The sequence below is a fragment of the Streptomyces sp. 3214.6 genome (assembly GCF_900129855.1).
Taxonomy (GTDB): domain Bacteria; phylum Actinomycetota; class Actinomycetes; order Streptomycetales; family Streptomycetaceae; genus Streptomyces; species Streptomyces soliscabiei.
Window position 1 is genome coordinate 5594952 of record NZ_LT670819.1, and the last position, 56114, is coordinate 5651065.

The following is a 56114-nucleotide window of genomic DNA, read 5'->3' on the forward strand; positions in this document are numbered from 1 at the left end:
GACGAGCTGCGGCCGCTCATCGAGTCCTGTATGCAGATGGAGGCCACGGCCCGTCCCAACCCCGCCGACCTCCAGGCCCAGCTCGCCCCCCACCTCTTCGGCTCCGGCTCCGACGACAGCGGTACGGCTTCGGCGTGGCTGCCCGAGAAGGCCGTCACCCTCATCGAGACGCGCCGCGGCGGCCGCCCGGCGCCGAAGCCGGCGCCCGTCGGCCCCCGCAGCGGCGGCGGCTTCGCGGGCGGCAACATCGGCGGAGGCGGAGGCGGCGGTGGCGGTGGCGTGGCCATGGGCCGCGGGCCCGCCGCGCAGGCCGTACCGCCCCCGCCGTCCCACGACCCCGTGGTCCTCTCCCGCCCGACGCAGCCGCCCGCCGCCGTCGTCGTCGGCGCCCCCGACACCGGGCCCGTCCGGCTGGCGGGTGCGGCAGTGCCGATCGGCCCCGGTCCGCGCGTCGCCGACGTCCGTGCCACGGCCGCCGTGAAGGCGCCGGTCGCCGAGCCCGGCCTGGTCGCGAACTGGTCCCGCCTCCACCCCGGCGTCAACGGCGCCGACACCGCCCTGCCCGCCGTGCAGAGCGCGCCCCCGGAGACCCCGGCGGGCTGGCGGCCCTGGCGGTTCCGCATGTCGAACGACGTGTGGGGCACGCCGTCGGTCGCCGGGGACCTCGTCTACGTCACCTCCTTCGAGGTGCACGCCCTGGATGTGGCCACCGGCCGGCGCCGCTTCAAGACGCGGGACGTCGCCTGGTCGATGGCGGTCGCGGACGGCCGCGTGCACGCCTCCGACGGCCCCACCCTGTTCGCCCTGGACGCCCGCGAGGGCGGCGACCTGTGGCGGCTGTCCACGGACGCCTGGGTGTACTCGCTCAAGGCCGACCGGGGCACGGTCGTCACCGGCACCCGCGGCGGCGGCGTCCAGGCCTGGGAGGCCTCGAGCGGGCAGAAGCTCTGGGAGATCAGCGGCTGCCAGACCGACTTCGAGTCCCCGGAGGCCGGGCCGACGCTCCACGAGGGCACGGTCTTCGTCTGGCAGGACGCCCGGCTCAGAGCCCTCGACGCCCGTACGGGTGACGAACGCTGGTCGTACCCCATCGGCGACACCGCCTCCTGCGGCGGCGTCCCGGTCCGCGTCACCCCCGCCCCCGACGGCTACGTCTACCTCTCCGCCGGCACCCGCGTCCTCGCCGTCGACGTCGCGAGCGGCATGGTGCGCTGGCATTTCGAGGCCCCGGCGGTGTTCCTGTCCGCGCCGACCTTCGTGCCCGGCCCGGCCGTCACCGGCGGCGGCGTCTACCTCGCCGACTACCTCGGCACGGTGTACGCCATCGACGCCACCGACGGCCGCGACCGCTGGCGCATCGCGACGGAGTCCCGCGCGTCCGTCGACCCCGTCCTCGTCGCCGCCGGCCATGTCCACGTCGGCAGCGGCAAGGGCCTGTACACCCTGGACGCCGTCACGGGCACGCCCAAGTGGCGGTTCCAGGCGGGCGGCGACATCGTGGGCGCCCCGGCGGTCGCGGAGGGCCGTATCCACTTCGGCTCCACGGACCACCTCCTCTACACCCTGAAGGCCGACGACGGCCGGCTGCGCTGGAAGCTGGCGACCGGCGGCGAGATCACCGGCTCCCCGGTGGTCCGCGACGGCGTCGTGTACGCGTGCAGCAAGGACCGCTGCGTGTACGCGCTGGACGCGGAGAAGGGCACGGGCACGGCCCGAACGGCGTAAGCCACCGGTGCCGGTGCCGGTGCCGGTGCAGGTACTGGCACCAGTACCAGTACCAGTACCGATACGGCTACCGGGACGGCCGTCGTGCCGGGTGCACGGAAGGGGATCCAGACGGCGGCCGCCACCCCAGACGCTACGCCGGGGTCGGGGCGGTCGCCAGGGCGGTGACATGGCATGGTCGACTTCCTCGACACCGGTTCCAGCCAGGTGGAAGACCAGCACACGGACACCTACGTCGGCGGGAACGAGACGACGACGCTCCAGGTCGACGGCTGACAGCCGCTCACCGCACCCGGAACCCGCCGCCCCGCCGTCCGGCGAACAGTTCCGCCTGCTGCTCGGTCGGCAGATTGCCCAGGGAGATGAGGTGCGGGGCCTGCGCGTAGGCCATCGCGCGGGCCGCCTCCTTCGCCGCCCACAGGGCCCGCACGGTGCCCTGGACGCCGGCCGGGGGATACCCGGCGACGACGGCGGCGCAGGTGACGGCGGCCTTCAACGCCCCGCCCGTGTCGGTGAGTTCGGAGACGAGGCCGACGTCGAACGCACGCCGGGCGGAGATCCGCTCCGCCGTCCCCATGAGCATCATCCGCGCGACCTCTCCGTACGGCATCCGTTGCGCGAGGAGCACCGACTCGTACGCGCTGACCATGCCGTACGTGGTGTGCGGGTCGAAGAACACGGCGTCGGCGCCCGCGACGACGAACTCGCACTCCCCGAGCAGATAGAAGGCGCCCCCGCAGGCCATCCCCTCCACGGCGGCCACGACCGGCTTCCACAGGTCGTTCGCCTTGGGACCGACGGTGAGCAGCGGATCGTCCTGCATGTAGGGGGAGGCGGGCTGCGGCACGACGGCGTCCCGGTCGAGCCCGCTGGAGAACGCCCGCCCGCCGGCGCCGGTGAGGACGACGGCCCGTACGGAGTCGTCGAAGCGCAACTCCCGCCAGATCTCCTGCAGTTCACGGACCGTGTCGAGGTCTATGGCGTTGAGCCGGGCCGGCCGGTCGAGGGTGACGACGGCCACCCCGGTGTCCTTGTCGATGTCGAGGCGCACGTTCGCTGCCGCGCTCATGACCGCTCCAGGACCCACCGGGGCAGGCCGTCGCCGTCGAAGACGGCCTGGACCCGGGCGCCGATCCGGACGCGGGTGAGGGAGACGGAGTTCAAGGGCGCCCCCGGCCCGCTCACCAGGTTTCCCACCAGCCGTATCCGGGGCGCCTCGGCCAGTTCGACGAGGATCACGTTGTACGGGGCCTGCGCCGCGTAGTCGGGGAGGAGGGGCGGGTGCGGGACGACGTAGGACCAGATGCGGCCGCGGCCCGACACCGGCCGCCACTCGCTCGCGAAGGACTGGCAGTGCGGGCAGCAGGGGCGGGGCGGGAAGCGTGGTTCACCGCAGTCGGCGCAGGCCTGGACGCGGAGTTCGCCCTGGGCGGCGTACCGCCAGAAGGGGGCGCCGTCGGCGTCGGGGACGGGACTCAGCATGTTCGGCTCCCTCGGTTCCTCGGTCCTCGGTCCTCGGTTCCCGGTCCTCGGTTCTTGCGTCCTCAGTTCCTCAGCAGGAGGGCGGAGGTCGGGACGCCCTCGCCCGCGGTGACCAGGCAGGTGGCGGCGTCCGGGACCTGGGCGGTGCTGGTCCCGCGCAGTTGCTTCACGCCCTCGTTGATGAGGTTGAACCCGTGGACGTAGGCCTCGCTGAGCCCGCCGCCGCCGGTGTTGAGGGGCAGCCGTCCGCCGGTCTCCAGGGCTCCCTGCTCGGTGAAGGCGCCGCCCTCGCCCCGGCCGCAGAACCCGTAGCCCTCCAGCGAGAGGGGGACCAGCGGCGTGAAGGCGTCGTAGATCTGGGCGACGTCGACGTCCTGCGGGGTGAAGTCGGCGTGCTTCCACAGGTGTCGGGCGGCCGCCCAGGCGGGCCCGGTGAGGGGGTCGTCGTTCCAGTAGTTGACCATGCCGTGGTGCTGGGCGGGCAGGCCCTGGGCGGCGGAGTGGACGTACACGGGCCGCTGCCGGCAGTCCCGGGCCCGCTCGCTGCTGACGACCACGCAGGCCAACGCGCCGTCCGTCTCCAGGCAGTTGTCGTAGAGACAGAGGGGCTCGCTGATCCACCGGGAGGTCATGTACATCTCGCGGGTGAGGGGGCGGTCGTACATGATCGCCGCGGGGTTCTGGTTGGCGCGGTTGCGGCAGGCGAGGGCGACGTTGAAAAGGTGGTCGCGGGTCGCACCGTACTCGTGCAGGTAGCGGCGGGCCAGCATGGCTATCTCGTCGACGGGCCGCAGGAGGCCGAAGGGGCGGGTCCACTGGGCCGGGGTGGCGAGCTGGACGGCCGTGTTGGTCCACGGGCGCGGCCCGCTGCCCCGCTTGCGCGAGCGCCACGCCACTCCCACCGTGGCCTGGCCGGAGGCGATGGCGGCGGCGAGGTGGGCGACGGTCGCGCAGGAGCCGCCGCCGCCGTAGCCGACCTTGCTGAAGAAGGTCAGGTCGCCGAACCCGACGGCCTTCGCCAGCTCGACCTCGTCCGTCTCCTCCATGGTGTAGGAGGCGAGGGCGTCGACCTCGCCGGGGGCGATCCCGGCGTCGTCGAGGGCGGCGAGGACGGCACGGCAGGCGAGGGTCCGCTCGTCCTCGGGGAGGTGCTTGGCGAACGGCGTCTGTCCGATGCCGACGACGGCGGTGGCGTCCTTGAGCCCGGTCACTGCTGCACCTCCGCTGAGGGGACGGGTGAGCTGACAGGACGTCAGGTTACAGCTAATCTGACGGGTCGTCAGCTAGTGAAGTGGGGCGGGCGCGGGAGGCCGGTCGTGGGCGGAGAAGCCGTGGGCGGAGGAGCGGTGGGCGGAGGAGTCATGGGCGGCGGAGGAGTGATGGGTGGCGAAGGAGGCTTGGCGCGGGACGGGACCTTCGGCGAGTGGGACAGCATCGCGAGGTTGGTCCGCTCGGCGGCCGAGCGGTACGCGGACACCGAGGCGGTGGTGGACGGCCGTACCCGGATCTCCTACGGCGAACTCGGCGCGCGGGTCGAACGTGCCGCGGCGGCGTGCGTCGCGGGCGGGATGCGGGCCGGGGACCGGGTCGGCATCTGGGCCCCGAACTCGCTGGAGTGGATGGTCGCGGCGCTGGGCGCGGTGTCGGTGGGCGCGGTGCTCGTCCCGCTGAACACGCGGTTCAAGGGGGCGGAGGCCGCGTATGTGCTGCGCAGGAGCGGGGCACGGCTGCTGTTCGTCACGGGCACGTTCCTCGGCACGTCGTACGTGGCGTCGCTGCGACGGGCGGCGGGGGAGGGGCCGGGATCGGGCCCGCTGCCCGGGCTGCCCGCACTGGAGCAGGCGGTGGTCCTGTCCGACGACGCGCCGGTCGGCTTCCGCACCTGGAAGGACTTCCTGGCCAGCGGGGACGGGGTGGGGGCGGCGCAGGCGCGGGCGCGGGCCGACGCGGTGCGGGGGGAGTGGCCGTCGGACATCGTCTACACCTCGGGCACCACGGGCCGCCCGAAGGGCGCGGTGATCACGCACGCGCAGACCCTGCGGGCGTACGGCATCTGGACCGAGCTGGCGGGGCTGCGGCACGGCGACCGCTATCTGATCGTCAACCCCTTCTTCCACACCTTCGGCTACAAGGCGGGCGTGATCGCCTGTCTGATGCGGGGCGCGACGATGATCCCGCAGCCGGTGTTCAACGTGGACGCGGTGCTCGCGAACGTGGCCTCGGAACGGGTGTCGGTGCTGCCCGGCCCGCCGACGCTGCACCAGTCCCTCCTGGACCATCCCTCCCGCGCCGCCTACGACCTGTCGGCGCTGCGGCTGGTCGTGACGGGCGCGGCGGTCGTCCCGCTGCGCCTGGTGGAGCGGCTGCGGGACGAGCTCGGCGTGCGGACGGTCCTGACGGCGTACGGCCTCTCGGAGGCCAGCGGCATCGTCACGATGTGCCGCCGCGGCGACGAGCCGAGGGTGATCGCCTCGACGTCGGGCCGGGCGATCCCCGGGACGGAGGTGAAGGTCGTCGACGAGACGGGCACCGCCCTCGCCCCGGGCGCGCCGGGTGAGGTCCTGGTCCGCGGCTTCAACGTCATGCGCGGCTACTACGAGGACGAGACGGCGACGGCGGAAGCCCTCACGCCGGACGGCTGGCTGCGCACGGGCGACGTCGGTGTCCTGGACGCCGCCGGCAACCTCCGTATCACCGACCGCCTCAAGGACATGTTCATCGTCGGCGGCTTCAACGCCTACCCGGCGGAGATAGAGCAACTCCTGGGCCTGCATCCGGACGTCGCCGACGTCGCCGTCATCGGCGTCCCCGACCCCCGACTGGGCGAGGTCGGCAAGGCCTACGTGGTCCGCCGCCCGGGCGCGACCTCCACATCCGAGGACCTGATCGCCTGGTCCCGCCGAGAAATGGCCAACTACAAGGTCCCAAGGGCAGTGGAGTTCGTCCCCGAACTGCCACGCAACGCGAGCGGAAAGGTGGTGAAGGGGGAGCTGCGGGGGCGGGCGGGAGGGGGGTGAGGGCGGGAGGGGTGGGGGCGGTAGGTGTGAGGGCGGTAGGGGTGGGGGCGGTAGGTGTGAGGGCGGTAGGGGGTGAGGGGGTGAGGGTGAGGGTTGGGGGAGTTGAGGTGAGCCCTTGTGGGAGGCGTGACCGTCGGGGCCGCCCGCTTCTTGGCCAGTGTCGTGCTTCCACCGCCCGAGTAAAGGGCGCTACGCCTTCGGCTCCGCGTCGGCTGCGCCGATGGGCCTGCGGCCCACCCTTGACTCGGCCGGCTCCAGCACGGGTGAGAAGCGAGCGGGCGGCCGGGGGAGGAACGGGTGTCCCAGGTGGGCAGACCCTTCGGCCCCCTGCGTACTGACCCGGCGTTGACGGCCGCATCCGCGCCTCGCCAGCACGCCGGGTGGGCTCGGCGGCTTACGGCCGGTGGGGGGAAGGGTGGGTGGCGGAGGGGCGGAGAATGCGTCTCACTCGTCACAGCAGCCTCACCCTTTGCGGACGACGGGGTGAGTGGTGGGTTGGGGCTGGGAGGAAGCGGCAGCGGTGGGGGTTGGGTTCTGGGGGTGGCCCCAGCCCGCCAATTGCGTGACTCACCACACCACTTGCGTGATCCGCCGATTGCGTGTGGCCCTCCCATTGGATGCGGCCCGCCCGTCATTCCCCACAGCTGATGTTCCCTCCAGCGGCTGGCCCGCAGGTCGCTGAGCTCCACGCGCGGGCTCGCGTCCCGTCGGCATGCGCCGCACCGGCCCCGCGCCCACCCTGCCCGGCGCGCCGTCACCCGCTCTCGCCCGTCTCCCGTCCAACCCACGCGCCGCCGGGCCGGAGTTGGCGGCCCCCACGCCCCCGGCCAGCCGACCCGCCCCCCCACCACCACTACCAACCCCCCCAACCCACCCTTCCCCCCACCGGCCGTAAGCCGCCGAGCCCACCCGGCGTGCTGGCGAGGCGGTAGCGCGCACCTGCACGCCGGGTCAGTACGCAGGGGGCCGAAGGGTCTGCCCACCTGGGACACCCGTTCCTCCCCCGGCCGCCCGCTCGCTTCTCACCCGTGCTGGAGCCGGCCGAGTCAAGGGTGGGCCGCAGGCCCATCGGCGCAGCCGACGCGGAGCCGAAGGCGTAGCGCCCTTTACTCGGGCGGTGGAAGCACGACACTGGCCAAGAAGCGGGCGGCCCCGACGGTCACATGTCGTCGTGGGTCACGTTTCCGGGCGTCTCTCCCGGGCCTCTCTCCCCGGCCCTCCTCTACCCCCTACCCCTACCCCTACCGTTCCGGCTGCCAGGACGGCGCGGATCTCCTGGATCATCCGTTCTGGGTGCCAGAAGACGTCCTCGGCGGTGAAACGGAGGACGCGTCGGATCTCCGGGCACTGCTGGAGTGAGTTGAAGCGCATCACGTCACGGCGGTGGGTGTCGCGGGTGCCGTGGTAGGCGTAGCCCTCGATTTCGACGGCCAGGCCCTCGGCGCGGAAGAAGAAGTCCAGGACGATCCTGCGTCCGTCTGGTGCGCGGAGGGCGACCTGTGACTCGGGGTGGAGGCCGGCGTCGTACAGGCGCAGGCGGGCGATCGTCTCGGCCGGGGAGCCGGCGACGGGGTCGCACAGGCGGAGCCAGGCGCGTGCCCTGGCCGCGCCTCGTCCCCGCCCCCTTGCCACGAGGACCGAGCTGATCGTGTCGAGGTCGGTGAGCGGTGCTCGGCGGACGCCGTCGACCGTGCGGCGGGCGAGGCCCGACTCCACGGCGACGAGGGCGTCGTCCCTGGGGCCGGTCAAGAGGAGGTCGGTGAGTGTCCGTACCGGGCCGGTGACACGTAGGCCCCGGCGCTCGTAGACGTCCGTCGGTTCCAGGAGGGTGCGGTACACGCGTACGTCGCGCCCTTCCGGCCGGTGGCTGAGCTCGGGGTCGGTGAACTCCAGGGGGGTACGAGAGGCTCGGGAGGACAGGATCTCGATCCGCCACAGGGGGGCTGCCGAACGGTGGCTCACGACAAGCCGGGGGTGGAGGAGTTGCACGGCCCGCAGGCGGGTGAGGCGGTCCGCGTTGCGCCCCGGCTCGGCCCAGGCGCCCCTTCTGAGAAGAGTCCAACCGTCTGCCCGGAGCGCACGTGTGAGGCTTCGCTTGGGCCACCCCGCGTCAAGGGCATGCGCCGTGAGGAGGACTCCCCCCACCGTCAAGTCCCGCAACGCCGCCCTTTGCTTCACCCACCAAAGATCGCAGTTCGGCCCGTTCTGCTTCCTGGCCTGTGGATAACCGCCCTGGGTGGGTGAGCAGTACCCGCCCTTCCTGGATCTCGAACTTCGCGCGGTCCCCGAGGCGGTTCCCGACCTGCGCCGCGCCGTACGCCACTGTCTGGGCGTGCCCTGCGCTGACGTCCAGCTCTGCGTCACCGAGTTGGTCGCCAACGTGATCCGGCATGTCGGGGAAGGGGCTGCGGTGCGGGTGCGGGTGGCTCGCGTCGGCGGTCGCCGGATCCGCGTCGAGGTGAGCGACCCGGCCGCGAGTGCCCTTCCTGAGCCCCTGCGCGCCTCGGACGACGACGAGTCCGGTCGCGGCCTCGCGCTTCTCGACGCGGTGGTGTTGCGGTGGGGCGTGGGGCAGGGGGTGGAGGGGAAGACGGTGTGGTGCGAGCTCGACCACGTCGGATGACACGGCGGAGGGGCCGGATGTGCGTTCGTCCCCTCCGAGAGCTGACGTTCCGGGCCCTGATGACGCCAGCGGTCGGGTCTTACGCTCGGGCGGTTCGAACGTTTTCTCGCTATGGAATGGCTTGGATCCTGCTCGGGACACGCCTCGGCCGCGGCGGCTCCCCCTCCGCGCCGCCGCGGCCGATCCCCGTCGTGATGAAGGTCTACTTGCCGCCGAGGTCCAGGGCGGGCGGGGCGGGCGCGTGGTTCTCGAGCGTGACGATCTCGTCCCCGGCCGTCGGCTCGGACTTCTCGGTGTCGGGCTTCTTGAGGTCGTCGAGCGCCGGCAGGATCGGCGCGTGGTTCTCCATGGGCTTGATGTCCGCGGTGGAGTCCGTCGTCCGCTTCTCGGTGTTGCTCATGTTCAGGCTCCCCCTGGGAGTGGTGTGCAGGTGACTGAGAGACGCCTCTGTCCGGCGATTTCCCCGAGTATCGCCGGACAGAAGGCATATGCCGGAGCCCACCCCCCAGTGGGCCCATGCGACCCGTCTGCCCCCCGACGCGACGGACCGATGAGTCGACCTTGGCAGAGCGCCATAAACGTTCGATGAACGCCGCGGGCCGGGGCTCATGATGCGTCCAGGGGCGTCAGCAGCCGACGTACCTCGGCGGCCTCGGGCACTCCCGACCGCTCCAGGAGGAGCAGGGCCTCCTGCCAGCAGGCTCGTGCCCGGTCCGACTGGCCGAGTGCGTGCAGGCTCCTGCCCAGTGCCGTCAGCACACTGCCCCGGATGAGGTCACCGCCGATGAACCCGATCGCCAGTGCCTGTTCGGCGTGCTGGGCCGCCTGCGCCGGGCGCCGGTCGGCCAGGTGCAGCTGGGCGATGCGGAAGTGCGTCGTCCCCTCCCACAGGCGCTGCCGGTTGCTGCCGAACATCTCGAGCGCGTCGGACAGTTGCACCAGCCCCTCGGCCAGCCTGCCGGCCCGGATCAGCGCGACGCCGAGAGCGTAGCGGCCGTTCGCGAGCCGCAGGGTCAGTCCGAGCTGCTGGAAGATCTCGACGCCCTTCTGGGCCAGGGTGACCGCGTCGGGCGGGCGGTTCATGCGCTCGTAGAGCCGTGACAGGTTGCACAGCGCGCTGGCCTCGCCGGGCCGGTTCCCGTCCGCCCGATAGCCGTCCCTGGCGGTGGTGAGGAACGCTTCGGCCTCTTCGTAGCGGCCCTGGCTGAGCGCGATGATCCCCCTGTCGGTCGCCGCCCAGCTGATCGGTGTCGCGTCGTTCGCCGTGGTGGCGAGTTCGATGGCGCGCCGGGCCTCCTCGTCGGCCTCGGCGTAGCGTCCGGCGGCCAGGTGGACGTTGGAGAGCGCGGTGCGGGCGCGGCTCTCCGCGCGGACGTCGCCGACGTCCTGCGCGGCGTCCCGCAGAACCATCGCGGCCGTCTCGTACTGCTTGGCGTTGGCGCCCGACTCGGCCAGGTCCTTCGCCGCCCACAGCAGGTCGACGGCCCGGCGCAGCCCGCCGCCCGTGGTCTGCTGCCGTGCGCAGGCCAGCAGGCACTGAGCCTCCAGGAAGAGCCAGTCCAGGGCCTCCGTCCGGTCCGTGAACGTCAGACCGGTGTACGAGGTGGGCTCCAGGTGCGTGACCGTGCGGTCCCCGGGCCGTTCGATGGCGTAGACCCCTGCCGCTGTCGCCAGATAGAAGTCCAGCACCCGCGACAGCGCCGCCTCCCGTTCGCTCGCCGGACGCTCGTCGCGTTCCGCGCATGCACGCGCGTAAAGGCGGACGAGGTCGTGGAAGCGGTAGCGGCCGGGGGCCGCGGATTCCAGGAGGGAGGTGTCCACCAGGGACTCGAGCAGGTCTTCGGTGTCCTCCGGGGGGAGGTCCAGGACCGCTGCCGCCGCGCGGAGGGACATGTCCGGGCCGTCGGCCAGGCCGAGGAGGCGGAACGCGCGGGCCTGGGCGGGCTCCAGTTGGCCGTAGCCGAGTTCGAAGGTGGCCTTCACGGCGAGGTCGCCGGCCTGGAGTTCGTCGAGGCGGCGGCGTTCGTCCGCGAGCTTCGCCGCCAGCACGGACACCGTCCAGGTGCGGCGGGCCGCGAGCCGGGACGCCGCGATGCGGATCGCCAGCGGCAGGAAGCCGCAGGCCGCGACCACGTCGAGGGCGGCCTTCCGTTCCGAGGCCACCCGTTCCTCGCCCACGATCTTGGTGAACAGGGCCAGCGCCTCGTCGGGCGACATGACGTCCAGGTCGACGAGGTGCGCGCCCGCCAGGTCCACCATCCGCACCCGCGCGGTGACCAGCGCCGCGCACCCCTCGGTGCCGGGCAGCAGCGGACGTACCTGCGCCGCGTCCTTGGCGTTGTCCAGCAGGACCAGCACCCGGCGTCCGTCCAGCACCGACCGGTACAAGGCCGCCCGTTCCTCCAGGGAGTCCGGGATCGCCGAGTCGGCCGTGCCGAGCGCCCGCAGGAAGGAGCCCAGTACGGTCTCAGGTTCGGCGGGCCGGGCCCCGGCGCCCTGTAGGTCGACGTACAACTGGCCGTCGGGGAAGGCGGACCGGGCCTGGTGGGCCACGTGCACGGCGAGGGTCGTCTTGCCCACGCCCCCGATGCCCGCCAGCGCCGACACGGCCATGACGCGGCCCGTCCCGCCGCCGCCCTCCGGACCGGACGCCGCCGACAGCACCGCGCTCAGCTCCCGCACGAACGACGACCGTCCGGTGAAGTCGGGGACCGTCGCGGGGAGTTGGGCCGGGCGGACCCGTACCACCGCGGGTTCCGCCGCGGGGACCGACGGCCCCGCGAGTTCCGGGTCGGCCTGGAGGATTCGGCGCTGCAACTCCCGCAGACCCGCCCGCGGGTCCACGCCCAGCTCCTCCGCCAGCAGCCGCCGTGTGTCCGCGTACACGGCGAGGGCCTCCGCCTGTCGGCCGCTGCGGTACAGGGCCAGCATCAGCAGCTCGCGCAGCCGTTCGCGCAGTGGGTACGCGGCCGTCAGCGCCGTGAGTTCGGAGACCGCCTCGGCGTGGCAGCCCTGCTCCAGGTCCATGTCCAGCCGGGACTCCAGCAGCCCCAGCCGCCACTCCTCCAGCCGGACGCGCTGCGCCTCCGCGTACGGGCCGGGGACGCCGGCCAGCGTCTCGCCGTCCCACAGGCCGAGCGCGCGGTTCAGCACGTCACGGGCCTGGGTCAGGTCCCCGGCCGCCTTGGCCTTCTCGGCCTCCGCCGCCCACTCCTGCGCCACTGCGAGATCCAGGGCGCCCTCGCCGAGCCCGCGCACCGCGTACCCGCCGGACTCGCTCACCAGGACGCCCGGGTCCAGTACCTTCCGCAGCCGCGAGGCGTACGTCCGCACCGCCGCCAGCGCCTGCGAGGGCGGTTCCTCGCCCCACAGGGCGTCGATCAGCTCGGCGGCCGTGGCCGTCCTGCCCTCGCGCAGCAACAGGGCGGCCAGCAGGGCGCGTTGCTGGGGGGAGCCGGTGGCCAGCTGCTCGTCCCCGCGCCGTGCGCGCACGGGGCCGAGCACGGCGAAGCGCAGCGTCGCCGGCTCCCCGGGGGAGGCGGGGCGCCACTGTTCCGGCACACGCGGGCCGCCGTGTCCTACCCGGTCGTCCATCAGGGCTCCCTTTAGGCATCCGAATTACCTGTTCAGTTTGCCCTGTCCATGCCGGAACCGTCAGCTTCCCGTCTTGGTATCCGGGAGGTGCGCAGGAGTCCACACATCCCTCACATCTCGTGTGCACACATCCCCGCAGAGTCGATCAAGTCCGGCTCGCGCCCGTCGTGAACGTGATAGCTGACGATCCGTCAGATCAGCGCTACCGTGCCCCCATGGAGACCACACCGACGAGCACGACGCCCGCGACGCCCCTCCCGCTGATCATCTCCGTCGACGACCACACCGTGGAGCCGTCCACCGTCTGGCAGGACCGGCTGCCGAAGAAGTACCTCGACACCGCGCCCCGCGTCGTCCGCGCCCCGCTGAAGGAGATGACGTTCCTCGGCGGCCGCTTCAAGCCCGTCATGGGCGAGCCCGGCGACGACGGCCCCCTCGGGGACTGGTGGATCTACGAGGACCTGCAGCGTCCTCTCACCCGCCTCGACACCGCCGTCGGCTTCAGCCGTGACGAGATCAAGCTGGAGGTCATCACCTACGAGCAGATGCGCCCCGGGTCGTACGACGTGCCGTCCCGGCTCGCCGACATGGACGTCAACCACGTCCAGTCCGCCGTCTGCTTCCCCACCTTCCCGCGCTTCTGCGGCCAGACCTTCACCGAGGCCGCCGACCACGAGCTGGGCCTGCTCTGCGTGCGCGCCTACAACGACTGGACGGTGGAGGAGTGGTGCGGCCCGGACGCCCACGGCCGGCTGATCCCGCTCACCCTCATCCCCCTCTGGGACGCCGAGCTGGCGGCGCAGGAGGTCCGGCGCAACGCCGCCCGCGGGGTGCGTGCCGTCGCCTTCTCCGAGATACCCCCGCACCTCGGCCTGCCGTCCGTCCACACCGACTACTGGGACCCCTTCCTCGCCGCCTGCGACGAGACCGGCACGGTCGTGGCCATGCACATCGGCTCCTCCAGCCGCATGCCCTCCACCTCCGCCGACGCCCCGCCCGCCGTCGGCTCCACCATCACCTTCGCCAACTGCTGCTTCTCGATGGTCGACTGGCTGATGAGCGGCAAGTTCGAACGCTTCCCCAACCTGAAGGTGATGTACGCGGAGGGCCAGATCGGCTGGATCCCGTACATCCTGGAGCGCGCCGACGTGGTGTGGGAGGAGAACCGCGGGTGGGGCGGGGTCGCCGACAAGGTCCACCGGCCGCCGTCGGAGCTGTTCGCCGACCACGTCTACGGCTGCTTCTTCGACGACGCCTTCGGCCTGCGCAACCTCGACTCCATCGGCCTCGGGAACGTCCTCTACGAGACCGACTACCCGCACTCCGACTCCACCTGGCCGAAGTCGAGGGAGGTCGGCGAGGCGCAGATGGGCCATCTGGCCCCGGACGTCGTGGAGCGGATCGTCCGCGGCAACGCGATCGACCTGCTGGGGCTGACGAAGGACGGCCTCTGGGCCGGCGGCACGCGGTGAGCAGGCCCCTCGCCTACGGCATCCAGCTCCCCGTCCAGTCCCAGTCGACGATCTACGCCGAACCCTGGGAGGCCGGCGCCGGCCCCGCCGATCTCGTGGCGATCGCCCGCGCCGCCGACCGGGCCGGCTTCGCCTACGTCGCCGCCTGCGACCATGTGGCGATCCCGCGCCGGCTGGCCGAGGCCATGAGCACCGTCTGGTACGACCCCGTGGCCACCCTCGCCCACCTCGCCGCCGTCACCGAACGCGTCCGCCTGCTCAGCCATGTCGCCGTCGTCGGCCTGCGGCACCCCCTCCTCACCGCCAAGCAGTACGCCACCCTCGACCACCTCAGCGGCGGCCGGCTGATCCTCGGGGTCGGCGCCGGGCACGTACGGGAGGAGTTCGAGGTGCTGGGGGCGGACTTCGAGCGGCGGGGTGCCGTGCTCGACGAGACGATCGACGCCCTGCGCGCCGCGCTCGGCCCGGACGAGTTCCCGGCCCACCACGGGAAGGTGTACGACTTCGAGGGGCTCGGGCAGCGGCCGAGACCTACCCAGGCCCGCGTCCCCGTCTGGGTCGGCGGTTCCTCCCCGCCGGCTGTGCGCCGGGCCGCCCTCAAAGGTGACGGCTGGCTGCCCCAGGGCGACCTCAGGGACCGGCTGCCCGCGCAGATCGAGAAACTGCGGCGCCTGCGCGAGGACGCCGGCATCGCCGCGCCCTTCACCATTGGCGCCATCACCGAGCCCCTGTACGTGGGGACGCCCGCCTGGGACGTCGGCCGCCGCACCCTCACCGGCCCGCCGGAGGCGCTCGCCGAGTCCCTGCGCGCCTACTCCGCGATGGGCGTGGACCAGATCCAGGTCCGCTTCCGCTGCCGGAGCCGTGCCGAACTGACCGACCAGATAACCGAGTTCGGGGCGGAGGCCGGGCCACTGCTTGCTTCTTGAAGGTTTGAACATGTCCACGCCGGGCCGCGTATCTACGGACGTACGGGCGTGACAGCTCCGGCGGAAGGACCTCACCAGTGCGATCCACCGAGCGATCCACCGAGCGATCCACCGGCCGAACCGTCGACCGGTCCTTCCAGCGACTCTCCGTCGCCCTCGCCTGCGCGCAGGGCGACTGGCCGCATGACGGCTGGCCCGCCCCCGACGACCCCTACGTGGAGCGGGTGGTACGGGCCACCCCGCCCTACGACACCCTGCGCGAGGGCGCGGTGGACGTCGTCGTGCTGCGCTGCGAGGAGCCCGGGGAGGCCTTCCCGGCGCTGCTGAGGGAGCTGGGCGACCGCGGCGTCCCGGTGATCGTCGTCAGCGCGTGCACGGACACCGACACCGTCGTCGAGGTCTTCCGGGGCGGGGCCGGCTATCTGGTCGAGGGCGACTACTGCCCCCACATGCTGTCCTCGGCGGTGATGGCGGCCACCGTCGGCCACACCTACCTCTCGCCGACCGCCTGCGCAGCCCTGCGCGAGGGGGCGCGCCGGCTGCCGACGGCCGCCGGTGCCATCGACCGGCTGCGGTCGCTGCTCTCGCCGCGCGAGCGGGAGGTCATGGATCTGCTGTCGACCGGTCTGGGCGCGCAGGAGATCGGGCTGCGGTTACGGCTGAGCGAGAAGACCGTCCGCAACAACCTCAGCAACATCTACGCCAAGCTGGAAGCGCGGGGCAGCACGGACGCGGTCCTGCGGTGGCTGGGAGCCACTCCTGCCACGCCCGTGCTTCGCACCTGAAAATCTCCTATGGCTGAAAACCTACCGCGTCTGATACCCGCTGCGGCTGAAACCTACTGTGGCTGGATTTCCGTCAGCGGGATTTCCACGTCGGTCACGCTGCCGCTGCCCTCACCGAATCCCGGTTCGGCTCGCAGGCTGTTCCCCGAGTTGATGATTCCGTTGGCCTCGGGTGTACCGCATTTCACGTTGCGCAGCCACAGCCGGCCGTCCGGCGTGCCGTTGTTCAGAAGCTGCGGATAGAAGACATGGACCGTCGCGGCGCCCTCGCTCGGCGCGAAGAACACTGTCTGGCCGTCCTGCGCCTCCTTGTAGGTGGCCCGCAGGAATCCGCTCACGTCGGTGCGCTTGGCCGACCACATGAAGAATCCGATGCTGTCCGGTTTGACGGTGTCGGAGCGGCTGAACGCGAGAGCGGTCGCTTTGTCGTCGCGGGTGATGTTGAACTCGGAGGTGCTGAATTTCCCGCCGATCTCGAAGAAGGAGTTCCCCAGTTTCGTGTCGGCGCTCGCGCTGAATCCGTCCTCCAGCTGAACGGTCCTGGTGACGGATGTGCTGACGTTGAAGGTGCTGGTCGCCCCGGTGGTCGTCCCGCAGTTCTGGGTCACGGGTGAGACGCGCTCGTTGGGGCCGAGGCTGTTCCTTTTGACCTGGACGTCGACGAACTCACAGTTCGCGAGTTTTTCGGAGTCCTTGGAACAGTCGGAGGTCACTTCGGACGGCGTGGCGGCGCCCGCCTGGTTCATCAGCGGGACGATCACCGCGAGGGCTGCGACGGGTGCCAGAACGAGGGTGATGCGCTTCTTCTTGCTGCGGTGCCTTCTGGGGCGCGGGGCGGGGGTGGTCATGGGTTCTCCTGCGGGTTCATGTGGGTTGAGCAGGTACTTTGTGAGCCGCTGACCGGGTCAGCAGTCCTCCAGGACAGCCTTGGAGGTGCCGTCGACGACGCCCGGCGCGCCCGCGGCGCCCGGCAGGACCACCGGACCCTCGACGACTTCCGGCGCCACGAAGTTCTGCTCGGGTGTGGCGTTGGTGACGGTCGTCGCCTCCCTGGCGTCGATCCGCACCCGCCATTCGCCGGTCATGCGCTGCAACTTCGGTGTGAACTCCATGTGGAGCACCTTGCCGACCGGCACCTCGCGCTGTTCCGTGGCGCTGGCCGTGGCCGAATTCACGGTCATTTCCAGAGTGCCCTTGTGCTTGACCCAGGATCCGCTGAGGAATCCGAAGAGGCCGCCGCCACCGCCCTGGTTGGTCTCCTTGTACTTTCCCTTGCCCTGGGCCGTGGTTGCCGACCAGGTGACGGACACCTTCGCGGGGTCGGTGGCGTTCGGCTCGCAGTTCGGGAAATCGATGGAAGACTTCTCGGTAGGCCCGTCGAAGGTCTCGAATTTGGTCTCGACGTAATCGCAGTTGTCCGCCGCGAAACCGTCCGCGAACCCGCCGCCGAAATCGCTCACCGACTGTTGCTTGCCGTTGAGCACCGCGGCCCTGTTGCACATCGCCGTGATCTGCTCGGGAGTCTTCGCGTCGGCCGCGTTCGCCGACGGCAGCAGCGCGACGACGGCGCCGCCGGTCGCCAGTGCCGCGCCGATCGCGACGAACCGGATCTTCTTGTTCTTGAATTTCCTGCCTCTTTTGGCCATACCATTTTCCAGTCTTGGGGGTGTCTTTGCAGTGCCGCTGTGGATTATTGGGGTTCTGCGCATCCCGTGGACAGAGTCAAATGTCCCTACCGGCAGGTCACTTGGTGTGTGCTTGTGCAATGGTCCGACGTATATCTGACGATCAGTCAGATTCGGCGCTACGATGCCGGTCCCAGTGAAGCGATGCCAAGGAGGCCGCCATGGGCAAGCTCGACGGACGGGTCGTCCTCGTCACCGGGGGCGCGCGGGGCCAGGGAGAGCAGGAGGCCCGGCTGTTCCGGGCGGAGGGGGCCGAAGTCGTCGTCGCCGACGTCCTGGACGACCAGGGCGCGACCCTCGCCGAGGAGATCGGCGCGCTGTATGTGCACCTGGACGTGGGGCGGGAGGACGACTGGCACTCCGCCGTGCGCGCCGCGCAGGACGCCTACGGCCGCCTCGACGGCCTCGTCAACAACGCCGGCATCCTGCGCTTCAACGCCCTCGTGGACACACCCCTCGACGAGTTCATGCAGGTCGTACAGGTCAACCAGGTCGGCTGCTTCCTGGGCATCAAGACGGCGGCGCCCGTGCTGGCGGACGGCGGCACGATCGTCAACACGGCGTCGTACACCGCCATGACCGGGATGGCGGCGGTGGGCTCGTACGCGGCGACCAAGCACGCGATCCTCGGGCTCACCCGGGTCGCCGCCCTGGAGCTCGCGCCGCGCGGTATTCGGGTCAACGCGATGTGCCCCGGCGCCGTCGACACCGCGATGTCCAACCCGTCCCTCCTGGACCCGGACGCGGACCCCGAGGAGACCTCGAAGGCCCTCGACGGGCTGTACCGCAAGCTCGTGCCGCTCGGCAGGGTGGGGCGGCCGGAGGAGGTGGCCAGGCTCGCCCTCTTCCTCACCTCGGACGACTCCTCGTACATCACCGGGCAGCCGTTCGTGATCGACGGGGGCTGGCTGGCGGGGGTCTCCCTCATCTGACTGGTCGTCAGGTATTGACCATCCAGCCGAACTGACGGATCGTCAGATAACCGAGATGGACCCCCAATCCAGGACCTGGGACGGTGAACCTCCGTGGAATTCGGGCTCTTTGTACAGGGATACGTGGGCAAGCGCGCCGAGACCGACCCCCTCGCCGAGCACAAGGCGCTGATGGAGGAGACCGAGTACGTCATCCAGGCGGACAAGTCAGGCTTCAAGTACGCCTGGGCGTCCGAGCACCACTTCCTGGAGGAGTACTCGCACCTCTCCGCCAACGACGTCTTCCTCGGGTATCTCGCACACGCGACGGACCGGATCCATCTGGGATCGGGCATCTTCAACCCGCTCGCCCAGGTCAACCATCCCGTGAAGGTCGCCGAGAAGGTCGCCATGCTCGACCATCTCAGCCAGAACCGCTTCGAGTTCGGAAGCGGACGGGGCGCCGGATCGCACGAGATCCTCGGCTTCCTCCCCGGCATCACCGACATGAACTACACCAAGGAGATCTGGGAAGAGACCATCGCCGAGTTCCCCAAGATGTGGCTCCAGGACGAGTACGTCGGCTTCCAGGGCAAGCACTGGCAGCTGCCGCCGCGCAAGATCCTGCCGAAGCCGTACGGGAAGTCGCACCCGGCGATGTGGTACGCGGCCGGGTCGCCGCCCTCGTACGCGATGGCCGCGCGCAAGGGCCTGGGCGTCCTCGGGTTCAGCATCCAGAAGGTCTCCGACATGGAATGGGTGCTGGAGCAGTACAAGACGGCGGTCGTGAACGCCGAGCCGATCGGTGACTTCGTCAACGACAACGTGATGGTGACGACGACGGCGATCTGCGCGCCCACGCACGACGAGGCGATCCGGATCGCTGTCGAGGGCGGCCTGCACTACCTGCCGTCGCTGGTGTTCCGGTACCACGACACCTTCCCGCGGCCCGAGGGCTTCCCCGTCTGGCCCGAGACGCTGCCCGAGTACAACGCCGAGTTCGTCGAACTCCTCGTCGAGGAGGAGCTGTTGATATGCGGCGACCCGGACGAAGTGCTCACGCAGTGCAAGCGGTGGGAGCAGGCCGGCGCCGATCAGCTGAGCTTCGGGCTGCCGGTGGGGGTGCCGAAGGAGGAGACGCTGCAGACGATCCGGTTGATCGGGGAGCACGTGATTCCGAAGATCGACACGGATCCTGTTCATCGGACTACGCGGTTCCGGCAGGGCGTGTAATCGCCCCTGAAAGATCCCGATCTCCCCGGAGTTGAGGAGGGAACCGCATGCTCGATCACGTCATCAAAGGGGCGACCGTCGTCGACGGGACCGGTGCGCCTGCTCGTGTCGCCGACGTCGGTATCCGCGACGGTCGTATCGCCGTCGTCGGGACCGTCACCGAGGAGGCGCGGACCACCGAGGACGCTCAGGGCCTCGTCCTCGCCCCCGGGTTCGTCGATCCGCACACGCACTACGACGCTCAGCTCTTCTGGGATCCGTACGCCACCCCGTCCCTGAACCACGGGGTGACGACCGTCGCCGCCGGGAACTGCGGCTTCACGCTCGCGCCGCTCAATCCGGCCCGGCCCGCCGACGCCGACTACACCCGCCGCATGATGTCCAAGGTGGAGGGGATGTCGCTGGTCGCGCTCGAGGAGGGGGCGCCCTGGAGTTGGAGCGGCTTCGGGGAGTACCTCGACGCCCTTGAGGGGCGGATCGCGGTCAACGCGGGCTTCATGGTGGGGCATTGCGCGCTGCGGCGGTACGTGATGGGGCCGGACGCGGTGGGCGGTCAGCCCAGCGAGGAGCAACTCGCCGAGATCGTACGGCTGTTGCACGACGCCATGGACGCGGGGGCGTGGGGGTTCTCCACCACGCAGTCCTCGACCCACTCCGACGGGGACGGGCAACCGGTCGCGTCCCGGCACGCCCTGCCCGCCGAGCTGCTGGCACTGTCGCGGGCCGTCGGGGAGCACGAGGGCACGCAGATCGAGGCGATCGTCGCGGGCTGCCTCGACCAGTTCAGCGACGCCGAGATCGACCTGTTCGTGGAGATGAGCGCGGCGGCCGGACGCCCTCTGAACTGGAACGTCCTCACCATCGACTCGGCCGTCCCGGAGCGGGTGCCCCGGCAGCTCGTGGCGAGCGAGCGGGCGCGGAAGGCCGGCGGCCGGGTCGTGGCGCTGACCATGCCGATCCTCACGCCGATGAACATGTCCCTGGGCACGTTCTGTGCCCTGAACCTGATCCCCGGCTGGGGTCCGGTCCTCGGCCTGCCCGTCCCCGAGCGGATCGAGAAGCTGCGGGATGCGGCCGTCCGGGCCGAGCTGCTGCGGCACGCAGGGTCGAAGGAGGCCGGCGTCTTCCGGCGGCTGACCAACTTCGGGCGGTACGTCATCGGCGACACCTACAGCGCGGCCAACGAGGGCCTCACCGGGCGGGTCGTCGAGGACATCGCCGCCGAACGCGGCCTCGACCCGTTCGCCTGCCTGGTCGAGATCTGCGCGGCCGACGAACTGCGTACGGTCCTGTGGCCGATGCCGACGGACAACGACCCCGACTCGTGGGCGCTGCGGGCGGAGGCCTGGACCCACGAGGACGTCCTGCTCGGCGGCTCAGACGCGGGCGCGCACCTGGACCGCATGTGCGGGGCGCCGTACACCACGCGTTTCCTCGGCGACTGTCTGCGCGGTCGGAAACTGGCCGGCCTGGAGCAGGCGGTGAAGATGCTGACGGACGACCCGGCGCGGCTCTTCGGACTGCGCGAGCGGGGCCGGATCCAGGAGGGCTTCCACGCGGACCTCGTCCTGTTCGACCCGGAGCGCATCGACGCGGGCAAGGCCACCCTGGTGCACGACCTGCCGGGTGACAGTCCGCGGCTGGACTCGAAGGCGATCGGGGTGCGGGCGGTCTGGGTCAACGGCGTGGCGGCCATCCGCGACGACGTCGTGACCGGCGCCGTACCGGGGCGGGTGCTGCGCTCGGGGCGGGACACCAGGACGGTGAACACCCGGTGAGCGGGGGGGCCACAGGGTCGGGAGTCGCCGGGTCGGTTACCGACGGGCAGCGGCTTTTCGTGGGCGGGGTCTGGGTCGAACCGGACGGCGGCCACTACGAGGTCGTCGACCCGGCGACCGAGGGGACCGTCGGGTTGGCCCCGGAGGCCTCGCGGGATCAGGTGCGCGCGGCCTGCGCCGCGGCCCGCGAGGCCTTCGGCCCGTGGTCGCGCACCCGGCCGGAGGAACGCGCGGCCGTGCTGGGCCGGGCCGCCGACATCATCCGCGCCCGGCTCCTCCCGTACGCGGAGCTGGCCCAGGCCGAGACCGGCGCCACGACCGGCACCGCGCGCGCCATGCAGGTCGGGGTCGGCGCGGGCCGCTTCAAGCGCTACGCGCGCGTGGAGCCCGCCGAGTGGCCGATCCCGCCGCAGATCAACGAGGCCGGCCCGATGGGCAAGGCGGGCGTGATGGGCGCGGTGGCCGTCCGGCAGCCCGTCGGCGTCGTCACGTGCATCACCTCCTACAACAACCCGTGGGCGAACCCGGCCGGGAAGATCGCCCCCGCCCTCGCCATGGGCAACACGGTGGTCGTGAAACCCGCCCCGCAGGACCCCCTGTCCGTCTACCGGATGGCGGAGGCGCTGGAGGAGGCGGGAGTGCCGCGCGGGGTCGTCAACGTCGTCTCCGGGCGCGCCGTCGAGATCGGTGAGACGGCGGTGTCGTCGCCGGACGTCGACATGGTGAGCTTCACCGGCTCCACGGCGGTGGGCCGGCGCATCGCCGAGGTGTGCGGCCGGGACATGCGGCGCCAGCTGTTGGAGCTGGGCGGGAAGGGAGCGGCGGTCGTCCTCGACGACGCGGACGTCGCCTCGGCGGTCGCGGGCATCGGGACGACCTTCTCCTTCTACAGCGGCCAGATCTGCACGGCCCCGACCCGGGTGCTGGCACACCGCAGGGTGTACGACCAGCTCGTCGAGCAACTCGCCGCCTACGCGAGGCGGTTGAAGGTGGGCGATCCGCGGGAACCCGACACCGTGGTCGGCCCGGTGATCTCGGCCGCGCACCGGGACCGGGTGGAGTCGTACGTGGAACTGGGCCGGAAGGAGGGCGCGGTGGTCGTCGTGGGCGGTGAACGCCCGCCGCTGGAACGGGGCTTCTACGTCGCCCCGACCCTCCTCGCCGACTGCACGAACGACATGCGGGTGGTCCGGGAGGAGATCTTCGGGCCGGTGGTGACGGTCGTCCCCTTCGACGAGGAGGACGAGGGTGTCGCCCTCGCGAACGACTCCGACTACGGCCTCATCGACTACGTCTGGTCCTCGGACGTGGCCCGGGCGTTCCGGGTGGCGCGCCGGCTGCGCGCGGGCGGCGTCGGCGTGAACACGGCCGGCCGGAACATGGAGGCGCCGTTCGGCGGATTCAAGAAGAGCGGGGTGGGGCGGGACGTGGGCTCGTATGCGCTGCACGCCTACAGCGAGGTGCAGTCGATCGTCTGGCCGGGATGAACAACAGGTGCCGTTTGCTTGCCCTTTGAGCCATGAAGACTGTCCCGGGCGTGCAGAGATCGTTCAGGGAACGCCGAACGGGCGTCGGAATCGCCGGCGGACCCGTAGCCTCCGGGCGCAGGGGACCGGACCGTGTCCGGCCCCGCCGTGAACATGTCCGGAAATCGTTCGGAGACCACCCCATGCACCAGATGAAGCTCGCCAAACGTCTCGCCCTCACCACCACGGCCCTCGCCGTCGCGACCGCCGGCACCCTGCTGAGCACGACGATCGGCCACGCCGCGCCCGCGCAGTCCGCGACCGCCCACGTCGACGCGCCCGCCGCGCTCAAGGTGCCCGCCGCGCTCAAGGTGCCCGACGGCAACCGGCTGACGGGCGTCTTCGCCGCGAAGGGCGTCCAGACGTACACCTGCACCGACGGCGCCTGGAAGCTCCTGGAGCCCGCCGCCACCCTGTCCTACAAGAGAGACCGCGCCCACCGTCCCGTCGCCCTGCACTCCCGCGGCCCGGTCTGGGCGTCCACGGTGGACGGCAGCGCCGTCAACGCCGCCGCCCTCGTCACTTCCCCCAAGGCGGGCACCATCCCCGAGCTGCTGCTGAAGGCCACGGCCACGCGCGGCGCCGGGGTCTTCGCCGACGTCACCTACATCCAGCGCCTCGACACGGCCGGCGGCGTCGCCCCGGCCACCGCCTGCACCGGCGCCGACCAGGTCAGCGTCCCGTACTCGGCGACGTACGCCTTCTACAAGCCCGCCAAGTGACCCCCGGCCACCTCGGTCGCCTCCGGCACCCCAGTCACCACCATCACCTCAGTCGCTGAGATCGACCCGGATCGTCAGCAGCCCCGTTCCCAGGGCCCGTACGGCAGTGCTGTTGGCCTTGGGGAGGGTGCGCAGGCGGGCGACCGGGTCGTCGTCGGGCAGCAGGTGGGCGGTGCCGTTGTGCCACCGCCCGCCGATCCGCACCCGCACCCGTGGATCGGCCTGGATGTTGCGGACGTACTGCGACCGCTCGCCGAACTCCGAGACCAGCCAGAAGGTGTCGCCGATCCGGCGGCCGCCGAGCGGGGTGCGGCGGGGCCGGCCGGAGACCCGGCCGGTGGTCTCCAGGAGCGTGTGGAACGGCAGACGGCGCATGAGCGGGTTGGCGACGTGCCGCTGGAAGGCGGTGGTTGCGCGGAACCGGAGGTCGCTGGGCGGGGCCATGATCGGTGGGACTCCTTCGCACGCAGGATTGCTGCTGTTGCGTCAATGGTCCCCGATGCCGTCGGCGTGACGAGAGCGGGTGGCCGCACATGCGAGTGGTGAGCCGGAACCTGGGGTGAGCTGGAACCTGTGGTGGCGGTTCGGCCCGTGGCGGGAGGTGTGGGCGGGCCGGCGGCGAGAACCTGGCGGAGTGGCCGGCCGACGAGCTGGGCCTGCACTGCACCTGGGCCGCGTCGGCCGTTCCCGGCCTGGTCATGTTCGACGCCTGGGGCTACGCCGACCCCACCATGTCCGCCGCCACCTGGACCCCCGAAAACCCCTACGCGGCCCGCCTGTTGGAGCCACCCGCCCGTATCGACTACATCCACGTGGGCCCGCCCGGCCCGGCAGGCGAGGGCCACGTCCGCCGGTCCAACGGGCGGGCCAGGGCCCCGTGGACGGCGTCTGGCCCTCCGAGCACGCGGCGGTGGTCGCGGATCTGGCGGAGGGTGAGACGGCGATCATCTGATGGCCGTCACTTGGCCGTCACTTTAGTCCCACTGCTCGTCGGCGAGGGAGCTGACCGGCTGCGGCTTGCCGATGACGGCCAGGGCGATGAAGAAGTTGATCTGGCCGATCGCGATGGTCAGGGTGGCCAGTGCCTTCTCGCCGTAGTGCTTCGCCACCTCGGCGTACAGCTCGTCGGAGACGCGCTCTTTGCCGTGCGGGGCCGGCTGGAGGGTGGCCTCCGTCAAGGCGAGGGCGGCGCGCTCGGAGGCGGTGAAGTACGGGGCGTCCTCCCAGGAGGAGACAGCGGTGATGCGCTCCTCGGACTCCCCGGCCTTGCGCAGAAAGCCGGTGTTCAGGACCGTCAGGTAGGTGTTGCCGACGATCTGCCCGGCACGCAGGTGGACGAGGTTCATCGTGGTGCGCGGCACCGAGCGGTTGCCCGTGGCCCGAAAGAGTGCGGCGCTGATGTCGTTCAGCTCGGGCACGAACTCGGCCGGGTTGGGCATCCGGGAGATGGAGGAGTTCGTCATGGCTGCTCTCCTTTGCTTCGGCCTGGTTGGCGTCTTCACAGCACTGACGGATCGGCGCACGCAGATGTGACAGGAATCGGGAAAAGTTCTCGGGCGTGCTCCGGACCTGGCCATGGTCGCGGCCGGCGCAGACATCGGACGCACTCGTCCAGGCCGTGCGGCCAACCAGATCATGCGGTGTCGAAGGCCCGGGCGACGGCGAGACTGTCCTCATAGACGTGGTGGCGGACGACGAGGCCGCTGCCCTGCTCGAAGGTGAGGTGCAGTGCGAACCGGGCGCGGTAGGCGCGTCCGGTGGAGCGGGCGGTCTGGCGGATCTCGCCGAGTACGACCGCGTCGTCGCCGTCGACGAGGATGCGCTCGATCTCGGTCGCCGCCTGCCCGGGCAGGTGGTGCTCGGCGAGCTCGCGGTAGTGGGCGGCGGCGTCGGCACGGGTGGAGCGGCGCCGGATCCACGGCGTGGCGCTGTGCTGACGATCGTGCTCGTCCTGCGGCCAGTCCAGCTTCCAGTCCCCGTGCTCGGCGTACAACTCGGCGATCCGCTCCGGATCCCCCTCCCCGATCCGCCGCAGCAGCTCCTCGACGGCGGCGCGGGTGGTGACAGTAGGCGTGCCGGACGACATGACCGACCCCTCCCTGATGACGTCGGACACCGCGCCCTGCCGGCGCGGAGACCGCCATTCTCGGTGGCGGGGACGGCTTCACGCGATTACCTTCCACGTAACCGCCTTTACGGCAGCGGGAGTTGCTCCTCCTTAATGTGTTGGTGCTCAACGGCTCAACGGCGAGAATCTCCGCATCGACTGCCGGACCACGGAGGTACACACCCATGAAGCAGCATCGCGCCGCCCTGCTCGTTGCGACCATCGCCCTGACCCCGGCCGTCCTCTTCGCCACCCCGGCGTTCGCCGCCGGCACGACGGCGGCCACAGCGACGACCGCGACGGCGACGGCGACGACCGATACGCCGGTGGACGAGATGTCCGACGAGGAACTCCGTATCGCGATCGCACGCATCCTGGGGGACAAGGACTCCGGCAAGAGGGTCGTCCGAGAGGCCAGCGCCGCCCTCGACGGCACCGCGGACGACATGCGCACCTTCCTCAAGACCGGCTACCGCCTGGCCCAGGCCGAGGACGACCGCGTCGCCGTGGTTCGCATCCTGGGCGACAAGAAGTCCGGCAAGGCGGTCGTCCGGGAGGCCAACAGGGCCCTCGACGCCGGCACCCCGGAGGCCCTGCGCGCTTTCCTGGAGACCGGCTACCGCCTGGCCCAGGCCGAGGACGACCGCGTCGCCGTGGCCCGCATCCTCGCCAACCCGAAGATCAGCGCCGCCCTCCGCGCGGCTGCCAAGAAAGTCATCGACGGTACGCCGGAGGAACTGCGCTACTTCCTGGAGGTCGGCCAGTACGAGGTCAACCGCTAGGCCACAGCTCGAAGCTTGGACGGCTCCAAGGCCACGCGCTCCATGCGGTCCAGCAGGATGCGGTACATCTCCAACTGCGCCTCTGCGTCCAGGAGCGCAGGTACATGGGACTGGTCCAGCGAGACCGTGTCGAGTTGAGGCACGGGGCCGGACGCGTAGTGGATGTTCTGCCTTGACGTCCCAGCCGGTCTCTTCCCGGATCTCGCGCTCGAGTGCCGCCTCCGGACTGATGTCCGGTGGCTGCGCCCCGTCGGGGCTGCCGATCTCCAGGCGTCCCCCGGGCAGTTCCCACTCTTCGCGCTCGTTCCGCAGCAGTAGCACACGTTCACGAGCGTCGAGCACGACGCCTTTCACGGAGACGGGCCAGAGCGGCGGCGTGTACGTCATGGCCGTCCTCGTCCTGATGTGTGTGCGAGGCCGGGCTTTCGGAACGTAGCAGGGGTCCCTCAACTCGCCGATGCGGCGACCGAATTATCCGAGTCGCCGGGTCGCACGCTGGGAGACGGGCCTGCGGTCAGGGCCCTTTGGTGTCCTTAGCCAGGCCGCGATCGTTCAATTGGGCAAGGGAGTCGACGTACTTGAGCATGAGGCGGGCGAACTCCAGGCGGTCGCGCTCGGCCCAGTGGGCGGTGATGTACTCGAACGCTGCGCGCTGGTGGCGCCGGAAGCGCGCCATGAGGTCGGCGCCTTCGGGGCTGAGCAGGAGGACGGTGCGGCGGCCGTCCTGCTGGGAGGCGGCACGGATCAGGTAGCCGGCCTTGATGTTGTCGGTGACCATCCGGCTGGCGACCGAGGGGTCGACGCCGAGGAGTTCGGCCACCGCTCCGACGGTGATCTCCTTGTCGGAGTCCCGGGTGTGCTCCAGGACGATGTTCAGGGCCAGGGTGCGGCCCAGGTCCTTGGCCGAGATGGGGTTCTCGACCTCCAGCAGCGAGGTGCGGCGCAGTTTGGAGAACGCGGGACCCACGGCGTCCAGCAGCTCCTCGGCCGTCTGCGGCTCGTTCGTCGTCATGCACCCATCGTAATGTCCATGAGATTCGGAAGGCATGTGTTGACGTGAAATTACGTGCATGCAAACATGCATATGTTTACGAGCACACTTCGCGAACCTCTGGGAGCTTCCATGACCATCCTCATCACCGGCGCCCGCGGCAAGGTCGGCCAGGCCGTCGTCAACCGCCTGCACGCCGTCGGCCTGCCCGTCCGCGCCGCCAGCGCCAAGCCCGCCGAGCTGGCCGCCCCGACCGGCGTCGAGGTCGCCGAAGTCGACCTCAGCCGGTCCGAGACCTTCCCGGCCGCGCTCGACGGCGTGCGCCAGGTCTTCCTCTATCCACAACCCGACGGCATCGACGCCTTCGTCGAGACCGCACGGGCCGCCGGCGTCGAGCACGTCGTCCTGCTGTCCTCCTCCTCGGTCCTGGCCCCCGATGCCGAGACCGACCCGCTGGCCTCGCACAGCCTCCACGTCGAGCGCGCCCTGACCGCCTCCGGCCTGCCCTGCACCTTGCTGCGCCCGGACGCCTTCGCCAGCAACGCCCTCGGCTGGTCCTACTTCATCGGGCACGACCTGCCGATCCAGCTCGCCTACCCCGAGGCGCACATCGCGCCCATCCACCCCGAGGACATCGCCGACATCGCCGTCGAAGCCCTGACCGACACCGCCCTCCGCGGGCGCGCGCTCACCCTCACCGGCTGCCAATCCCTCACCTTCCGCGAGCAGATCGTCGTCCTGTCCGAGGTCCTCGACCGCGACATACGCGTCGAGACGATCACCCACGAGCAGGCCGAGCAGCAGATGAGCCGTTTCATGCCGGCCCCGATGGCCGGCTCCCTGCTCGCCCTCTGGGCCGCCGCGTCCGCAGGTCCCGCCCCCATCGCCGATACCACCCGAACCCTGCTCGGCACGCCCGCGCGCACCTTCCGGCAATGGGCGACCGAGAACGCCGCCGCGTTCACCGCGTTCACCGCACGCTGACTGCCGCCGCTCCCGCGCCCTGCTCGGCCCAGCCGACTTCACTGAAGGACCATCGCCATGAAGCCCATCACCATGAAGCCCATCGGCTACTGGCTCAACCGCACCGACAAGGCCCTCACCCGCTACATGAACGGCATGCTCGACGAATTCGGCCTCACCCGGACCGCCTGGCAGGTCCTCAACGTCATCCGCGACACGCCCGACGCCGCCGACACCGACGTCCACACGGCCCTCGCACCCAACGCCGACCTCTGCACCCTGACCGCCGCGATCGACACCGTTCTCGCTGACGACTGGGCCACCCGCCCCGCACCTGGCCGACTGGAGCTCACCGCGAACGGCCGCCGGCGCCTCGTCGCCGTCGAGGACCGGATCAGCGCCTTCCGCGAACTGTCCATGACCGGCATCACCGCGGAGGAGTACCGCACCGCCGTCAGCGTCCTCGCATGCATGACTCACAACCTCGAAACCCGCTGAAAATGATCAAGGTGTGGTCATGGAAGATCACCCGGCGTCATGTTTGGCATGCCGACCGAGGGTGTTCAGCCAGGTGGTTTGTACGGTCTTCCACTCCCCTGTGCAGCCGCGCGCTCGGTCTGTGGGGAGTGCGTGCGTGTCGACCAGGCTCCGGTGACGTGCCGGGGCGGCTCCGTAGACGTAGCAGAGGTGGTTGACGGCGCGTTGGTGGTCCGTGGAGTGTTCGTCCGCCCGGCCGTCGTCGACGTTTTCGTAGGTGATCGCGGACAGTCGCCATGTCTCGGCGGCGGCGAGCAGTCTGTCCTCTCCCCGCACGCCCTGGCGGAGCAGCATGAGGGCGGCGAACTGGTCGGCGAAGTCCTCTTCCCGGCCGCTCCCCTTGAGGTCGAGGGCGTCGAGGACGGCATGTGCGCTCTCGTGGAACAGGGTTTCCAGCATGACGGCGGACAGGGTGTCCTCGGAGAGCGGTTGTCCGGCTTCCTGATACAGGTCCCGTGTTTCGGAGATCTCGTCGTAACAGACCTCCACACGACGGGTGTCGGGGTCGTAGGCGGATCCCTCACCGTTGCAGGACCGCACGACCATCGCGACCGGTGGACTCACGTCGACGAGAGCGGTGACGCTCCGCGCGGCTTCCTCCGGCAGTTTCCGTTTCCGGAGGAACTCGGCGTCGGCCGCGTCCGAACTCGACGGCTGGGCATAGCGGATGCTGAAGCTCGCCCCACCGGTGCTCGGGCGCTCGGCCGGCGTGGTCGTCTGGCATGCGGTGGTGAAGGCGAGGAGCAGGGGCAGTGTCGCGGCCTGCAGAGCGGTATGGCCTCGGCCTCGACGCTTTCCGAGGGCCTTCATGCTCACGTTCTCTTTCCTGCGTGTCGACTTCGGCATCATGCTCATCTTCGCCGAGTGTGTCGTGAACGCGTCTGGAACCGGCCTCCGTCAACCCTGCCCGTTACCCCTGCCCGCCCAGGAACACCGGGTTCGTGAACGCCGCCAACGCGCCAGGCAGGGGAGCCGCCGTCGCCTCGTGTCGGACCTCCGCCCGTACGTACGCCGCATACGCAGCCGTCGTACGCCACTCCGCGACACCCGCGCCCGACTCCGGCAACGCGCCGCTCGTGAACAGCACGCCCTGGTCCGTTACGAAGCGGACCGTGCAGCCCGGGGCGCCGGTGACCTCCAGGCGGACGGTCACCGGGGTGTCGGCGGCGACGTTCAGGCGTTCGCCGATGCCCGCGTGTGCGCCCTTGCCGCCCGTCGCCGTGAAGGAGACGGAGATCCTGCTCGACTCGGCCACGTACGACCGTCCCGCCCGGATGCCCTCCTGGATCGCCTCCCGGGTCAGGTCGTCGGCCAGGACCACCGTCTGGGGGAGCCCCACCACGTCCGGATCCCGGTGCGCGTCGCTGTTCCCCATTGCCGGAAGCCAGGAACCCGTACCGCCACCGTCACCGCCGCCCCCGCCCCGCACCGCCGCGACCAGCATCGCGTCCCACTCCGCCAGCGTCACCTCGTCGTCCGGCGTGTAGGGGCCGTTCCACACCTCGACCGCGTCCGTCTCACCGAATCCGAACTTCCAGCCGCACCCGATGCACGTCGCGTGCGGATGCGCCGGCACGACCAGGCCGCCCGCCCGTCGGATCCGGCGGGCGAAGCGGCCGAAGCGGTTGTCGCGGGCCCGGTAGCGCCAGTCCACGAACGTGCCGGGGTCCGTGCCCAGTGCCAGTACGTGGCCGTTTCTCGTCGTGATCTCCTCGCCCAGCATCACCAGCAGGTCGTCGCCCGCCACGTCCGCCCAAGCACCGTGCCCCGCATGCGTGTTGTGCTCCGACGTGTTGACGAAGTCCAGCCCCGCCGCCCGCGCCAGCGCGCCGATCTCGGCCGGGGTGCGGCGGCCGTCGGAGTACCAGGAGTGGAGGTGGCAGTCGCCCCGGTACCAGGCGCGGCCCCGCCCCTTCGCCCGGGAGGAGGGATACGACGGGGCTGCGGCCGCCCCCGGCTCGCCGTACGTCAGCGTCACCGTGATCTCGTACGACAGGCCCTGCGGTGCCACCGTGTAGGGGCCGAGGGCGAGGTGCCAGGTGCCCTTCCGGACCGGGCCGGCGACATACCCGGGCGTCGCCTCGTCCGACCGGATGAAGAACTCGCTGCGGGCGCCCCCGGACCAGCCCCGGAAGCCCTTCCCGCCCAGCCCGGTGCCGCGTTCGTCGAAGACGCCGATGTCGAGCGCGTTGCCGGGCGTGCCGGCCGGGACGGAGGGCCGGTCGTAGGTGTACGCGACCCTGAACTCCTTTACGCCCGACGGGACTTCCACCGGAACGTAGACGAAATCCGGTGATCCGGTGGGGAGGGTGCCCCGGAGGGTGTGGGACTCCTTGGACCCCTCCTCCCGGCCGGCCGCCGCTGCGAAGCTCACGCCTCCCAACGTAAGCGCGGTGGCGGCGCCCGTCACGAAGAGGGCTCGGCGTGCGATGGGGTGGGCGTCCTCACACATGCGGCCCAGTTTCTCCCGGCCGGGTGAACTCCCGTGGACGGCAAGGGAATCGGCGTCCGTCGGGATGTCACGTACACCAGCCGAGTCGCCGTGCCCCCGGGTGATGCCGACCAGTCGGTATGGACACCCGCCCCGTCTCCCGGTACAGATGAGGACGTCACCCGCAGACGCACCCCAGCCACACCAACAGACGCACCCCAGCCAACACCCGTAGAGCACCCCCCCAGCCAACACCCGCCCGCCCAGTAGTCGCCGTACGCAGCGAAAGGCCCGCCCATGCGCATCGCCGTCACGATCTTCCTCACTGACGAGACGATCACCCCCACCCGCCTCGCCCGTGAGCTGGAGCAGCGCGGCTTCGCCGGGCTCTACCTGCCCGAGCACACGCACATCCCGGTCGAGCGGACCACCCCCTACCCCGCGGGCGGCGACCTGCCCCGCGAGTACGGCCGCACCCTCGACCCCTTCGTCGCCCTCGGCCAGGCGGCGGCGGTGACGGAGACGCTCGGTCTCGGCACCGGCATCACTCTCGTCGCCCAGCACGACCCGATCGACCTCGCCAAGCAGATCGCGACCGTCGACCACCTCTCCGGCGGCCGGCTCACCCTGGGCCTCGGCTACGGCTGGAACGTGGAGGAGGCCGCCGACCACGGCGTCGAGTGGCGCACCCGCCGCGAACTGGTCCGGGACCGGATGCGGCTGATGCAGGCCCTGTGGGCGGAGGAGCCGACGGCGTACGAGGGCGAGTACGGCGGCGTGCGCGCCAGCACGGCGTACCCCAAGCCCGTGCAGAAGCCGCGCGGACCGGTCACCGGTCCCCGCACCCTCGTCGGCGGGGCCGCGGGCCCGAAGCTGTTCTCGCACATCTGCGAGTACGCCGACGGCTGGCTGCCGATCGGCGGCCGCGGCCTCTCCGAGTCGCTGCCCGCCCTGCGCACGGCCTGGGCGGACGCCGGCCGCGAGCCGTCCGCCCTCCAGGTCGTGCCGTACGCCGTCCAGCCGTCCCCCGGCAAGCTCGCGCACTACGCGGAGCTGGGCATCGAGGAGGTCGTGGTGCAGTTGCCGCCGGCCGGTGAGGCGGAGGTGCTGGGCCTGCTCGACGGGTTCGCGCCCTACCTCTAGGAGGTCCGGGGTCCGAAGTCGGGCGGGGTCAGGTCGTCCCCGGCGGGTTCGCCGTCGCCCTGCCGCCAGGCGGGGTCGACGGCGCAGGGGGTGGAGGTGCCGCCGGTGAAGTAGCCGCGGTCCTCGAACCACTGGAACGACACCCGCTCGGCCCCGTCCTCGTCCCCGTCCGAGCGCGAGGCGCGCAGGTCCCAGGAGCCGCCGGAGGCGTTCTCCCGGTACGAGGTGATGTCCCAGCCGGTGTCCTTGAGGTGGTCGCGCAGTCGGCGCAGGCCGGCGCTCGCCTGCTCGGCGGGGACGTGGTCGAGGGCCCAGCTGTGGTACATGCGGTACGCGCCGTCGACGGCCTCGTCCGTCAGGCCGCCCCGGTAGCAGGAGTCCGAGCCGAGCGTGTTCTCCGGGGAGACGCCCACCTTCTCGACGCCGGGCTTGATGGTGCGCGTGAACCCCAGGACGTCGTACGCCTCCTGGGAGCGCTCGACCGCGCGGCTCGCCATCTCCTCGGGCGCGACGCGCGGGAAGTCCGACGGGTCCTTCGTCACCACGGCGATCCAGACGACCACGACGAGGACGATCAGCAGCGGTACGGCGAGCAGCGCCGCACAGCCGATCCCGAAGGCCTGCGCGACGGTGACGCGCCTCGGGACAGCGGCGGTGACGACGGCGGCAGTGGCGTCGGTGGCGTCTGCGGTGGGGACGATCTCCTCGGGCATGACGGCACCGTAGATCGGCCGGGCTGCCCGGGGCATCGGTGCGGCTGCGCACGCAGGGTGGGTACACATACTCAGGCCTCAGGCAGGCCCGCCGCAGGCCAGACGCGCCAACGACACGGTCGACCGAAGTGACGAGACCGGCGACCATGAGGCAGTGACCGTGGCAACCTCACCGTGACGACTATGAGAGCCCGCTAGGGACACGCGACGGGTACGTGCGCGTCGACCTGACGTGCAGCCACTCCGCCTGACCCGCCGTACGAACCCCGTCAAAGCCCTGTACGGCCACGGGGTAGTGGGAAACGTGATCGTATGCTCAAAGGATGACGACTTCCGCGACCTCCGGAACCGGCCCCGGCCCCACCGAGAACTCCATGCGTCGCGCTCTCAAACGGGCTCGTGACGGCGTCGCCCTCGATGTCGGTGAGGCGGCCGTGCTGCTTCAGGCGCGCGGCGAGGCGCTGAAGGACCTCGCCGCGTCGGCCGCCCGGGTGCGGGACGCCGGGCTGGCGGAGGCCGGCCGGCCCGGCGTCATCACGTACTCGAAGAGCGTCTTCATCCCCCTCACCAGGCTGTGCCGGGACAAGTGCCACTACTGCACGTTCGTGACCGTCCCCGGCAAGCTGCGCCGGGCGGGCCACGGAATGTTCATGTCCCCGGACGAGGTCCTCGACATCGCCCGTCGCGGCGCCGCCCTCGGCTGCAAGGAAGCCCTCATCACCCTCGGCGACAAGCCGGAGGAACGCTGGCCGGAGGCCAGGGAGTGGCTCGACGCGCACGGCTACGACGACACCATCGCCTACGTCCGCGCCGTCTCCATCCGCATCCTGGAGGAGACGGGGCTGCTCCCGCACCTCAACCCGGGCGTGATGTCGTGGACCGACTTCCAGCGGCTGAAGCCCGTCGCCCCCAGCATGGGCATGATGCTGGAGACGACGGCCACCCGGCTGTGGTCCGAGCCCGGCGGGCCGCACCACGGCTCGCCGGACAAGGAGCCCGCCGTCCGTCTGCGCGTCCTGGAGGACGCCGGCCGCTCCTCCGTCCCCTTCACCTCCGGGATCCTGATCGGCATCGGTGAGACGTACGAGGAGCGCGCGGAGTCCCTGTTCGCGCTCCGGAAGGTCTCCCGTGCCTACCACTCCATCCAGGAGCTGATCATCCAGAACTTCCGCGCCAAGCCGGACACCGCGATGCGCGGCATGCCGGACGCGGAACTCGACGAGCTGGTCGCGACGGTGGCGGTGGCCCGTCTCCTGCTGGGGCCGGGCGCCTGCCTCCAGGCCCCGCCCAACCTGGTCGACAGCGAGTACGACCGGCTCATCGGCGCCGGCATCGACGACTGGGGCGGGGTCTCCCCGCTGACCATCGACCACGTCAACCCCGAGCGCCCCTGGCCGCAGATCGACGAACTCGCCGAGAAGTCCGCGGCGGCCGGTTTCGAACTGCGGGAACGTCTCTGCGTGTACCCGGAGTTCGTCCGGCGGGGCGAGCCCTGGCTGGACCCGCGGCTGCTCCCGCACGTTCGCGCGCTCGCCGACCCGCAGACGGGCCTCGCCCTGCCGGACGCCGTCGTCGAGGGCCGGCCGTGGCAGGAGCCGGAGGAGGTGTTCGTGCCGTCCGGCCGTACGGACCTGCACCGCACCATCGACACCGAGGGCCGCACCGCCGACCGCCGCGACGACTTCGACGAGGTGTACGGCGACTGGGCCGCGCTGCGCGAGGCCGCCGCCCCCGGCATGGTCCCGGAGCGCATCGACACCGACGTACGGGCCGCCCTCGCGACCGCCGCCGACGACCCCACCAAGCTCACCGACGCCGAGGCCCTCGCCCTGCTGCACGCGGACGGCCCGGCGCTGGACGCCCTGACGCACATCGCGGACGACGTCCGCCGCGCGGCCGTCGGCGACGACGTCACCTACATCGTCACGCGGAACATCAACTTCACCAACGTCTGCTACACGGGCTGCCGGTTCTGCGCCTTCGCGCAGCGCCGCACCGACGCCGACGCGTACACGCTCTCCCTCGACCAGGTCGCCGACCGGGCCCAGCAGGCCTGGGAGCTGGGCGCGGTGGAGGTCTGCATGCAGGGCGGCATCCACCCGGACCTGCCCGGCACGGCGTACTTCGACATCGCCCGGGCCGTGAAGTCGCGCGTGCCCGGCATGCATGTGCACGCGTTCTCGCCGATGGAGGTCGTCAACGGCGCGACCCGCACCGGCATGTCGATCCGCGAGTGGCTGACGGCGGCGAAGGAGGCGGGCCTCGACTCCATTCCGGGCACGGCGGCGGAGATCCTCGACGACGAGGTCCGCTGGGTCCTCACCAAGGGCAAGCTGCCGACGGCCACCTGGATCGAGGTCGTCACGACGGCGCACGAGGTCGGAATCCGCTCGTCCTCGACGATGATGTACGGCCACGTCGACCAGCCCCGGCACTGGCTCGGCCATCTGCGCACCCTCGCCCGCCTCCAGCAACAGACCGGCGGTTTCACGGAGTTCGTGACCCTCCCCTTCATCCACACCAACGCGCCGGTGTACCTGGCCGGCATCTCCCGTCCCGGCCCGACCATGCGCGACAACCGGGCGGTGACGGCGATGGCCCGCCTCCTTCTCCACCCGCACATCCCCAACATCCAGACCAGCTGGGTCAAACTGGGCACGGAGGGTGCGGCGGAGATGCTCCGCTCGGGGGCGAACGACCTGGGCGGCACCCTGATGGAGGAGACGATCTCGCGGATGGCGGGCTCGTCGTACGGCTCCTACAAGTCCGTGAAGGACCTGATCGCCGTCGCGGACGCGGCGGGCCGCCCGGCACGGCCTCGTACGACGCTGTACGGCGAGGTGCCTCAGGAGCGTCAGCGCGCCGCGGCGGCCTCGGACGGCCACCTGCCGGAACTGCTGCCGGTGCTCGACTGATATCCCGCCAGGGACTTGGAACGGGACAGCCCTACAGGATCCCCACAGTACGATGATCGGACCCCTCCTGGTTGAGGGGTCCCGTAGCTGAGGAGATGCGTGCCCGTGCCTGCCCGACGGCTTCCCTCCTGGGCCTGGGTCACCGGCCTGACGGTCGGTGCGATCGCCGCGGTCGTCGTCCTGACGGCGCAGGCCGAGAACGGCCCGCACCCGACGGCGTCGGCGAGCCGCCCTGGCGCCTCGGCGTCCGCGGGCGCCCGCCCCTCGGCCTCGCCGAAACCGTCGGCCACCCCGAAGGCGGCCGCGGTGCCCGCCGCTTCGGGCGCCGGACGCCGGATCGTGTACTCCCTGGGACAGCACCGGGTCTGGCTCGTCGACGCCGACGACACGGCCCGCCGTACGTTCACGGTCTGGCCCGGCACGGTGGACCCGGGCGTCGGCAGCTACACGGTGTCGCTGCGCAGGGAGGCCGTCACGGGCTCCGACGGCGTGGCGATCGAGCACGTCGTCTACTTCTCCGCCACGTCGGGCGTCAACATCGCCTTCTCCAACGCCGTCGACGGCTCCTCCCCGCCCCCGGCCGCCGCCGGCACGAAGACCGGCGGCATCCGGATGCCCAAGGCGGACGGAACGGCCCTGTGGGCGTTCGGCGAGACGGGGACGAAGGTCAGGGTCGTCGAGTAAAAGACCGTCGTCGAGGAAAAGACCGTCGCCGAGGGAAAGACCTTGGGGCCCGTGGGCTCACGCCCGGTCGTCGTCCCGCGCGACGGGCAGGTGGTCGACGATGAGGACGACCCCGCTGAACAGGAACGCCCGGGTCGCCGCGTCCAGTCCGTTCCAGCTCTTCGACTGCCACATCGCGAACCACTCCCCGCCGATGGCGATGAACCCGGCGCCGAACAGCAGCATGACCATGAGCAGCCCGTACGTGGACAGGGCGCGGGCGCGTATGAGGTCCTGGCGCGCCCAGAACCATGTCCCGGCGGCCAGCACCAGCCCGGCGACGGTCTCCCACACGATGATCGCGACATAGGCGGCGTCCTGCAGCCCCTTGCTCGTCACCGCCCGCCACATCAGGTCGTCGTCCTTGAACGTCGTGTCCATCGCCAGCACATGCCGCACGAACTGCTGGTTCGTGCCGAAGTCGGTGATGTTCCCGAAGGCGACGAGAAGCATGTAGAGCGCGACCATCGCGGTGAGCAGCGTCGCGGCGAGAGGCAACACACGCGTGGCGTGCGAGATACGTGAGGTGGGGGTGGTCATGCCGGTGTCCTTACCCCACGAGGTCTCCATCACCCCTCCACCGCACAGCCCGTGCACCGGGCGGCAGCGGAGCGGCGTTCGATTACAGTGACGGACGTCGTACGTACGGACGGTGCCCGGGAGGACTTGGTGGGTGCGACTGCCGGGCCCGTCTGGGGCCGTGCCGAACAGCAGGACTTCCGCGGCCGGGTGCGCGGCACGTTGCTGGGCGCCGCGATCGGGGACGCGCTCGGGGCGCCCGTCGACGGGCTGGGCATCGAGGAGATCCGGCAGGCGCACGGGCCCGAGGGCGTCGTGGACCTGGCTGCCGCCCACGGGCGGCGCGGCGCGGTCACTCATCTCACCCAGCTGACCCTGTTCACCGTGGACGGTCTGATCCGCGCCCAGGTCCGGCGCGACACCGGCGCCTGGCATCCGCCGACCGATCTGCACCGGGCGTATCTGCGCTGGGCCGCCACCCAGCGCGACTGGGGGCCCGATCTGCGGCGCAAGGACGACGGCTGGCTCGCCCGCGAGGAGTGGCTGTACGCCCGGCGTGAGCCGACCCGGACTTTGCTGCTCGGGCTCGGTGACGAGGTGATGGGGACGCTCGACTCGCCCAAGAGCCCCGGCGCGGCCGGACCCGAGGTCGTCCCCCGGTCGGTGCCCTTCGGGCTGCTGGTCGGCTGGGAGCCGCAACTCGTCGCGCAGCTCGCCGTCGAGTGCGCGACGCAGACCCACGGCCACCCGACGGCGTACCTGTCGGCGGGCGCGTACGCCGTCACCGTGCACGCGCTGGCCCTGGGCGAGAGTCTCGACGGCGCGGTGCAGCGGGCGCTCGCCCTGCTGGCCGCGTGGCCGGGCCACGAGCCGGTGTCGGAGGCGTTGCAGCGTGCGCTGGGCGCCGTACGGCAGGGGTTGCCGGGGCCGGGGAGAGTGGAGGAGCTCGCGGGGGAGGGGACGGCGGAAGCGGTGCTGTCGGGTGCCGTGTACTGCGCGCTCGTCGCGGAGGACGTCCGGCACGGGCTGCGGCTCGCCGTGAACCACGGCGCTCCCTCGGCGCCGACCGCCGCCGTCGCCGGCGGTCTGCTGGGGGCCCTGCACGGCGAGACGGCCCTCCCGCCGGCCTGGCTGGCCGAACTGGAGGGCCGTCCCACGATCCTGGAACTCGCCGACGACTTCGCCATGGAGATGACCCAGGGCCCGGCCCTGCACACCCCCGTCGGCGCGTCGCCGGGCTGGCTGGCCCGGTATCCCAGGGGGAGTTAGCCGGGGGTCGGGTCGGCGGGGAGTCAGTCCTTCGCGGGTATCGCGTTCCGGGGGCCCGGGATGGCGGCCGCCACGCCCGCGGAGCTCCCGTCCCCGTCCCCGTCCCCGTTGATCCGGTCGATGATCGCGAGCCGTTCCGGGGTGTCCTCGGGCTTGAGGTAGCCGATGAGGATGTACAGGACCAGCGACACGGCCAGCGGGATCGACACCTGGTACTGGAGCGGGACTCCGCCGTCGACGTTCCAGTTGATCGGGTAGTTGACCAGCCAGAAGGCCAGCAGACCCATCGACCAACTGGTCAGCGCGGCCGTCGGTCCGGAGCGGCGGAAGGGGCGCAGCAGGCCCAGCATCATCGGGATCGCCATCGGGCCCATCAGCCCGGCCACCCACTTGATGACGACCGTGATGATGTCCTTGAAGGCGGGCGAGTTGACCTGCGTGGCCGCCGCCATGGACAGACCGAGGAAGACGACGGTCGTCACGCGCGCCGCGATCAGCCCCGACCGCTGGTTCCACTCGCGTGCCCTGGCCCAGATCACGGGCGCGCAGTCCCGGGTGAAGACGGAGGCGATGGCGTTGGCGTCGGAGGAGCACATGGCCATCGTGTGAGAGAAGAAGCCGACGATGACCAGGCCCAACAGGCCGTGCGGAAGCAGCTGTTCGGTCATCAGGGCGTAGGAGTCGGAGCCGTCGGGCTTCTTCGACGTCACCAGCAGCGGCGACATCCACATGGGGAAGAACAGCACCAGCGGCCACACCAGCCACAGCACCGCCGACAGCCGCGCGGAGCGCTCGGCCTCCTTCGGGCCGGCCGTGGCCATGTACCGCTGGGCCTGGTTGAGCATGCCGCCGTTGTACTCGAAGAGCTTGATGAAGAGGAACGCCAGCAGGAATACGGTGCCGTACTGGGCGACCAGGGGCTTGTCGTGGCCCTGGAGGGCGGGCTGGTCCCAGGCGTCGAGGAAGCCGATGCCCTTGTCGTTGAGTTTCAGGACGACGGCGACGAACATCGCGACACCGGCCAGCAACTGGATGACGAACTGGCCGAGTTCGGTCAGCGCGTCCGCCCACAGCCCGCCGATCGTGCAGTAGACGGCGGTGATCGCGCCGGTGATGAGGATGCCCTGGTTGAGGGAGAGCCCGGTGAAGACGGACAACAGGGTCGCGATGGCGGCCCACTTCGCGCCGACGTCCACGATCTTCAGCAGCATCCCGGACCAGGCGAGCGCCTGCTGTGTCTTGAGGTCGTAGCGGTTCTTCAGGTACTCCAGCGGGGAGGCCACATGGAGTCGCGAGCGGAGCCGGTTGATGCGGGGCGCGAAGAGTTTCGAACCGATGGCGATGCCGAGGGCGATGGGGAAGGACCAGGTGACGAAGGAGGTCACGCCGTAGGTGTAGGCGATGCCCGCGTACCCGGTGAACATCACCGCGCTGTAGCCCGACATGTGGTGCGAGATGCCGGACAGCCACCAGGGCATCTTGCCGCCGGCGGTGAAGAAGTCGCTGACGTTGTCGACGCGTTTGTGCGACCAGACGCCGATGGCCACCATCACGCCGAAGTAGCCGATGAGCACGGCCCAGTCGAGACCGTTCATGTGCGCCCTCCCAGGGGTCAGACCGTGTTCAGCCCGGCGCTCATCGTGTGCGCTGCTGCGTGAACACGACAAGTAACCGTCAGGTCAAAGGGAGGTAAAGGTATTCGGCATAGTGTCCTGTGTTCACCTACATGAACTCACCGCATCAGCTCCCCGGCGTTGACCAGCAACGACTGTCCCGTGATCGCCCGCGCCCGGTCCGACGCCAGGAACACCGCCGCGTCGGCCACATCCCCGTCCGTGGCCAGCTCGGGCAACGCCATCCGCTCGGTGAGCCGCCCCAGCACCTCCTCCTCCGCCACTCCCTCCGTCACCGCGGTGAACCGCACGTACGCCTGCACCGGCGGCCCCCACATCCACCCCGGCAGCACGGTGTTGACCCGGATCCGATGCGGCCCCAGCTCCCGCGCCAGCGAGTACATCGCGCTGATCAGCGCCCCCTTGGAGGCCGCGTACGCCGCCTGCCGCACCTGCGACGGCGCCGCGACCGCGGACTGCGTCCCGATGAACACCACCGCCCCGCCCCTCGACTTCAGCGCGGGCAGACACGCCCGCGTCATCCGCAGACTGCCCAGCAGATTCACGTCGATCACCGACTGCCAGGTCGTGAAGTCGGCGTCCTCGACCCCGCCGAAGTAGGAGTCCCAGGCCGCCACCTGCACCACCGCGTCGATCCCCCCGAACCGCTCCCGCGCCAGCCCCGCCAGCGCCTCGCAACTCCCCTCGTCGCTGATGTCGGTGACCCGGTACGCCGTCCGCGCCCCCTCCGGGTCGATCTCGGCCGCGCTCTTGGCGAGGTTCGCCTCGGTCCGCGCCCCCAGCACGGCGTTCCCGCCGTCCCGTACGACCGCGGCGGCGACCCGGTGCCCGAGCCCGGCGCCGACTCCCGAGACGACGACGGTCTTCCCGCTGAGCAGTGACATCGGAACCTCCCTGACCCTGGCGCATCATCTGACGGAGCGTCAGAGTATGGGCGACCACAGAAGGACGGAAGGGGAGAAACATGAGCGAGGAGACCCGCAGCGACACCTACGCCGAACTGGCCGCCGTAGGACCGTACGGAGTCCGTCCCGGCCATGCCCTCATCACCATGGTCGAACCGCACCCCGGCCACGAGTACGCCTACAACCGCTGGTACGAGGACGACCACTACTACGCCGGCGCGATGGCGATGCCCTGGATGTACTCGGGCCGGCGGTGGGTGGCGACCCGCGACCTCCAACTGCTGCGCCACCCGGAGAAGTCGGCCATCGCCCAGCCCGTCACAGCCGGCTGCTACCTCTCCACCTACTGGATCACCGACGGCCGCTACGACGACCACATGAAGTGGACGGTCGCCATCAACAAGCGCCTCAACCGGGACGCCCGCGTCTACCAGGACCGCACCCACGTCTTCACCGCGTTCCACGACCACGAGACGACCGTCTACCGCGACGGCGCCGCCGGCCCCCGCGACTTCCACGCCCTCGACCACCCCTACGCGGGCCTCGTCCTGGAAGTCATCGACACCGACTCGGCCGAGCAGCGCGCCGAACTCCTGCAGTGGCTGAGCGCCCGCCACCTCCCCAAACGGGTGGCGGCCTCCCCGACGGCCATGGTCACCGTCTTCCGCCCCACCCCCCTCCCCGGCGACCGCATGACCTACGTCAAACAGGTCGAGGGCGTCGACACCCGTCTCACCCTGCTCTGGTTCCTGCAGAGCGACCCCAGGGACTGCTGGCAACAGCACTTCGCCGACCTGGGGGAAGCGGTCGGCGAATCGGGGCTGGGACGGGTGGAACTGGCCGCACCCTTCATCCCGACGGTGCCGGGCACCGACCGATACGTGAACCGGCTCCGCTGACGATCAGGGATGCCAGAGCCTTCAGACCTGTCAGGGCTGCTCCTTGAGCGCGTCGGGGCAGGGGGTTCCGCGGGGCAACTGGTAGGGCGCCGCCAGCCGGTAGATACCTGCCTTCGGCGCGAGCAACATCGTCCACTTGTCGCCCTCCGCGTCCTCCTCCGTCTCGAACAGGCAGCCGTTGACGTTGTCGTACGTCTTCGGTTCCCCGTCGGACCGGTCCTTGGACTCCTGCGTCTCCTGCGGGGGCTTCAGGCTCTTGCCCTGCGCGTCGACGATGCTCAGCCACGGCGAGTACGGGATCCGGATCAGGATCCGCCCGGCCTTCTTCACATCGATCGTCATCTCACCCTGCTCGGCGCGCTGCACGACCGCGTTCGGCTCGGCGAGCGAGGCCGGGTCGGTGACCTTGAACAGCTGCCAGTTCGCGTCGCCCCAGATCTGCTCCAGATACGGCAGCCCCCGCTGCACCAGCTGCCGCTCCCGCTCGCCCCCGTCGCCGTCCAACGCCTCCTTGGGGACGACGACGAAGTGCACGGCCCACCGCTGGAGCCACTCGTGGTAGTTCGCGGAGTTCAGGGTGTCGTCGTAGAAGAGCGGGTTGCGCTCCATGTCCGCCTGCCGGTTCCAGCCCCGGGCGAGGTTGACGTACGGCGCGAGCGCGGACGCCTCACGGTGCGATCGGGCCGGCACGACCTCCACCCGCCCCTTCTTCGCACCGACCTCCTGCAACTCGTTGACCAGCGGCGCCAGCTCACGCGCCCAGGAGGCCGCCGGCGTCGTCCGTACGACGTCGTCCACCGACTTGAAGCCGATCCAGCCCACGAACAGCAGCGACGACAGGACGATCACGTACCACTTGCGACTGCGCGGCACGGCGAACGGCAGCGCCGCGAGAAGCACCACACCCGAGACCAGCATCGACAGCCGCGTGATGTTGGAGCCGATCTGCGAACTGATCAGCCACACCCCCAGCACTCCCAGCCCGTACACCGCGGCGGTGATCCGCACGGTCTTCCAGTCGCGCGGGACGACGGCGAAGACGACCGCCGAGAACAGCAGCGGCAGCGACGCCGAGCCGAACGACATCGGCTGGGTGCCGGAGAACGGGAACAGCCACGCGGAGACGCCGACGACGGCCGTCGGGGCCAACCCGAGCGCCCACGCGCCCGGACGCCGCTTCTGCAGGAACAGCGCGACGGCGACTATGCCCACGAACAGGCCCGCCACCGGCGAGCCCATCGTGGCGAGCGCGGCGAGCGGCGCGGCGCACAGCGCCTTCGCCCACCGCTTGTAGCGCCAGCGGTACGGCCAGCAGAACACGACGGCGACGGCGGCCAGCGCGAACATGTTGCCGAGCCCGAACGTCACCCGCCCGGAAGCGGCGTTGCACAGCAGGGCGAAGACACCGGCCAGCGCCGGCCACACCGGGTTCTTCACCGGCCGACAGCGCAACAGGATGAGAGTGAGGAGGCCCGCCGAGAGCGTCCCGGCGATCATCATCGTCGTCCGGACGCCGAGCACGGACATCAGATACGGCGACACCATGCTGTACGACACCGGGTGCATGCCGCCGTACCAGGCGAGGTTGTACGCGGAGTCGGGGTGCCGGCCGACGAACTCGGCCCACGCATCCTGCGCCGCGAGATCGCCGCCACTGTTCGCGAAGGTGAAGAACCAGACGAGGTGCAGGGCGCCGGACAGCATCGTCATGGACAGCACGAGATGCCGCAGCAGCCACGCGCGCAGCGGCTCCAGGACGGATCGCACACCGGACGTCCGACGGGCGGGGTCCGGGCGGCCGCCCGACGCCGAGCCGTCCGGGACGGATCCCCGCTCGACCTCTACCACCGGGTCCGCCAAAGGTGCCGGCTCTGGGGGCGGGGCCGGGGAGGGGGCTGGGGCGGGGTCACGGTCGTGGTCGCCCGACTGGGGTGCGGGCACCGTCGGCCGCGGGCCGACGTCCGGGCCCGGACCGGTGTCGTCGGCTCGTGTCGGCTCCGCAGTGGCCACCTGAAGGCACTCCCCGTGTCCCGTCTTCTGCTTTCGGCCGCTTCCCGTTCGCGTCCGCTTCACGGCTGCGCCCTTGCGAGCGACGACCTGTCCCGTTTCGCGACGCTAGCACGCACCCCGCCGGGCGGCTGCCCGACGGGGTGGCGGAGCGTGCGTACGGGCGTCGCGGGTCAGCCGATGCGCGTCAGCTTGTCCGTGAAGCCCGGCTCGACCAGGTCCGTCTGCAGGGCGACCGGCACCTTGACCGCGCTGCCGGAGCCGTCCCCTACGGTCAGCGTGCCCACCTGGGCGCCGGCCTTCGCGGTGTGCGGCACCTCGTCGGCGACGAAGGACAGCTTCACCGTCATGCCCGCCCAGCCGACCACCGAGACGTCCTTGGTGACGACGACCGGCGTGTGGTGGCCCAGCTTGTCGTCCACGTACCCGACGACCTCGCCCTTCTTCACGATCTTCGCCGAGGTGAGCGCGTCCTGGGCGGCGAGCAGCGCGGTCTTGCTGACCGCGTTGACCGTTGCGAGGATCTCCTTCTTGTGCTGGCCGAGGATCGCGCCGACGAGGGTCACCGACCGCCCGTTGACCTCCTTGCGGGAGGCGAAGAGCAGGTTGCCGCCGGCCGCGGAGGTGCTGCCGGTCTTGATGCCGATCGCGCCGGTCTTGAACGGCAGCTCGTTGTAGTTGTTCCAGTACTTGCCGGACGGATCGGTCCAGCTGGCCGCGCTGGAGATGGCGACCAGCGCCGGGACCTGCACGAACGCACGGCCGAGCTTCACCTGGTCCTCGGCCGTGGAGACGGTGGTCTCCTTCAGGCCCGAGGGGTCGGTGTACGTCGTGCGGGTCATCCCCAGTGCCTTGGCGGTGGCGTTCATCTTCTTCACGAACGCCGCCTCCGAGCCCGCGTCCCAGCGCGCGAGCAGCCGCGCGATGTTGTTGGCGGAGGGGATCAGGACGGCCGACAGAGCCTGCTTCTCGGTGAGGAAGTCGCCGGCCTTGACGGTGTTGAGCGTCGACTCGTCGCCGGTGACGTCGTAGCCGCCCTCCTTCTCCGCCGTGGCGTCGATCTCGATCTTCGGGCCTTCCTCCCCGGCCTTCATCGGGTGGTCCTTGAGGATGATGTACGCGGTCATCGTCTTGGCGACCGAGCCGATGGCCACGGGCTTCTGCTGGCCGAAACTGCCCATCGTGCCGACGCCGTCGACGTCGATCCAGCCCTGTCCCTCACCGGGCCAGGGCAGCTGCGTCTTGCCGCCCTCGAAGGTGTAAGAGCCCTTCGCGGTGAGGGTGAGCGCGGTCGTCGGCAGCGGACGCACGGCCTGCGCGATCGCAAAGACCACGACCAGCAGGAGGACCAGTGGCGTCCAGATCTTGATCCGTCGGCCGAGAGTGCGCAGCGGAGTCGGCGGGGGCGGCGGGGTGTTCGTCAGCTCGGCCAGCAGGTCCAGCGGCGGCTTCGGCGGCAGCGGCTGCTGCGTGGTGCGCTCGGGACCGATCTGCGGGACGAGAGCGGTGACCTCCGGCGAGGCCTTGGCGGCCGGCTTCAGCGGCCGGGGCTCGTCGAGCGGCTTCAGCGCGACGAACTTGCTGGTCCGCTCGGCAGGCGCGTCGGCCTCCGGCTCGGCGCCCGCCTTGTCCGCGTCCGGCTTGGGCTTGGTGTCCGCCTTGTCCGCGTCCGGCTTGGTGTCCGCCTTGTCCGACTCCGGCTTGGGCTTGGTGGCACCGCCCAGCTTCAACATGGTCGTCGGCTGATCGACGGCAGGCTTCGGCCGCGGCGCCTTGAAAACGGCAGTCGGCTGATCGACCCCGGAACCGTCGCCGCCATCGGCTGCCTTGCCCGACTCGGCCTTGTCCGACCCGTCGCTGTCCGACTCGGCCTTGTCCGACTCGGCCTTGTCCGACTTGGGTTCGTCGTCCTCGTCCTCGTCCGCGCCCGCAGCCCACTTGGGCGCGGACTTGGACACGGCCTGGGAGGCGGGCTTGGCCTCGGCCGCCCCGGCGTCACTCTCGGAACGTTCCTTCGCGCCGTCATCGGCGTCCGCCGAGCCTTCGTCAGAGCCCTTCTCGTCCGCCGAGGCCACCCACTGGGCCACAGCCGCCCGCAGACGCTCGTCACCGCCCCCGACGGCCTCAGAGCCTCCCGAGCCCTCCTCGACGCCCTTGGAGCCCCTCGAAGCGCCCCCCACGCCCTCAGAGGCAGCAGCAACGGCCTCGCGGTCCGCCGCGTCAGCCCCGGACTCCCCGGCCTCCTCGGACTTCTCGGACTTCCCGGACGCGTCGGCCTTCGCCGGGTTCGCGTCCTCTGGCGTCTCGGCGGCGTCGCCGGCGACCTCGTCCTCGTCCCCGTCCCCGTCCTCGTCCCCGTCCTCGTTCTCGTCCTCGTCCTCGACCTCATCGGCGGCCTCGGTCTCGCCGGTCCGGGCAGCCGTCCGGGGCGCGCCGACCTTCGCGGGCTTCTCGGCGGCCGCCGTCTCCGCGGCCTTTCCGGCTTCGCCGGGCTCCTCCGTGGTGCCGGACGCGGTGAGTTCGTCGGGGGTCTCCGCGGGTGCGGGTTCCTCGGGGGTTTCGGCTTTCAGGTCCCGTACCGAGAAGACCCGGGTCGCGGTGTCCACGCCTCCTCGGGGCGTGGACGCCGCGACCCGCGGGTCGGGAACCGCACCCGCGCTCCCCGACGTCGGTTCTGCCGACGACTCGCGCTGCTTCGACCTGTCGGGGGACTCGCCCGCCACCGATGCCTCCTCCATGTGCCGCACGCCGTCCGCGCGCCTGCCGAACCGTGAACCGCCCGCCCCGGACCCGCCTCGCGGCGCTGTCCGAACCATCTACCAGTGTCCTGTGTAGAGGGCTTGGCTCCTGCGGTAGACGAGAACGACATACCTACTGGTTCCACTACAAACAGGTCACGCACCCTCGACAGACCAATGTGAGAGGGGTCACCCTGTCATTCATCCACGCGGGGAGGCATGGATGGGCATGAGCCGCAGAACTCTTCCGGAAGAGTTGTTGCTGCTGGCGTTGGACCCGACCACGGGTACCACCGCACAGCCGCAGTCGCTCGACCTCGGTCTGGCCGGAGCGCAGCTAGTGGAGCTGGCGCTGGCCGGACGGATAGCCCCTGACGGGGATCGTATCGCCGTGGTGGCACCACGGCCGACTGGAGATCCGACTTTGGACTGCGCGTTGGAGTTGCTGCGAAGGCGCGGCGCTCCTGTGCGTGCCGTCCACTGGATCGGCGGGCCGCGTCTCGGGCTGCGCCAGACCTACCTCTCGCATCTGGAGCGCTGCGGCATGGTTACCGCCGTCGCGGGCCAGATGTGCGGAGTGCTGCCGACGACTCGCTACCAGGCGACGGACAACGACATCAGCCGGGAGATCAGGGCCCGGCTGGACTCCGCGATCCGCACCGGCGTTCCGCCGGACCCGCGGACCGCGGCGCTCGCCGCACTGGCGCACGCGGTCGGCCTCGGCAAGCACCTGTATCCGGGGAACGAGGGACGCTCGTCCCGCTCCCGGCTGCGGGACCTGATCAGGCACGACCCGATGGGCGGTCTCGTGGCGCACGCCGTGATGGACGTCCAGAACGGCGCGGCCGCACAGCCGCGTCGCCAGCAGGCACCCGCCGGCCGTCAGGCAGGACCGGGGGCCAGGCCCGCTCCGGAGCCCGCCCGTGGCGTTCCGGCGCAGCCGCACCGAGGTTCCATGGCGCGTGTCGTGGCCCACTGAGCCGCAGTCCCACGACGCACGCAGCTCGCAAGTCGCACAGTCGCAAGTCGCACAGTTGCAAGTGGTAAGACGCGCAACGCAAGACGCAGCACGCCTGACGTAAGTCCTGGTGGACGTAAGACCCGTTCGGGAGCCGCCGCGGCCCGCGCGGGGCGGAGGGACCAGTGTCCCGCCGTCCCGCGCGGACGCATGCTGGGAACACGTCGCCGCTCCCGCCGCGTTGCCCGGCATCCTTCGGGGGGCGACCCGAACTGGCGTGTACCGGCCGCATATCCACCGTTTTCCAGCGGTAGAAAGCACCTTGGTGGCAGTCTGCTCAGCAGCAGATACACAAAGTGTTGGTTACAGGCACGCAGCCGGAGGTGCACGTCCCGTGGCGTCCAATGTCAATCCCACTGTCAGGCGACGCCGGCTGGGCCAGGAGCTGCGTCGGCTCCGCGAGCTCAAGGGCATGACGGCCGAAGAGGTCGCCGAGCGCCTGCTGGTGTCGCAGTCCAAGATCAGCCGGCTGGAGAACGGCCGGCGCAGCATCAGTCAGCGTGACGTCCGTGACCTGTGCGGGGTGTACGAGGTCGAGGACCAGCGGATGGTCGACTCGCTGATGGAGATGGCCAAGGACTCCCGCCAGCAGGGCTGGTGGCATGCCTTCGGCGATGTCCCGTACAGCGTCTACATCGGTCTGGAGACGGACGCGGCGAGCCTGCGCGTGTACGACCCGCAGGTCGTGCCCGGCCTGTTGCAGACCCGTCAGTACGCGGAGGCGCTGATCTCGGGCGCGCTGCCGGAGACCGCGCACACGGAGGTCGAGAAGCGTGTGCAGGTGCGCATGCGTCGGCAGGAACGTGTCTCCTCGAGCGAGAACCCGCTGCGGCTGTGGAGCGTCATGGACGAGTCGGCGCTGCGCAGGGTCGTCGGCAGCCGTGAGCTCATGCGGGAACAGCTCGAACACCTCGTGGAGCAGTCCCAGTTGCCGCACGTCACCGTGCAGGTGATCCCCTTCGACATGGGCGCGCATCCGGGGCTGAACGGCCAGTACGCGATCCTGGAGTTCCCGGACACGGCCGACTCCAGCGTCGTCTACATCGAGGGCGTCACCAGCGACCTCTACCTGGAGAAGCCGAACGACGTGCAGAAGTACAGCGTGATGTACGAGCACCTGCGCGCCCAGGCCCTGAACGTGGACCAGTCACGCCAGTTCATCGCCGACATCGCGAAGAAGTACGTGCCCTGATAGGCCCGTAGCGGGCCCGCATTGTACGCCTCCTCTCGACCGGATGGAAGTTTCCAATGGAATATGTCATCCGGTCGAGTGAATAGTCGCTTCGTCAGTCGATGTTGGCGAGTAGCGTCGATCACGCCATCGAGCAACAAGGTTGGCGCGATGACAGCAACTCAACAACTGCACTCCGGAGCAAAAATGGCAATTCGTCAGGGCAGCGCACACACGTGGACCAAGTCTTCGTACTCCACGGGCAACGGTGCGTGCGTCGAGGTCAAGTCGCCGGCGGTCCAGGCCATGTTCGTCCGGGACTCCAAGGTCCAGGACGGTCCGAACCTGGTCTTCCCCGCCGACGCGTGGAGCGACTTCGTGGCATCGGTCAAGGCGTAGGGCAGAGGACTTCCCGACGCTCGACCGTCACCGATACAACTGCACAAGAACCACCCACGGGCCCTCTCGTCCAGCTCGCCGTCCTAGCCGAGAGGGCCCGGTGCTGTTCCCGGGGTGCCGGCTCCGCGGGTCCGGCCCGGTTGGACCGGTCAGGCCGGTCAGCCCGGTCAGGCCGGTCAGCCCAGCTGGGCCTCGATGGCCGCGACGACCTCGGCGGCCTCCGGCTCGGTCTGCGGGGAGAAGCGAGCGACGACGGAGCCGTCCCGGCCGATCAGGAACTTCTCGAAGTTCCAGCGGATGTCGCCGTCGTGGCCCTCGCCGTCCGCGAACCCGACGAGACGCTCGTACAGCTGGTGCCGCGCCTCCCCGTTGACCTCGACCTTCTCGGTCAGCGGGAAGGTCACGCCGTAGGTGGCCGAGCAGAACTCGGCGATCTCCTCGGCACTGCCGGGCTCCTGCCCGAGGAACTGGTTGCAGGGCACGCCGAGGACGGTGAAGCCCTGGCCGGCGTACCGCTCCTGGAGCTTCTCCAGGCCCGTGTACTGCGGGGTCAGGCCGCACTTGGAGGCCACGTTCACCACCAGCACGGCCTGGCCCGCGTACTGGGAGAGCTCCGCGGAACCGCCCTTGAGGGCACCGATCTGGACGTCGAGGGGAGAGGAACCGGCATCAGTAGTCATGCTCCGGATGGTAGGGCCTGCAAGGTGACCCATCCCTTCCGGGGGCACCCCCCGCTTACGATTCCGGCCCCTGCCCCAGTGTCCCGGCCGCTCGCGCCACCGCTTCGCCGGCCGGCGTGCGGGAGTACAGCACCGAGCGGCCCGCCCGGTGGCGTCGGATCAGGCCCGCGTCCAGCAGGACGCGCAGGTGGCGGCCCACCGAGCCGAGGCCCTGACCGGTCACGGCCACCAGTTGGGTGGTGCTCAGGGGGCCCTCGCCGAGGAGGACGAGGACCGTCGCCCGCGCGGGGCCCAGCAGCGCGCTCAGCGCGGCCGGCGCGGCGCGGGCCCGCTCCCCGTGATCCCCGGCCAGTGCCCCCGCACAGGGGTAGACGACGGCGTACCGCTCCCGCCCCTCCCACGACACCCACCCGGCCTTCGGGGTGACCGGTACGAACACCAGCTCGGCCCCGGAGATCTCGCGGGGCGGATACTCGTGCAGGTTGACCTGAAACCGACTCTCCCCGAGCCATCGCGTCCCCGGCCGCAGGGAGTCCAGCACGGCGGCCCAGCCACCCCGGCTGACCTGCGCTGTCCGCGCCACGACGTCGGCCTCCAGGATGCGCCGCCGCCGCTCCCAGTACGGCCGTACGCCCGCCTCCCACGCGTACTCGAGCAGCGCGGCCGCCCGCTCGGCGAGGTCGTCGCGGTCCAGGGTGGCGGGCAGCGGGCCGGCCAGGGACATCCGAAGATGGTCGCGGACGTCCGCCGGACGGGCCGCCCGGATCCGGTCCACACCCTCCTCGAAACTCTCGCCGTCCCTCGGCGTGGGCGTGAGGAAGTCGGCGATCCAGTGCCGCCCCAGTCCGGCCCGCACGAGCAGCGCGGTCACCGGGTCGGCGGCGAGCACGGCGCGGTAGCCGGGGAGATGGTCGCGCAGCCAGTCGTGTTCGCCGGGGTGCGCGCCCACGCCCGTGTGCAGCAGCTTCAGGCTCGCGAAGGTCTCCGCGAGCGGCGAGAGCACGAACCGGCTGCGGGCCAGAGTGTCCGCGTTCACCTGCCACCAGCCCATGACCGTCCCGCCCCCCCCGTACAGCTGCGGTCACGATCGACGTTTCGCGCCCTGGCGAAACAATAACCACCCCTCCCCGGCCCGCCCCAGACTCCGCCCATGACCGGACACACGTACCGACAGCTCTTTCGCGTCCCCGAGTTCGCCCCCCTCTTCCTCTCCTCCGCCGCCCACACCGCCGCCCAGACGGTGAGCGGGCTCGCCCTCGGCACGCTCGTCTACCGGGCCACCGACTCCCCGTTGCTGTCGGCGGTGAGCATGTTCGGCCCGTCGCTCGCCCAGGTGCTGGGCGCGACGTTCCTCCTCTCGGGGGCCGACCGGCTGCCGCCCAGGGCGACGCTGACCGGCCTCCCGCTCGGCTTCGCCGCCGCCACGGCCGTCCTCGCCCTGCCCGCACTGCCGGTGTGGGGGGTCTTCGCCGTCGTCCTCGTCCAAGGGCTGATCGCCTCGCTCGGCGGCGGCGTCCGCTGGGGCCTGCTGAACGAGATCCTCACCAAGGACGGCTATCTGCCCGGGCGTTCGCTCTTCAACATGATGAGCGGGCTCATGCAGATCGCCGGGTACGCCGTCGGCGGCTCCCTGGTGACCGCCCTCTCCCCACGCCCGGTGCTTCTCCTCGCCGTCCTGCTCTACGCGGCCGCCGCCGTGATCGCCCGGCTCGGGCTGACCGACCGCCCGCCGCGCGCCGTCGGCCGTCCGTCGGCTGCTGTGACCCGGCGCACCAACGCCGTCCTGTGGTCCTCCCGGCCCCGCCGCCTCACCTACCTGGGCCTGTGGGTCCCCAACGGCCTGGTCGTCGGCTGCGAGGCACTCTTCGTGTCCTACGACCCCGACGCGGCGGGCGTGCTGTTCGCGTGCGCGGCGCTGGGCATGCTCGCCGGCGACGTGACCGTGGGCCGCCTCCTCCCGCCGTCCCTGCGGCCCCGCCTGGCCACCCCGCTCCTGCTGCTCCTCGCCACCCCCTACCTCGTCTTCGCCCTGCACCCCGCGCTCCCGCTCGCCGCGGCCTGCGCCGGCCTGGCCTCCGTCGGCTTCGGCGCGAGCCTGGTCCAGCAGGAGCGGCTGATGGCCCTGACCCCGCCCGAACTCAGCGGCCACGCCCTGGGGTTGCACTCGGCCGGCATGCTGACGATGCAGGGCGTCAGCGCGGCCCTGGCGGGCACGATCGCCCAACTCACCTCACCGGCCACGGCGATGACGACAATGGCCCTCATGTCGATCGCGGTGACCGCGGCGTTGGAGCTCGCCACTCGAACGAACGCCGCCCGCACACCGAACGAGCTCGCCAAGCGCCGGGCAATTCTCTAGGGCCTGTCCTGGACGTCGTCGGTGAAGACCGCCGGGACCTTGTTGTCGAGGACGACGCGGGCGAGGAGCGCGGTCAGCCGGTCGCGCTCGTTCGCGGTCAGGCCCGACTGCAGGTTCTCGATGCGGTGGCACGTCTCGTCGTAGAAGCCGTGCGCGAGCCGGTCGCCCTCCTCGGTGAGTCCGACGCGTACCGCCCGCCCGTCCCGCGGGTCGGGCTCGCGACGCACCAGGCCGCGCTGGACCGTCCGGTCCACGCCGACCGCACCAACGCGGACACGACCCCCATCTGCTCACCTGCGGTTCTCCCCATGAGGGGAGCTTAATGGCGGGTCGAGGAGGCGAGCCTGCGCAGCTCCTTCAGGTCGATCTGCTGAGGCGTGCCGCCGACTATCTCGACGGAGAAGACGGCTTCGAACGGATGCCCCTCGGCGACGATCGGGTCAGTGAGGAAAGCGGCATCGGCGAGGAGTCGCGCCGCGGCACTCGTGCCGAACCCGAAACTCCCGGCGAGGATGATGATGTTCCGCTCCCGGTTGAAGGGGTTGGCCGCGCGAATGAGAATGCCCTGGTCGGCGACCAGTTGGTCGTGGGAATCCATGACGCAGCGCATGACCTCCCCGGTGGACGCGTCATAGATGTTCGCGTCGTGGGCGTCGACCGAGCCGAAGGTGAACGTCACGGGCAGGCGCTGCATGACCTCGGCCGTCACCTGGTTGGAGTGCGGCCCGCCCACCAGCACGAGGTTGCCCTGGCGTTCGGGGCCGGTCAGCTGGTGGCTGGGCGTCAGCGGCAGATGGCCGACACCCGCCCGCTGCAACTGCTGGCGCAGTTCGTTCAGCGCCAGCACGTCTCCGACGCCGACCAGTCCCGACCGCTCCCAGATGTAGTGCTCTTCCTTGATGAAGATCGACGTCACGACCCTGAGGTCGCTGGTGACGAACGGCTTCCAGAAACTTCGCATGTTCCGAAACCGCCATAAGTCACGCAACCTGCCGAAGGACCAGCCGGCCACGAAAGCGATCGCCGCGGACGCCAGGTTGACCAGAAGGTCACGAAGGCTGCTGCTCATCCAGGGGTGCTCCGATCGGGACCGGGGTGGGCGGGGGCGTGGGCCCGCTGGATTCCTCCCCGTGTCGATCGTCGCCGTCACCGGGTGGCATGCCGATCCCTGACGTATTTTTTCTCCGCCATCAAATGGGTGCCGGAGACTCGCGAGGTCGCTCAGTGGGTCAGTGGGGTCAGTGGGGTCAGTGGTGGGCGCGTTGCCCCAGCCGAAGGCCGTGCCGACGACCATGCCGAGGATCTCGCCGATGGCGCAGCCGGTCAGGCAAGCGGGGACGGCGAGGCCGGCCCGGGGTTCCGTTCGGACGCCGGACCGGCCTCGCCCCCTCGGGACGGTCAGCTCTTGCCGAGGAGCTTGTTCATCTCGGCGATCTCGGCGGTCTGGGCGGTGACGATGTCGTCGGCCATGGAGGTGGCGGGACCGTACTTGCCCTTGGTCTTCTCGATGCCGGCCATGTCCACGGCGCCCTTGTGGTGCTCGATCATCATGGTCAGGAACATGGTGTCGAAGTCCGTGCCGGACGCCTTCTCCAGCTCGGTCATGTCCGAGCCGTCCATCATGCCGGGCATCGCCGAGCCGCCCGAGTGGTCCATGCCGGGCATCGCCGAGCCGCCCGAGTGGTCCATGCCGGGCATGGCCGTCGGGACGTCCTCGCCCCAGGACGTCAGCCAGCCGCTCATGGTCTTGATCTCCGGGTCCTGCGCCTTCTCGATGCGCGAGGCGAGATCCTTGACCTTGGCCGAAGAGGCCCGGTCGGCGGCCAGCTTCGCCATCTCCAGGGCCTGGAGGTGGTGCGGGATCATGCCCTGCGCGAAGGACATGTCCTGGGCGTTGTGCGCGGCCGCCGGCGCGGAGCTGTGACCGCCCGCGTCTCCGGTGCTGCTGCTGCCGCTTCCGCTGCTGCCGTCACTGCCGTCGCCGTCATTGCCGCAGGCGACGAGGGTGAGCGCGGCGGTGACGGACACGGCCGCGAGAACGGCGCGGCGGGTCAGGGTACGGGTGTTGCGCATGCTGAAACTCCTGCTGTGCTGTGGGTGTTCTGCGAAGTGGATCCGGACGTGCCGAGGCGCACCGTGTCGCTGTGCCGGTGACGCGGTGCGGCGCGGTTTCTAGATCCGCAGGAGCTGGAGTTCCGCCAGGGAGGGTGGCGCGCGTGCGCCGTCCGGGGCCGTGCGCGGGTACGAGCGGACGGCGTCGGCGCGCATCGGGACGGCCACCGGGTCGGGAGCCACGGCGGGCAGCGCCGGTGCGCCGCTCACCGCGGCCGCCACACAGGTCGGGTCGGCGTGGTGGAGGTGCCCTCCACCGCAGCCGCCGTCGTCTCCGGGACAGCCCTTGTGGGCGCTCGCCGCGGCGACCTTCATGTGCTGTGGCCCGGCGTGTTCGTGAACGGTGCCGACGGGGGCCAGGGCGTGCATGCCCAACAGCCCGGCCAGCAACCCGAGCACGAGCAGCATCCGCAGGCGCCGCACGGGCGCCGGCGCGAGGTGCTGCTGCCCGGGATCGTTCATCGGGGCCAGCCTACGGGCACGTCCGGCGGATCGCTCCGCCGCCCTCCGGATGCGCAGGGTGCTGGACGCCGAGCGGTTGCTGCGCGAACTGCTGGGACGTCAGGACTGACCGGAGGTTTGCCCGGCCGTAGGGCGGTTAGCAGCGCCGGGACAGGTGTCACGGCTGCACGCAGGAAGGCATGGGCATCGGGCAGGCCACACAGAAGGACGTCCCGCAGACGGACGTCGCGCAGACGGACGTCGCGCAGACGGACGTCGCGCGCAGGGACGCGTTCTTCGACAACGCCAAGTACCTGGCGATCGTCCTGGTCGCCGTCGGACATGCCTGGGAGCCGTTGCGCGAGGGCAGTCGTACGGTCACCGCGCTGTACACGCTCGTCTACGCCGTCCACATGCCCGCGTTCATCGTCGTCTCCGGCTATTTCTCGCGCGGGTTCGACGGCAGTCCGCAGCGCGTCCGGCGGCTGATCACCGGCGTGGCCGTGCCGTACGTGGTCTTCGAGGTGGCGTACACCCTGTTCACGCGATGGACGGACGACGCCCCGGACCGCGACATCAGCCTGCTGGACCCGCTCTACCTGACCTGGTTCCTGGCAGCCCTGTTCATCTGGCGGCTGACCGCGCCGGTCTGGCGGCTCGTCCGGTGGCCGCTGCCGCTCGCGCTGGCCGTCGCGACGCTCGCGACCCTCTCCTCCGCCATCGGCAAGGACCTCGCCCTGCAGCGGGTCCTGCAGTTCCTGCCCTACTTCGTCCTCGGGTTGCTGCTGCGGCCGGAGCACTTTCTGCTGGTGCGCCGTCGCGCGGTGCGGCACGTGGCGGCGCCGGTCCTCGTGGGTGCCCTGGCCGTGGCGTACTGGGCGGTTCCCCGTATGGACATGGACTACGCCTGGTTCTTCCACGACGACAGCGCCGAACAACTCGGCGCGCCCGCCTGGTACGGCCTGTTCACGACGCCGGCCACCTTCGGTTGCTCCGTCGTCCTGGTGGCCTGCTTCCTGGCCTGTGTGCCGGGGCGGCACACCTGGTTCACCGCACTCGGCGCGGGCACCCTCTACGGCTACCTCCTGCACGGCTTCGTCCAGCAGAGCGCCGGCGCCGCCCACTGGTACGCCCCCGCCTGGATCCACCGGCCCCTCGGCGCGGTCGCGGTCACCC

The 56114-nt window shown here is 70.9% G+C and carries 51 protein-coding genes and 3 pseudogenes (2 of these 54 cut by a window edge); 25 read left to right on the forward strand and 29 right to left on the reverse strand.

From position 1 onward, the window contains the following. Positions 1–1725: the 3' portion of an outer membrane protein assembly factor BamB family protein gene (locus tag B5557_RS25320; protein WP_079661611.1), read on the forward strand. It extends 711 nt beyond the left edge of the window; 1725 of the gene's 2436 nt are visible here — the last part of the coding sequence; its start codon lies beyond the left edge, outside the window; its stop codon occupies positions 1723–1725. 283 nt (positions 1726–2008) lie between these two features. Here B5557_RS25320 and B5557_RS25325 read toward each other — a convergent pair whose 3' ends face one another. The 3 genes from B5557_RS25325 to B5557_RS25335 all read right to left on the reverse strand — a co-directional run bounded on the left by B5557_RS25325 (position 2009) and on the right by B5557_RS25335 (position 4418). Continuing rightward, positions 2009–2794, reverse strand: a complete 786-nt coding sequence (locus B5557_RS25325; protein ID WP_079661612.1) for an enoyl-CoA hydratase/isomerase family protein — start codon at positions 2792–2794, stop codon at positions 2009–2011. Next, positions 2791–3207: a Zn-ribbon domain-containing OB-fold protein gene (locus tag B5557_RS25330; protein WP_079661613.1), complete on the reverse strand. Its 417-nt coding sequence runs from the start codon at positions 3205–3207 to the stop codon at positions 2791–2793. Before B5557_RS25330 ends, B5557_RS25325 begins: the two co-directional genes overlap by 4 nt. Positions 3208–3269: 62 nt before the next feature. Beyond that, positions 3270–4418, reverse strand: a complete 1149-nt coding sequence (locus tag B5557_RS25335) for a lipid-transfer protein (RefSeq protein WP_079661614.1) — start codon at positions 4416–4418, stop codon at positions 3270–3272. A 186-nt stretch (positions 4419–4604) separates the two neighbouring features. Here B5557_RS25335 and B5557_RS25340 point away from each other — a divergent pair, with 186 nt between their 5' ends. Next, a complete protein-coding gene (locus B5557_RS25340) occupies positions 4605–6224 on the forward strand; it encodes a FadD3 family acyl-CoA ligase (RefSeq protein ID WP_231976028.1) in 1620 nt (539 codons plus the stop codon). A gap of 1176 nt (positions 6225–7400) precedes the next feature. Here the strand turns inward: B5557_RS25340 and B5557_RS25345 are convergent. After that, on the reverse strand, positions 7401–8186 hold the full coding sequence (locus B5557_RS25345; RefSeq protein WP_180291583.1) for a hypothetical protein: 786 nt from the start codon (positions 8184–8186) through the stop codon (positions 7401–7403). Between the two features lie 274 nt (positions 8187–8460). Here B5557_RS25345 and B5557_RS25350 point away from each other — a divergent pair, with 274 nt between their 5' ends. Then, positions 8461–8847 carry an ATP-binding protein gene (locus tag B5557_RS25350; RefSeq protein ID WP_231976029.1) on the forward strand — a complete coding sequence of 129 codons (387 nt, stop codon included), beginning with the start codon at positions 8461–8463 and terminating at the stop codon, positions 8845–8847. Positions 8848–9049: 202 nt separating this feature from the next. On the opposite strand, the gene B5557_RS25355 is transcribed toward B5557_RS25350, so the two are convergent. Together B5557_RS25355 and B5557_RS25360 are read right to left on the reverse strand one after the other, a co-directional pair. Then, positions 9050–9247 (reverse strand): hypothetical protein, encoded by a 198-nt coding sequence (locus tag B5557_RS25355; protein ID WP_079661617.1) that lies wholly within the window; start codon positions 9245–9247, stop codon positions 9050–9052. Positions 9248–9453: 206 nt separating this feature from the next. Beyond that, positions 9454–12441, reverse strand: coding sequence for an AfsR/SARP family transcriptional regulator (locus tag B5557_RS25360; RefSeq protein WP_079661618.1), 2988 nt, complete (start codon positions 12439–12441; stop codon positions 9454–9456). A gap of 215 nt (positions 12442–12656) precedes the next feature. Between B5557_RS25360 and B5557_RS25365 the strand changes: the two genes are divergently transcribed. From B5557_RS25365 to B5557_RS25375, 3 genes are all read left to right on the forward strand, one after another. Then, complete coding sequence (locus B5557_RS25365; protein ID WP_079661619.1) at positions 12657–13913, forward strand: amidohydrolase family protein; 1257 nt, start codon at positions 12657–12659, stop codon at positions 13911–13913. Beyond that, a complete protein-coding gene (locus tag B5557_RS25370) occupies positions 13910–14842 on the forward strand; it encodes a TIGR03619 family F420-dependent LLM class oxidoreductase (protein ID WP_231976030.1) in 933 nt (310 codons plus the stop codon). Before B5557_RS25365 ends, B5557_RS25370 begins: the two co-directional genes overlap by 4 nt. Positions 14843–14919: 77 nt before the next feature. After that, complete coding sequence (locus tag B5557_RS25375) at positions 14920–15627, forward strand: LuxR C-terminal-related transcriptional regulator (RefSeq protein ID WP_079661620.1); 708 nt, start codon at positions 14920–14922, stop codon at positions 15625–15627. A gap of 53 nt (positions 15628–15680) precedes the next feature. Here B5557_RS25375 and B5557_RS25380 read toward each other — a convergent pair whose 3' ends face one another. Together B5557_RS25380 and B5557_RS25385 are read right to left on the reverse strand one after the other, a co-directional pair. Beyond that, positions 15681–16475 (reverse strand): hypothetical protein, encoded by a 795-nt coding sequence (locus tag B5557_RS25380; protein ID WP_079661621.1) that lies wholly within the window; start codon positions 16473–16475, stop codon positions 15681–15683. Positions 16476–16532: 57 nt separating this feature from the next. After that, complete coding sequence (locus B5557_RS25385) at positions 16533–17273, reverse strand: hypothetical protein (protein WP_079661622.1); 741 nt, start codon at positions 17271–17273, stop codon at positions 16533–16535. Between the two features lie 200 nt (positions 17274–17473). On the opposite strand from B5557_RS25385, the gene B5557_RS25390 reads away from it, so the two are divergent. From B5557_RS25390 to B5557_RS25410, 5 genes are all read left to right on the forward strand, one after another. Next, on the forward strand, positions 17474–18244 hold the full coding sequence (locus tag B5557_RS25390; RefSeq protein WP_079661623.1) for an SDR family NAD(P)-dependent oxidoreductase: 771 nt from the start codon (positions 17474–17476) through the stop codon (positions 18242–18244). A 93-nt stretch (positions 18245–18337) separates the two neighbouring features. Next, positions 18338–19456: an LLM class flavin-dependent oxidoreductase gene (locus tag B5557_RS25395; RefSeq protein WP_079661624.1), complete on the forward strand. Its 1119-nt coding sequence runs from the start codon at positions 18338–18340 to the stop codon at positions 19454–19456. A 47-nt stretch (positions 19457–19503) separates the two neighbouring features. Beyond that, entirely contained in the window at positions 19504–21234 is a 1731-nt protein-coding gene (locus tag B5557_RS25400; protein ID WP_079661625.1) for an N-acyl-D-amino-acid deacylase family protein, read from the forward strand. A 59-nt stretch (positions 21235–21293) separates the two neighbouring features. Further along, positions 21294–22721, forward strand: coding sequence for an aldehyde dehydrogenase family protein (locus B5557_RS25405; RefSeq protein WP_231976032.1), 1428 nt, complete (start codon positions 21294–21296; stop codon positions 22719–22721). A 191-nt stretch (positions 22722–22912) separates the two neighbouring features. Beyond that, a complete protein-coding gene (locus B5557_RS25410; RefSeq protein WP_079664991.1) occupies positions 22913–23482 on the forward strand; it encodes a DUF3455 domain-containing protein in 570 nt (189 codons plus the stop codon). 48 nt (positions 23483–23530) lie between these two features. Here B5557_RS25410 and B5557_RS25415 read toward each other — a convergent pair whose 3' ends face one another. Further along, positions 23531–23926, reverse strand: a complete 396-nt coding sequence (locus B5557_RS25415; RefSeq protein ID WP_079661627.1) for a nitroreductase/quinone reductase family protein — start codon at positions 23924–23926, stop codon at positions 23531–23533. Positions 23927–24117: 191 nt separating this feature from the next. On the opposite strand from B5557_RS25415, the pseudogene B5557_RS46305 reads away from it, so the two are divergent. After that, positions 24118–24434: pseudogene (locus B5557_RS46305) on the forward strand (endonuclease/exonuclease/phosphatase family protein); the annotation flags it as partial. A gap of 22 nt (positions 24435–24456) precedes the next feature. Here B5557_RS46305 and B5557_RS25425 read toward each other — a convergent pair. Beyond that, positions 24457–24945 (reverse strand): carboxymuconolactone decarboxylase family protein, encoded by a 489-nt coding sequence (locus B5557_RS25425; RefSeq protein WP_099936648.1) that lies wholly within the window; start codon positions 24943–24945, stop codon positions 24457–24459. A 170-nt stretch (positions 24946–25115) separates the two neighbouring features. Continuing rightward, positions 25116–25568 carry a nuclear transport factor 2 family protein gene (locus tag B5557_RS25430; protein ID WP_079661628.1) on the reverse strand — a complete coding sequence of 151 codons (453 nt, stop codon included), beginning with the start codon at positions 25566–25568 and terminating at the stop codon, positions 25116–25118. A 206-nt stretch (positions 25569–25774) separates the two neighbouring features. Between B5557_RS25430 and B5557_RS25435 the strand changes: the two genes are divergently transcribed. Then, positions 25775–26371 (forward strand): ALF repeat-containing protein, encoded by a 597-nt coding sequence (locus B5557_RS25435; protein ID WP_079661629.1) that lies wholly within the window; start codon positions 25775–25777, stop codon positions 26369–26371. Here B5557_RS25435 and B5557_RS25440 read toward each other — a convergent pair. From B5557_RS25440 to B5557_RS25450, 3 genes and pseudogenes are all read right to left on the reverse strand, one after another. After that, positions 26368–26514, reverse strand: a complete 147-nt coding sequence (locus B5557_RS25440) for a hypothetical protein (protein WP_443031270.1) — start codon at positions 26512–26514, stop codon at positions 26368–26370. The two genes, B5557_RS25435 and B5557_RS25440, sit on opposite strands and share 4 nt — an antisense overlap. A gap of 67 nt (positions 26515–26581) precedes the next feature. Further along, positions 26582–26758 (reverse strand): annotated as a pseudogene (locus B5557_RS25445) (hypothetical protein); the annotation flags it as partial. Between the two features lie 127 nt (positions 26759–26885). Further along, positions 26886–27383 carry a MarR family winged helix-turn-helix transcriptional regulator gene (locus B5557_RS25450; RefSeq protein ID WP_079661630.1) on the reverse strand — a complete coding sequence of 166 codons (498 nt, stop codon included), beginning with the start codon at positions 27381–27383 and terminating at the stop codon, positions 26886–26888. 111 nt (positions 27384–27494) lie between these two features. Here B5557_RS25450 and B5557_RS25455 point away from each other — a divergent pair, with 111 nt between their 5' ends. After that, entirely contained in the window at positions 27495–28346 is an 852-nt protein-coding gene (locus B5557_RS25455) for an SDR family oxidoreductase (protein ID WP_079661631.1), read from the forward strand. A 57-nt stretch (positions 28347–28403) separates the two neighbouring features. Next, positions 28404–28823, forward strand: coding sequence for a MarR family winged helix-turn-helix transcriptional regulator (locus B5557_RS25460; RefSeq protein WP_231976033.1), 420 nt, complete (start codon positions 28404–28406; stop codon positions 28821–28823). 27 nt (positions 28824–28850) lie between these two features. Here the strand turns inward: B5557_RS25460 and B5557_RS25465 are convergent, their stop codons facing one another. Together B5557_RS25465 and B5557_RS25470 are read right to left on the reverse strand one after the other, a co-directional pair. Beyond that, positions 28851–29672, reverse strand: a complete 822-nt coding sequence (locus B5557_RS25465; RefSeq protein WP_231976472.1) for a DUF4344 domain-containing metallopeptidase — start codon at positions 29670–29672, stop codon at positions 28851–28853. A gap of 100 nt (positions 29673–29772) precedes the next feature. Beyond that, complete coding sequence (locus B5557_RS25470; protein ID WP_079661633.1) at positions 29773–31314, reverse strand: CehA/McbA family metallohydrolase; 1542 nt, start codon at positions 31312–31314, stop codon at positions 29773–29775. Between the two features lie 276 nt (positions 31315–31590). On the opposite strand from B5557_RS25470, the gene B5557_RS25475 reads away from it, so the two are divergent. After that, positions 31591–32436, forward strand: coding sequence for an LLM class F420-dependent oxidoreductase (locus B5557_RS25475; RefSeq protein WP_079661634.1), 846 nt, complete (start codon positions 31591–31593; stop codon positions 32434–32436). Here the strand turns inward: B5557_RS25475 and B5557_RS25480 are convergent. After that, positions 32433–33149 carry a hypothetical protein gene (locus B5557_RS25480; RefSeq protein WP_079664993.1) on the reverse strand — a complete coding sequence of 239 codons (717 nt, stop codon included), beginning with the start codon at positions 33147–33149 and terminating at the stop codon, positions 32433–32435. The genes B5557_RS25475 and B5557_RS25480 overlap by 4 nt on opposite strands. Positions 33150–33472: 323 nt before the next feature. Here B5557_RS25480 and B5557_RS25485 point away from each other — a divergent pair, with 323 nt between their 5' ends. Both B5557_RS25485 and B5557_RS25490 read left to right on the forward strand, forming a co-directional pair. Continuing rightward, positions 33473–36064: a bifunctional FO biosynthesis protein CofGH gene (locus B5557_RS25485; RefSeq protein WP_079661635.1), complete on the forward strand. Its 2592-nt coding sequence runs from the start codon at positions 33473–33475 to the stop codon at positions 36062–36064. 99 nt (positions 36065–36163) lie between these two features. Further along, the gene (locus B5557_RS25490) at positions 36164–36748 is read left to right on the forward strand and encodes a hypothetical protein (RefSeq protein ID WP_099936655.1); all 585 of its coding nucleotides are present in this window, start codon (positions 36164–36166) and stop codon (positions 36746–36748) included. Between the two features lie 57 nt (positions 36749–36805). On the opposite strand, the gene B5557_RS25495 is transcribed toward B5557_RS25490, so the two are convergent. Beyond that, entirely contained in the window at positions 36806–37327 is a 522-nt protein-coding gene (locus B5557_RS25495; RefSeq protein WP_107472729.1) for a DUF2165 domain-containing protein, read from the reverse strand. A gap of 129 nt (positions 37328–37456) precedes the next feature. On the opposite strand from B5557_RS25495, the gene B5557_RS25500 reads away from it, so the two are divergent. After that, entirely contained in the window at positions 37457–38575 is a 1119-nt protein-coding gene (locus tag B5557_RS25500; protein WP_079664994.1) for an ADP-ribosylglycohydrolase family protein, read from the forward strand. A gap of 23 nt (positions 38576–38598) precedes the next feature. On the opposite strand, the gene B5557_RS25505 is transcribed toward B5557_RS25500, so the two are convergent. Continuing rightward, the gene (locus tag B5557_RS25505) at positions 38599–40170 is read right to left on the reverse strand and encodes a sodium:solute symporter family protein (RefSeq protein ID WP_079661638.1); all 1572 of its coding nucleotides are present in this window, start codon (positions 40168–40170) and stop codon (positions 38599–38601) included. A 137-nt stretch (positions 40171–40307) separates the two neighbouring features. Further along, positions 40308–41093, reverse strand: coding sequence for an SDR family oxidoreductase (locus B5557_RS25510; RefSeq protein ID WP_079661639.1), 786 nt, complete (start codon positions 41091–41093; stop codon positions 40308–40310). An 80-nt stretch (positions 41094–41173) separates the two neighbouring features. Here B5557_RS25510 and B5557_RS25515 point away from each other — a divergent pair, with 80 nt between their 5' ends. Beyond that, on the forward strand, positions 41174–42013 hold the full coding sequence (locus B5557_RS25515; RefSeq protein WP_079661640.1) for a hypothetical protein: 840 nt from the start codon (positions 41174–41176) through the stop codon (positions 42011–42013). A gap of 30 nt (positions 42014–42043) precedes the next feature. Here B5557_RS25515 and B5557_RS25520 read toward each other — a convergent pair whose 3' ends face one another. Next, positions 42044–44023, reverse strand: a complete 1980-nt coding sequence (locus B5557_RS25520) for an MFS transporter (protein ID WP_079661641.1) — start codon at positions 44021–44023, stop codon at positions 42044–42046. A 170-nt stretch (positions 44024–44193) separates the two neighbouring features. Beyond that, the gene (locus B5557_RS25525) at positions 44194–46758 is read right to left on the reverse strand and encodes a D-alanyl-D-alanine carboxypeptidase family protein (protein WP_079661642.1); all 2565 of its coding nucleotides are present in this window, start codon (positions 46756–46758) and stop codon (positions 44194–44196) included. A 223-nt stretch (positions 46759–46981) separates the two neighbouring features. Between B5557_RS25525 and B5557_RS25530 the strand changes: the two genes are divergently transcribed. From B5557_RS25530 to B5557_RS25540, 3 genes are all read left to right on the forward strand, one after another. Next, entirely contained in the window at positions 46982–47737 is a 756-nt protein-coding gene (locus tag B5557_RS25530; RefSeq protein WP_079661643.1) for a GOLPH3/VPS74 family protein, read from the forward strand. Between the two features lie 373 nt (positions 47738–48110). Then, on the forward strand, positions 48111–48968 hold the full coding sequence (locus B5557_RS25535; RefSeq protein WP_079661644.1) for a helix-turn-helix domain-containing protein: 858 nt from the start codon (positions 48111–48113) through the stop codon (positions 48966–48968). A 186-nt stretch (positions 48969–49154) separates the two neighbouring features. Beyond that, positions 49155–49346 (forward strand): DUF397 domain-containing protein, encoded by a 192-nt coding sequence (locus B5557_RS25540; RefSeq protein WP_079661645.1) that lies wholly within the window; start codon positions 49155–49157, stop codon positions 49344–49346. Positions 49347–49522: 176 nt separating this feature from the next. Here the strand turns inward: B5557_RS25540 and B5557_RS25545 are convergent, their stop codons facing one another. Together B5557_RS25545 and B5557_RS25550 are read right to left on the reverse strand one after the other, a co-directional pair. Beyond that, positions 49523–50026 carry a glutathione peroxidase gene (locus B5557_RS25545; RefSeq protein ID WP_079661646.1) on the reverse strand — a complete coding sequence of 168 codons (504 nt, stop codon included), beginning with the start codon at positions 50024–50026 and terminating at the stop codon, positions 49523–49525. Between the two features lie 55 nt (positions 50027–50081). Next, positions 50082–51077, reverse strand: a complete 996-nt coding sequence (locus B5557_RS25550; protein WP_079661647.1) for an ArsR/SmtB family transcription factor — start codon at positions 51075–51077, stop codon at positions 50082–50084. 99 nt (positions 51078–51176) lie between these two features. On the opposite strand from B5557_RS25550, the gene B5557_RS25555 reads away from it, so the two are divergent. Then, positions 51177–52385, forward strand: a complete 1209-nt coding sequence (locus B5557_RS25555; RefSeq protein WP_079661648.1) for an MFS transporter — start codon at positions 51177–51179, stop codon at positions 52383–52385. On the opposite strand, the gene B5557_RS25560 is transcribed toward B5557_RS25555, so the two are convergent. From B5557_RS25560 to B5557_RS25575, 5 genes and pseudogenes are all read right to left on the reverse strand, one after another. Then, on the reverse strand, positions 52382–52639 hold the full coding sequence (locus B5557_RS25560; protein ID WP_079661649.1) for a winged helix DNA-binding protein: 258 nt from the start codon (positions 52637–52639) through the stop codon (positions 52382–52384). The genes B5557_RS25555 and B5557_RS25560 overlap by 4 nt on opposite strands. Before the next feature lie 65 nt (positions 52640–52704). After that, complete coding sequence (locus tag B5557_RS25565; RefSeq protein ID WP_159424432.1) at positions 52705–53454, reverse strand: hypothetical protein; 750 nt, start codon at positions 53452–53454, stop codon at positions 52705–52707. Between the two features lie 183 nt (positions 53455–53637). Further along, positions 53638–53787 (reverse strand): annotated as a pseudogene (locus B5557_RS46310) (DUF4396 domain-containing protein); the annotation flags it as partial. Next, the gene (locus tag B5557_RS25570; RefSeq protein WP_079661651.1) at positions 53784–54458 is read right to left on the reverse strand and encodes a DUF305 domain-containing protein; all 675 of its coding nucleotides are present in this window, start codon (positions 54456–54458) and stop codon (positions 53784–53786) included. The pseudogene B5557_RS46310 and the gene B5557_RS25570, both read right to left, overlap by 4 nt. Before the next feature lie 99 nt (positions 54459–54557). Continuing rightward, positions 54558–54959: a DUF6153 family protein gene (locus tag B5557_RS25575; protein WP_231976034.1), complete on the reverse strand. Its 402-nt coding sequence runs from the start codon at positions 54957–54959 to the stop codon at positions 54558–54560. Positions 54960–55138: 179 nt separating this feature from the next. Between B5557_RS25575 and B5557_RS25580 the strand changes: the two genes are divergently transcribed. Continuing rightward, positions 55139–56114 carry the 5' portion of an acyltransferase family protein gene (locus tag B5557_RS25580; RefSeq protein WP_079661652.1) on the forward strand. 122 nt of this gene lie beyond the right edge of the window, so only the first 976 of its 1098 coding nucleotides appear in the window; the start codon lies at positions 55139–55141; its stop codon lies off the right edge, out of view.

What these genes read in the sequence shown, in the direction of transcription:
- B5557_RS25355 (WP_079661617.1), bottom strand. Translation starts at nt 9,247, where the DNA reads ATGAGCAACACCGAGAAGCGGACGACGGACTCCACCGCGGACATCAAG.
- B5557_RS25485 (WP_079661635.1), top strand. Translation starts at nt 33,473, where the DNA reads ATGACGACTTCCGCGACCTCCGGAACCGGCCCCGGCCCCACCGAGAAC.
- B5557_RS25550 (WP_079661647.1), bottom strand. Translation starts at nt 51,077, where the DNA reads ATGGGCTGGTGGCAGGTGAACGCGGACACTCTGGCCCGCAGCCGGTTC.
- B5557_RS25495 (WP_107472729.1), bottom strand. Translation starts at nt 37,327, where the DNA reads ATGACCACCCCCACCTCACGTATCTCGCACGCCACGCGTGTGTTGCCT.
- B5557_RS25465 (WP_231976472.1), bottom strand. Translation starts at nt 29,672, where the DNA reads ATGAAGGCCCTCGGAAAGCGTCGAGGCCGAGGCCATACCGCTCTGCAG.
- B5557_RS25530 (WP_079661643.1), top strand. Translation starts at nt 46,982, where the DNA reads ATGGGCATGAGCCGCAGAACTCTTCCGGAAGAGTTGTTGCTGCTGGCG.
- B5557_RS25455 (WP_079661631.1), top strand. Translation starts at nt 27,495, where the DNA reads ATGACCATCCTCATCACCGGCGCCCGCGGCAAGGTCGGCCAGGCCGTC.
- B5557_RS25475 (WP_079661634.1), top strand. Translation starts at nt 31,591, where the DNA reads ATGCGCATCGCCGTCACGATCTTCCTCACTGACGAGACGATCACCCCC.
- B5557_RS25400 (WP_079661625.1), top strand. Translation starts at nt 19,504, where the DNA reads ATGCTCGATCACGTCATCAAAGGGGCGACCGTCGTCGACGGGACCGGT.
- B5557_RS25505 (WP_079661638.1), bottom strand. Translation starts at nt 40,170, where the DNA reads ATGAACGGTCTCGACTGGGCCGTGCTCATCGGCTACTTCGGCGTGATG.
- B5557_RS25415 (WP_079661627.1), bottom strand. Translation starts at nt 23,926, where the DNA reads ATGGCCCCGCCCAGCGACCTCCGGTTCCGCGCAACCACCGCCTTCCAG.
- B5557_RS25540 (WP_079661645.1), top strand. Translation starts at nt 49,155, where the DNA reads ATGGCAATTCGTCAGGGCAGCGCACACACGTGGACCAAGTCTTCGTAC.
- B5557_RS25365 (WP_079661619.1), top strand. Translation starts at nt 12,657, where the DNA reads ATGGAGACCACACCGACGAGCACGACGCCCGCGACGCCCCTCCCGCTG.
- B5557_RS25425 (WP_099936648.1), bottom strand. Translation starts at nt 24,945, where the DNA reads ATGACGAACTCCTCCATCTCCCGGATGCCCAACCCGGCCGAGTTCGTG.
- B5557_RS25460 (WP_231976033.1), top strand. Translation starts at nt 28,404, where the DNA reads ATGAAGCCCATCACCATGAAGCCCATCGGCTACTGGCTCAACCGCACC.
- B5557_RS25510 (WP_079661639.1), bottom strand. Translation starts at nt 41,093, where the DNA reads ATGTCACTGCTCAGCGGGAAGACCGTCGTCGTCTCGGGAGTCGGCGCC.
- B5557_RS25360 (WP_079661618.1), bottom strand. Translation starts at nt 12,441, where the DNA reads ATGGACGACCGGGTAGGACACGGCGGCCCGCGTGTGCCGGAACAGTGG.
- B5557_RS25470 (WP_079661633.1), bottom strand. Translation starts at nt 31,314, where the DNA reads ATGTGTGAGGACGCCCACCCCATCGCACGCCGAGCCCTCTTCGTGACG.
- B5557_RS25555 (WP_079661648.1), top strand. Translation starts at nt 51,177, where the DNA reads ATGACCGGACACACGTACCGACAGCTCTTTCGCGTCCCCGAGTTCGCC.
- B5557_RS25450 (WP_079661630.1), bottom strand. Translation starts at nt 27,383, where the DNA reads ATGACGACGAACGAGCCGCAGACGGCCGAGGAGCTGCTGGACGCCGTG.
- B5557_RS25565 (WP_159424432.1), bottom strand. Translation starts at nt 53,454, where the DNA reads ATGAGCAGCAGCCTTCGTGACCTTCTGGTCAACCTGGCGTCCGCGGCG.
- B5557_RS25385 (WP_079661622.1), bottom strand. Translation starts at nt 17,273, where the DNA reads ATGGCCAAAAGAGGCAGGAAATTCAAGAACAAGAAGATCCGGTTCGTC.
- B5557_RS25515 (WP_079661640.1), top strand. Translation starts at nt 41,174, where the DNA reads ATGAGCGAGGAGACCCGCAGCGACACCTACGCCGAACTGGCCGCCGTA.
- B5557_RS25435 (WP_079661629.1), top strand. Translation starts at nt 25,775, where the DNA reads ATGAAGCAGCATCGCGCCGCCCTGCTCGTTGCGACCATCGCCCTGACC.
- B5557_RS25575 (WP_231976034.1), bottom strand. Translation starts at nt 54,959, where the DNA reads ATGAACGATCCCGGGCAGCAGCACCTCGCGCCGGCGCCCGTGCGGCGC.
- B5557_RS25545 (WP_079661646.1), bottom strand. Translation starts at nt 50,026, where the DNA reads ATGACTACTGATGCCGGTTCCTCTCCCCTCGACGTCCAGATCGGTGCC.
- B5557_RS25430 (WP_079661628.1), bottom strand. Translation starts at nt 25,568, where the DNA reads ATGTCGTCCGGCACGCCTACTGTCACCACCCGCGCCGCCGTCGAGGAG.
- B5557_RS25410 (WP_079664991.1), top strand. Translation starts at nt 22,913, where the DNA reads ATGAAGCTCGCCAAACGTCTCGCCCTCACCACCACGGCCCTCGCCGTC.
- B5557_RS25390 (WP_079661623.1), top strand. Translation starts at nt 17,474, where the DNA reads ATGGGCAAGCTCGACGGACGGGTCGTCCTCGTCACCGGGGGCGCGCGG.
- B5557_RS25330 (WP_079661613.1), bottom strand. Translation starts at nt 3,207, where the DNA reads ATGCTGAGTCCCGTCCCCGACGCCGACGGCGCCCCCTTCTGGCGGTAC.
- B5557_RS25525 (WP_079661642.1), bottom strand. Translation starts at nt 46,758, where the DNA reads ATGGAGGAGGCATCGGTGGCGGGCGAGTCCCCCGACAGGTCGAAGCAG.
- B5557_RS25570 (WP_079661651.1), bottom strand. Translation starts at nt 54,458, where the DNA reads ATGCGCAACACCCGTACCCTGACCCGCCGCGCCGTTCTCGCGGCCGTG.
- B5557_RS25380 (WP_079661621.1), bottom strand. Translation starts at nt 16,475, where the DNA reads ATGACCACCCCCGCCCCGCGCCCCAGAAGGCACCGCAGCAAGAAGAAG.
- B5557_RS25480 (WP_079664993.1), bottom strand. Translation starts at nt 33,149, where the DNA reads ATGCCCGAGGAGATCGTCCCCACCGCAGACGCCACCGACGCCACTGCC.
- B5557_RS25325 (WP_079661612.1), bottom strand. Translation starts at nt 2,794, where the DNA reads ATGAGCGCGGCAGCGAACGTGCGCCTCGACATCGACAAGGACACCGGG.